Source organism: Erwinia artemisiae (assembly GCF_051400835.1).
GTDB lineage: Bacteria > Pseudomonadota > Gammaproteobacteria > Enterobacterales > Enterobacteriaceae > Erwinia > Erwinia aeris.
The window spans coordinates 1-57,472 of sequence record NZ_JBLFFM010000006.1 but is presented as its reverse complement, the minus strand read 5'-3'; the positions used below and the strand labels follow the sequence as shown (position 1 = coordinate 57,472).

General features: G+C 56.4%; 53 protein-coding genes and 1 tRNA gene (1 of these 54 cut by a window edge). 32 read left to right on the top strand and 22 right to left on the bottom strand.

All coding sequences use genetic code 11. From position 1 onward, the window contains the following. The 4 genes from dapD to map all read right to left on the bottom strand — a co-directional run. A protein-coding gene (gene dapD, locus ACMGEE_RS14410; protein WP_125289086.1) for a 2,3,4,5-tetrahydropyridine-2,6-dicarboxylate N-succinyltransferase crosses the window boundary here: on the bottom strand, positions 1-115 show its 5' end (the start). It extends 710 nt beyond the left edge of the window; the window shows 115 of its 825 coding nt (coding positions 1-115); its start codon is at positions 113-115; its stop codon lies off the left edge, out of view. Positions 116-206: 91 nt separating this feature from the next. Further along, on the bottom strand, positions 207-2,852 hold the full coding sequence (glnD, locus tag ACMGEE_RS14405) for a bifunctional uridylyltransferase/uridylyl-removing protein GlnD (protein ID WP_436830248.1): 2,646 nt from the start codon (positions 2,850-2,852) through the stop codon (positions 207-209). A gap of 199 nt (positions 2,853-3,051) precedes the next feature. Further along, positions 3,052-3,630 carry a CCDC90 family protein gene (locus ACMGEE_RS14400; RefSeq protein WP_301730678.1) on the bottom strand — a complete coding sequence of 193 codons (579 nt, stop codon included), beginning with the start codon at positions 3,628-3,630 and terminating at the stop codon, positions 3,052-3,054. A gap of 395 nt (positions 3,631-4,025) precedes the next feature. Beyond that, on the bottom strand, positions 4,026-4,820 hold the full coding sequence (map, locus tag ACMGEE_RS14395) for a type I methionyl aminopeptidase (protein ID WP_253455194.1): 795 nt from the start codon (positions 4,818-4,820) through the stop codon (positions 4,026-4,028). Between the two features lie 330 nt (positions 4,821-5,150). Here map and rpsB point away from each other — a divergent pair, with 330 nt between their 5' ends. The 17 genes from rpsB to accA all read left to right on the top strand — a co-directional run bounded on the left by rpsB (position 5,151) and on the right by accA (position 24,752). After that, positions 5,151-5,876: a 30S ribosomal protein S2 gene (rpsB, locus tag ACMGEE_RS14390; protein WP_301251365.1), complete on the top strand. Its 726-nt coding sequence runs from the start codon at positions 5,151-5,153 to the stop codon at positions 5,874-5,876. A gap of 206 nt (positions 5,877-6,082) precedes the next feature. Then, positions 6,083-6,934, top strand: coding sequence for a translation elongation factor Ts (gene tsf / locus ACMGEE_RS14385; protein ID WP_253455192.1), 852 nt, complete (start codon positions 6,083-6,085; stop codon positions 6,932-6,934). Positions 6,935-7,079: 145 nt separating this feature from the next. Then, positions 7,080-7,805 carry a UMP kinase gene (gene pyrH / locus ACMGEE_RS14380; RefSeq protein WP_253455191.1) on the top strand — a complete coding sequence of 242 codons (726 nt, stop codon included), beginning with the start codon at positions 7,080-7,082 and terminating at the stop codon, positions 7,803-7,805. Between the two features lie 118 nt (positions 7,806-7,923). Next, complete coding sequence (frr, locus tag ACMGEE_RS14375; protein WP_125289093.1) at positions 7,924-8,481, top strand: ribosome recycling factor; 558 nt, start codon at positions 7,924-7,926, stop codon at positions 8,479-8,481. A gap of 124 nt (positions 8,482-8,605) precedes the next feature. Continuing rightward, entirely contained in the window at positions 8,606-9,808 is a 1,203-nt protein-coding gene (gene ispC, locus ACMGEE_RS14370; protein WP_301730677.1) for a 1-deoxy-D-xylulose-5-phosphate reductoisomerase, read from the top strand. 170 nt (positions 9,809-9,978) lie between these two features. Then, positions 9,979-10,731, top strand: coding sequence for a (2E,6E)-farnesyl-diphosphate-specific ditrans,polycis-undecaprenyl-diphosphate synthase (gene ispU, locus ACMGEE_RS14365; RefSeq protein ID WP_253455189.1), 753 nt, complete (start codon positions 9,979-9,981; stop codon positions 10,729-10,731). Positions 10,732-10,749: 18 nt separating this feature from the next. Further along, the gene (cdsA, locus tag ACMGEE_RS14360) at positions 10,750-11,604 is read left to right on the top strand and encodes a phosphatidate cytidylyltransferase (RefSeq protein WP_253455188.1); all 855 of its coding nucleotides are present in this window, start codon (positions 10,750-10,752) and stop codon (positions 11,602-11,604) included. An 8-nt stretch (positions 11,605-11,612) separates the two neighbouring features. Beyond that, positions 11,613-12,962: a sigma E protease regulator RseP gene (gene rseP / locus ACMGEE_RS14355; RefSeq protein ID WP_301251361.1), complete on the top strand. Its 1,350-nt coding sequence runs from the start codon at positions 11,613-11,615 to the stop codon at positions 12,960-12,962. A 53-nt stretch (positions 12,963-13,015) separates the two neighbouring features. Further along, the gene (bamA, locus tag ACMGEE_RS14350; protein WP_253455186.1) at positions 13,016-15,418 is read left to right on the top strand and encodes an outer membrane protein assembly factor BamA; all 2,403 of its coding nucleotides are present in this window, start codon (positions 13,016-13,018) and stop codon (positions 15,416-15,418) included. Between the two features lie 160 nt (positions 15,419-15,578). Beyond that, on the top strand, positions 15,579-16,076 hold the full coding sequence (gene skp / locus ACMGEE_RS14345) for a molecular chaperone Skp (protein ID WP_125289099.1): 498 nt from the start codon (positions 15,579-15,581) through the stop codon (positions 16,074-16,076). A 3-nt stretch (positions 16,077-16,079) separates the two neighbouring features. Next, positions 16,080-17,102, top strand: a complete 1,023-nt coding sequence (gene lpxD, locus ACMGEE_RS14340; RefSeq protein ID WP_301251359.1) for a UDP-3-O-(3-hydroxymyristoyl)glucosamine N-acyltransferase — start codon at positions 16,080-16,082, stop codon at positions 17,100-17,102. Positions 17,103-17,273: 171 nt separating this feature from the next. Continuing rightward, a complete protein-coding gene (gene fabZ, locus ACMGEE_RS14335; RefSeq protein WP_024965665.1) occupies positions 17,274-17,729 on the top strand; it encodes a 3-hydroxyacyl-ACP dehydratase FabZ in 456 nt (151 codons plus the stop codon). Positions 17,730-17,732: 3 nt separating this feature from the next. Next, positions 17,733-18,521, top strand: coding sequence for an acyl-ACP--UDP-N-acetylglucosamine O-acyltransferase (gene lpxA / locus ACMGEE_RS14330; protein ID WP_253455184.1), 789 nt, complete (start codon positions 17,733-17,735; stop codon positions 18,519-18,521). A gap of 3 nt (positions 18,522-18,524) precedes the next feature. Further along, on the top strand, positions 18,525-19,664 hold the full coding sequence (gene lpxB / locus ACMGEE_RS14325) for a lipid-A-disaccharide synthase (RefSeq protein ID WP_253455183.1): 1,140 nt from the start codon (positions 18,525-18,527) through the stop codon (positions 19,662-19,664). After that, positions 19,664-20,275, top strand: a complete 612-nt coding sequence (gene rnhB / locus ACMGEE_RS14320) for a ribonuclease HII (RefSeq protein ID WP_253455182.1) — start codon at positions 19,664-19,666, stop codon at positions 20,273-20,275. The genes lpxB and rnhB overlap by 1 nt, the downstream gene beginning before the upstream one ends. 22 nt (positions 20,276-20,297) lie before the next feature. Beyond that, positions 20,298-23,780, top strand: coding sequence for a DNA polymerase III subunit alpha (gene dnaE, locus ACMGEE_RS14315; protein WP_436830247.1), 3,483 nt, complete (start codon positions 20,298-20,300; stop codon positions 23,778-23,780). A 12-nt stretch (positions 23,781-23,792) separates the two neighbouring features. Next, on the top strand, positions 23,793-24,752 hold the full coding sequence (gene accA / locus ACMGEE_RS14310) for an acetyl-CoA carboxylase carboxyl transferase subunit alpha (protein WP_125289105.1): 960 nt from the start codon (positions 23,793-23,795) through the stop codon (positions 24,750-24,752). Between the two features lie 112 nt (positions 24,753-24,864). Here the strand turns inward: accA and ACMGEE_RS14305 are convergent, their stop codons facing one another. From ACMGEE_RS14305 to mtnA, 3 genes are all read right to left on the bottom strand, one after another. Further along, a complete protein-coding gene (locus ACMGEE_RS14305) occupies positions 24,865-25,341 on the bottom strand; it encodes a hypothetical protein (RefSeq protein ID WP_436830246.1) in 477 nt (158 codons plus the stop codon). Further along, a complete protein-coding gene (locus ACMGEE_RS14300; protein ID WP_370734548.1) occupies positions 25,313-25,507 on the bottom strand; it encodes a hypothetical protein in 195 nt (64 codons plus the stop codon). The genes ACMGEE_RS14305 and ACMGEE_RS14300 overlap by 29 nt, the downstream gene beginning before the upstream one ends. Before the next feature lie 200 nt (positions 25,508-25,707). Further along, entirely contained in the window at positions 25,708-26,733 is a 1,026-nt protein-coding gene (mtnA, locus tag ACMGEE_RS14295) for an S-methyl-5-thioribose-1-phosphate isomerase (RefSeq protein WP_436830245.1), read from the bottom strand. A gap of 124 nt (positions 26,734-26,857) precedes the next feature. On the opposite strand from mtnA, the gene mtnK reads away from it, so the two are divergent. After that, on the top strand, positions 26,858-28,057 hold the full coding sequence (mtnK, locus tag ACMGEE_RS14290) for an S-methyl-5-thioribose kinase (protein ID WP_436830244.1): 1,200 nt from the start codon (positions 26,858-26,860) through the stop codon (positions 28,055-28,057). A gap of 133 nt (positions 28,058-28,190) precedes the next feature. On the opposite strand, the gene ACMGEE_RS14285 is transcribed toward mtnK, so the two are convergent. Beyond that, the gene (locus ACMGEE_RS14285) at positions 28,191-28,673 is read right to left on the bottom strand and encodes a cold-shock protein (protein ID WP_125289108.1); all 483 of its coding nucleotides are present in this window, start codon (positions 28,671-28,673) and stop codon (positions 28,191-28,193) included. A gap of 249 nt (positions 28,674-28,922) precedes the next feature. Between ACMGEE_RS14285 and ACMGEE_RS14280 the strand changes: the two genes are divergently transcribed. Next, positions 28,923-29,621 (top strand): RluA family pseudouridine synthase, encoded by a 699-nt coding sequence (locus ACMGEE_RS14280; RefSeq protein ID WP_436830243.1) that lies wholly within the window; start codon positions 28,923-28,925, stop codon positions 29,619-29,621. Between the two features lie 71 nt (positions 29,622-29,692). On the opposite strand, the gene ACMGEE_RS14275 is transcribed toward ACMGEE_RS14280, so the two are convergent. The 3 genes from ACMGEE_RS14275 to fadE form a co-directional block, all read right to left on the bottom strand. Continuing rightward, positions 29,693-30,232, bottom strand: coding sequence for a DUF2058 domain-containing protein (locus ACMGEE_RS14275; protein WP_301251351.1), 540 nt, complete (start codon positions 30,230-30,232; stop codon positions 29,693-29,695). A gap of 148 nt (positions 30,233-30,380) precedes the next feature. Beyond that, the gene (locus tag ACMGEE_RS14270) at positions 30,381-31,502 is read right to left on the bottom strand and encodes a serine hydrolase domain-containing protein (protein WP_436830242.1); all 1,122 of its coding nucleotides are present in this window, start codon (positions 31,500-31,502) and stop codon (positions 30,381-30,383) included. Between the two features lie 191 nt (positions 31,503-31,693). Beyond that, positions 31,694-34,186: an acyl-CoA dehydrogenase FadE gene (gene fadE, locus ACMGEE_RS14265; protein WP_436830241.1), complete on the bottom strand. Its 2,493-nt coding sequence runs from the start codon at positions 34,184-34,186 to the stop codon at positions 31,694-31,696. Between the two features lie 214 nt (positions 34,187-34,400). On the opposite strand from fadE, the gene lpcA reads away from it, so the two are divergent. After that, the gene (gene lpcA, locus ACMGEE_RS14260; protein ID WP_253455168.1) at positions 34,401-34,979 is read left to right on the top strand and encodes a D-sedoheptulose 7-phosphate isomerase; all 579 of its coding nucleotides are present in this window, start codon (positions 34,401-34,403) and stop codon (positions 34,977-34,979) included. An 18-nt stretch (positions 34,980-34,997) separates the two neighbouring features. Then, positions 34,998-35,765, top strand: a complete 768-nt coding sequence (locus ACMGEE_RS14255) for a class II glutamine amidotransferase (RefSeq protein WP_253455167.1) — start codon at positions 34,998-35,000, stop codon at positions 35,763-35,765. Here the strand turns inward: ACMGEE_RS14255 and dpaA are convergent. Then, entirely contained in the window at positions 35,736-36,470 is a 735-nt protein-coding gene (dpaA, locus tag ACMGEE_RS14250; protein ID WP_253455166.1) for a peptidoglycan meso-diaminopimelic acid protein amidase, read from the bottom strand. The genes ACMGEE_RS14255 and dpaA overlap by 30 nt on opposite strands. Positions 36,471-36,709: 239 nt before the next feature. Here dpaA and dinB point away from each other — a divergent pair, with 239 nt between their 5' ends. After that, positions 36,710-37,765, top strand: a complete 1,056-nt coding sequence (gene dinB / locus ACMGEE_RS14245) for a DNA polymerase IV (protein WP_301251345.1) — start codon at positions 36,710-36,712, stop codon at positions 37,763-37,765. Positions 37,766-37,842: 77 nt separating this feature from the next. Here the strand turns inward: dinB and pepD are convergent, their stop codons facing one another. Further along, entirely contained in the window at positions 37,843-39,300 is a 1,458-nt protein-coding gene (gene pepD, locus ACMGEE_RS14240) for a beta-Ala-His dipeptidase (protein WP_253455163.1), read from the bottom strand. 250 nt (positions 39,301-39,550) lie between these two features. On the opposite strand from pepD, the gene gpt reads away from it, so the two are divergent. From gpt to crl, 3 genes are all read left to right on the top strand, one after another. Further along, positions 39,551-40,009 (top strand): xanthine phosphoribosyltransferase, encoded by a 459-nt coding sequence (gene gpt / locus ACMGEE_RS14235; RefSeq protein WP_125289117.1) that lies wholly within the window; start codon positions 39,551-39,553, stop codon positions 40,007-40,009. A gap of 113 nt (positions 40,010-40,122) precedes the next feature. Next, complete coding sequence (gene frsA, locus ACMGEE_RS14230) at positions 40,123-41,373, top strand: esterase FrsA (protein ID WP_253455162.1); 1,251 nt, start codon at positions 40,123-40,125, stop codon at positions 41,371-41,373. Between the two features lie 57 nt (positions 41,374-41,430). Next, entirely contained in the window at positions 41,431-41,832 is a 402-nt protein-coding gene (gene crl, locus ACMGEE_RS14225) for a sigma factor-binding protein Crl (protein ID WP_125289119.1), read from the top strand. A gap of 138 nt (positions 41,833-41,970) precedes the next feature. On the opposite strand, the gene ACMGEE_RS14220 is transcribed toward crl, so the two are convergent. Further along, entirely contained in the window at positions 41,971-43,071 is a 1,101-nt protein-coding gene (locus ACMGEE_RS14220) for a porin (RefSeq protein ID WP_253455160.1), read from the bottom strand. 243 nt (positions 43,072-43,314) lie between these two features. On the opposite strand from ACMGEE_RS14220, the gene proB reads away from it, so the two are divergent. The 5 genes from proB to ACMGEE_RS14195 all read left to right on the top strand — a co-directional run bounded on the left by proB (position 43,315) and on the right by ACMGEE_RS14195 (position 47,039). Next, complete coding sequence (gene proB / locus ACMGEE_RS14215) at positions 43,315-44,418, top strand: glutamate 5-kinase (protein ID WP_253455158.1); 1,104 nt, start codon at positions 43,315-43,317, stop codon at positions 44,416-44,418. Positions 44,419-44,428: 10 nt separating this feature from the next. After that, entirely contained in the window at positions 44,429-45,682 is a 1,254-nt protein-coding gene (proA, locus tag ACMGEE_RS14210; protein WP_436830240.1) for a glutamate-5-semialdehyde dehydrogenase, read from the top strand. A 71-nt stretch (positions 45,683-45,753) separates the two neighbouring features. Continuing rightward, positions 45,754-46,383, top strand: a complete 630-nt coding sequence (locus ACMGEE_RS14205; RefSeq protein WP_436830239.1) for a LysE family translocator — start codon at positions 45,754-45,756, stop codon at positions 46,381-46,383. Positions 46,384-46,562: 179 nt separating this feature from the next. Then, positions 46,563-46,638, top strand: a tRNA-Thr gene (locus ACMGEE_RS14200). Positions 46,639-46,736: 98 nt separating this feature from the next. Next, positions 46,737-47,039: a contact-dependent growth inhibition system immunity protein gene (locus ACMGEE_RS14195; RefSeq protein WP_369895446.1), complete on the top strand. Its 303-nt coding sequence runs from the start codon at positions 46,737-46,739 to the stop codon at positions 47,037-47,039. Between the two features lie 324 nt (positions 47,040-47,363). On the opposite strand, the gene ACMGEE_RS14190 is transcribed toward ACMGEE_RS14195, so the two are convergent. The 4 genes from ACMGEE_RS14190 to ACMGEE_RS14175 form a co-directional block, all read right to left on the bottom strand. Beyond that, entirely contained in the window at positions 47,364-47,567 is a 204-nt protein-coding gene (locus tag ACMGEE_RS14190) for a hypothetical protein (RefSeq protein WP_301251319.1), read from the bottom strand. Between the two features lie 426 nt (positions 47,568-47,993). Beyond that, positions 47,994-48,542: a GNAT family N-acetyltransferase gene (locus ACMGEE_RS14185; protein WP_436830238.1), complete on the bottom strand. Its 549-nt coding sequence runs from the start codon at positions 48,540-48,542 to the stop codon at positions 47,994-47,996. A 348-nt stretch (positions 48,543-48,890) separates the two neighbouring features. Beyond that, entirely contained in the window at positions 48,891-50,069 is a 1,179-nt protein-coding gene (locus ACMGEE_RS14180; protein WP_436830237.1) for an alpha/beta hydrolase-fold protein, read from the bottom strand. A 240-nt stretch (positions 50,070-50,309) separates the two neighbouring features. Continuing rightward, positions 50,310-51,035: an SDR family oxidoreductase gene (locus ACMGEE_RS14175; protein ID WP_369895440.1), complete on the bottom strand. Its 726-nt coding sequence runs from the start codon at positions 51,033-51,035 to the stop codon at positions 50,310-50,312. A gap of 138 nt (positions 51,036-51,173) precedes the next feature. Here ACMGEE_RS14175 and ACMGEE_RS14170 point away from each other — a divergent pair, with 138 nt between their 5' ends. Then, entirely contained in the window at positions 51,174-52,073 is a 900-nt protein-coding gene (locus ACMGEE_RS14170) for a LysR family transcriptional regulator (RefSeq protein ID WP_394148858.1), read from the top strand. 108 nt (positions 52,074-52,181) lie between these two features. Here the strand turns inward: ACMGEE_RS14170 and ACMGEE_RS14165 are convergent, their stop codons facing one another. Genes ACMGEE_RS14165 through paoA form a run of 4 tightly spaced genes read right to left on the bottom strand, consistent with a single transcriptional unit; the run spans position 52,182 to position 57,001 of the window. Beyond that, positions 52,182-53,129, bottom strand: coding sequence for an XdhC family protein (locus tag ACMGEE_RS14165; RefSeq protein WP_370734536.1), 948 nt, complete (start codon positions 53,127-53,129; stop codon positions 52,182-52,184). 9 nt (positions 53,130-53,138) lie between these two features. Further along, positions 53,139-55,337 carry an aldehyde oxidoreductase molybdenum-binding subunit PaoC gene (paoC, locus tag ACMGEE_RS14160; protein WP_301730650.1) on the bottom strand — a complete coding sequence of 733 codons (2,199 nt, stop codon included), beginning with the start codon at positions 55,335-55,337 and terminating at the stop codon, positions 53,139-53,141. Between the two features lie 3 nt (positions 55,338-55,340). Then, complete coding sequence (locus tag ACMGEE_RS14155) at positions 55,341-56,291, bottom strand: FAD binding domain-containing protein (RefSeq protein ID WP_436830236.1); 951 nt, start codon at positions 56,289-56,291, stop codon at positions 55,341-55,343. Then, positions 56,288-57,001, bottom strand: coding sequence for an aldehyde dehydrogenase iron-sulfur subunit PaoA (paoA, locus tag ACMGEE_RS14150; RefSeq protein ID WP_301251312.1), 714 nt, complete (start codon positions 56,999-57,001; stop codon positions 56,288-56,290). The genes ACMGEE_RS14155 and paoA overlap by 4 nt, the downstream gene beginning before the upstream one ends. Before the next feature lie 358 nt (positions 57,002-57,359). Here paoA and ACMGEE_RS14145 point away from each other — a divergent pair. Continuing rightward, positions 57,360-57,472: flagellin N-terminal helical domain-containing protein (locus tag ACMGEE_RS14145; RefSeq protein ID WP_495849202.1), on the top strand; the 113-nt coding region annotated here is incomplete at its 3' end.

The window sequence follows — 57,472 nt, the reverse complement described above, 5'->3', positions numbered from 1 at the left end:
CCAGCAGCGCGATAACCTGGTTAACCGCTTCTCGCGTAACGGTATCGGCATTGGCTGGGGTAATCTCGGCGCGGCGCTCAAAGGCGCTCTCAATAACACTCTGTAACTGTTGCATTAATTAAGCTTTCCTGTGTCAAATCATGTTTCGAGACGCGCCTGCAGCTAATCGGCCGCGCGCCCGAAAGCGGGGTAAAAGTAAATCCTGGTCACACTTTATCGTTTGGATTAAGGGCCTCTGTCAACCGTTGTCGCAACTCGTGGCGTAATTCGCGGCTGAGCGCGCGGCGATCGCTGTTGGCCAGGATAAACAGATCCTCGACGCGCTCGCCGATGGTGCTGATGCGCGCGCCGTGCAGCGACACGTTCAGATCGGCGAAGATCTCCCCAACGCGCGCCAGCAGACCCGGCTGATCCAGGGCGATCAGTTCCATATAGGTGCGTCTGTCGGTATGGCTCGGTAAGAATTTCACTTCGGTATCCACGCTAAAATGTTTTAGCCTGGCCGACTGGCGGCGGACTCTCGCTGGCTGGAAGCTGGTTTGCCCGATAGCCTGATCCAGCGCCTGGCGGATGGCCTCGTGTCGATCCGGTGCCAGCGGGCTGCCGTCCGGCTCCAGCACGATAAAGGTATCCATCGCCATGCCGTCGCGGCTGGTAAAGATCTGCGCGTCGTGCACGCTAAGGTTGCGTCTGTCCAGCTCGCCCGCCACGGTGGCGAACAGATAAGGACGGTCCGGGCTCCAGATAAAAATTTCCGTGCCGCCGCGTGTCGCCTGAGGGCTGAGCAGCACCAGCGGCTTCGACAGATCGTGTTCCATCAAATGACGAGCGTGCCAGGCCAGCTGGTTCGGCGTATGGCGCAGGAAATAGTCCGCTCTGCAACGCGCCCAGATATCGCGCAGCGCCTGCTCATCCAGATTGTCCATACGCAGCAGCGCCAACGCCTGCAAACGGTGATGGCGGACGCGTTCTCGCAGATCAGGGCTGTGTTCCATTCCGCGCCGCAGCTGTTTCTCGGTAGCGAAAAACAGCTCGCGCAGCAGGCTCTGCTTCCAGCTATTCCACAGTGTTTCGTTGGTGGCGCAGATATCCGCTACGGTCAGACAAACCAGATAGCGCAGCCGGTTTTCGTTCTGCATCACCTCCGCGAAATGCTGGATCTCGGTGGGATCCTGAATATCGCGCCGCTGCGCCGTCACCGACATCAGCAGATGGTGACGTACCAGCCAGGCGACCAGCTGCGTTTCCCGCGAGTTCAGCCCATGCAGCTCGGCAAATTCCAGCGCGTCCTGCGCGCCCAGCACGGAGTGATCGCCGCCGCGGCCTTTGGCGATATCGTGAAACAGTCCGGCCATCAGCAGCAGCTCCGGCTGCGGCAGACGCGGCCAAATCTCTACGCAGAGCGGATGGCGTGGACGAGTCGCTTCATTGGCGAAGCTTTCCAGCTTTTGCAGGACGCGAATAGTATGCTCATCCACGGTATAGGCGTGAAACAGGTCAAACTGCATCTGGCCGACAATATTGCCCCACTGCGGCATATAGGCCCACAGCACGCTGTGACGATGCATAGGTACCAGCGCCCGGCTTACCGCGCCCGGATGCCGCAGGATGGACAGAAACAGCTCCCGCGCTTTGGGAAGCGTGCACAGCGGCTGCTGAAGCTGACGACGGGCAAAGCGCAGCTGGCGCAGCGTGGTGGAATAGATGCCGGTAATATTCGGCGTGCGCACCATCGTGTAAAACATGCGCATGATAGCAACCGGGTCGCGAGCGAACAGCGTTTCGTCAATCAAATCGATTAAGGTGCCGCGCAGCTGAAATTCATCGTCAATGGCGCGCGGTTTTTCATCCTCGCCCAGCGCCAGGATAGCCTCGTCGAACAGCTGTAGCAGCATCTGGTTCAGCTCGCCGATACGGCCGGTAACGCGATAAAAATCTTTCATCATGCGCTCGACCGGCTCGTTGCCTTCGCCCTGATAGTTCAGACGCTGCGCCACGTTCAGCTGGCGATCGAACAGCAGCCGGTTATCGTAGCGGCTGAGCGTCAGATGCAGGGCGAAACGTATACGCCACAGCAGGGACTGACACTCGTTCAGCTCGTTGCGCTCGGCCTGCGTCAGAAAGCCAAAACCGACCATTTCATCCAGGGACGTGGCGCCAAAGTGGCGGCGCGCCACCCACAGCAGCGTATGGATATCGCGCAGGCCGCCGGGACTGCTTTTGATATCCGGCTCCAGGTTATAACTGGTACCGTGATAGCGCTGGTGGCGCTCCTGCTGCTCGGCGATTTTGGCAGCGAAAAAGCGATCGGAAGGCCAGAACCCTTCGCTGAAAACGTTTTTTTGCAGTTCGAGAAACAGCGCGACGTCGCCGGTCAGCAGGCGTGATTCAATCAGGTTGGTGGCGACGGTAAGATCTGATAAGCCTTCCAGCAGGCACTCTTCCAGCGTTCTCACGCTGTGGCCCACTTCCAGCTTCAAATCCCACATCAGCGTCAGCAGCTCGCTGGTGCGCTGCGCATCCTCTTCGGAAAGCGATCGACGGCTCAGGATCAACACATCAATATCGGAAAGAGGATGCAGCTCGGCCCGCCCGTAGCCGCCCACGGCAACCAGCGCGATATCCTCCTGCTCCGGGAAACCGTAAAAGCGCCACAGGCGACGCAGCAGGCGATCGATAAACAGCGTGCGGGCGGCGATAAGCTGCTCAACGGCTTCTCCGGCGTCAAAGGCCTGGCCCAGCCGCTGCTGGAAATCATCAAGGTGCTGCTTCAGCGTATCGCGCGTCAGCTCCGCATCTGTCCATTCAGCAGGAGAATATGCCTGCCCGTAATCTCTAATTATCGTGTTCACGCCAGCGCTCCCGCATTCTCTGCCGCACAAAGACAAGCAGTGACAATAGCGTTTACCGGCACCCGAGATCAAAAGAAACTGGCAGATAGCAGATGGAATTTTTACCGCCGTGCTGGCTGGCAGAGCGGTAAAAAAAGAGGGAGGGCCAAATGGGTGAGTGGCCTGCCTCACTGTCGGCGGTCAGAGAACGAACGGAGCGCTATTTAAACCAGGCCGCGACGGCAGCAATAGCGGCAAGCGTGGCGGGAATAATCGTCAGCAACAGAACGGTTTGCTTGTTGATAGCTTTCTGTAACGTCTCATGAATTTCGCCTCGCAAGGAGACAATGTCGCCTTTCAGCTCGCCTTTTAAAGCGGCCATATCCTCTTTCAGCTCGCCTCTTAACAAGGCCATATCCTCTTTCAGCTCGCCCCTTAACGAGGCCATTTCCTCCTTGAGCTCGCCGCGCATAAGCGCCATCTCGCCTCGTAACGAAATGAATTCGCCTTTAAATTCGCCGCCCATAAATGTCATTCGCTCTGTAAGCTCGCCGCGCATTGTCGCCGTTTCAGTGCGAACATTCGCGACATCGGCGTGGGTGGCGAAACTCTCGGAGCGCACGGTAAGCACAGCCAGATTGTGGCTGATTACGGCGACATCGTTTTCAAGCTTCCTTACTCGCGGTTCGATATTCTCTGTCATGCCTCCTCCTCCATCGCCGCCTGAAGAGCGCAGCGCAGGCAGTCCGGGTTTATGATCGGCGTCATTCAAAGGTGCATCCCTGAGCGCGTAACCCATAGCTGCCTCCTTGATTCGTTTCCTCCTCTGGCCAGCGTGCGGCCACAGAGCAGAGGCACAGGCCTCCACAATCGGCACGGCGTCCCAACTCGTTATTAATTGTTTGCGCTAAAAGGAATGGCTTTTCCATTTGCTTGATCTCCCTGTGTAAATTAGCTGCTTCCTGCAGAAAGGTTACGGGGTAATGCCCCTACACTTTTCATGCCTTGAGCAATTTACAACCACAAGGTTAATCAGGTCCAATGAAAAAAAGTGTTCGTAAACCCTGGGCTGAATAGAAAGCCCGTCAGGCTGGATGGAAGGCAGGTAGCGAGAGCGGTAAAGAAAGATCCGGGGTGAAAGAGCAATGCTTTTGACCCGGCAGCAAAGCTGCCTGCCGGGTTATTTGACAAAGATTACGCGTCGGCGGTCAGGATTGCCGGGATGGTATCGTCTTTACGCAGCGTCATAATCTCGCAGCCTGTTTCCGTCACCACGATGGTGTGTTCATACTGGGCGGAGAGACTGCGGTCTTTGGTTTTCACCGTCCAGCCGTCTTTCATGCTGCGAATGCGATAATCGCCTGCGTTAACCATAGGCTCAATGGTAAAGGCCATACCGGCCTGCAGCACCACGCCGCCGTCGTCCGCGTCATAGTGCAGCACCTGCGGCTCTTCATGAAAGCCTTTGCCGATGCCGTGACCGCAATATTCGCGTACTACGGAAAAATCCTGTGCTTCAACAAATTTCTGGATTTCGCGACCGATAGTGCGCAGGCGAATTCCTGGCTTCACCATACGCAGCGCCAGATAGAGGCTCTCCTGAGTTACGCGGCAAAGGCGTTCGCCCTGAATAGTCGGTTTGCCGACGATATACATTTTAGAGGTATCGCCGTGATATTCGTCTTTAATGACGGTTACGTCGATATTGACGATATCGCCATCCTTCAGGATTTTGTCATCGCTTGGAATACCGTGGCACACCACTTCGTTGACCGAGATGCAAACGGATTTAGGGAAGCCGTGATAGCCCAGGCTGGCCGAAACGGCTTGCTGGGTGTTAACGATATAGTCATGGCACAGGCGATCGAGTTCGCCGGTGCTGACGCCGGGCTTGACGTGCTCTTCGATCATTTCCAGCACTTCTGCCGCCAGGCGACCGGCTACGCGCATTTTCGCGATTTCTTCAGGGGTTTTGATTGTAATTGCCATTAATTTAGTCCGCAGCTGTCGCTATTTTCGACAATAATAAAGGAAGTGCAGCAATGTTAGCAGCCCACCTGGCCGCTGCCAATTCCCGTTTACGGCGCGGCAGGTAAAGCGAACAATCATTGGCTTCACCTGCGTCTTTATGGTATAAAGCGCGCCGACGATTCTCTGTGGGCAAGATTGCAGAGAAACGCATAACTCTCACTATGTGTAAATAACACACATGTATCGACACGTACGCCGGGGTGCCTTAAAGCGCTGCGCAAGCGGCCCGAGAGGTCGGTCGTATGGGATACATGGAGGCTTAACCCCAATCAATTTACAGAGGTAATCATGGCAACTGTTTCCATGCGCGACATGCTCAAGGCTGGTGTACACTTCGGTCACCAGACCCGTTACTGGAACCCAAAAATGAAGCCATTCATTTTCGGCGCTCGTAACAAAGTTCACATCATCAACCTTGAAAAAACTGTACCAATGTTCAACGAAGCGCTGGCTGAACTGAACAAGATCGCTGCCCGTAAAGGCAAGATTCTGATGGTTGGTACCAAGCGCGCTGCAAGCGAAGCGGTAAAAGAGTCTGCGCTGAGCTGCGACCAGTTCTTCGTAAACCATCGCTGGTTAGGCGGTATGCTGACCAACTGGAAAACCGTTCGTCAGTCCATCAAGCGTCTGAAAGATCTGGAAACTCAGTCTCAGGATGGCACCTTTGACAAACTGACCAAAAAAGAAGCGCTGATGCGTGCTCGTGAACTGGCCAAGCTGGAAAACAGCCTGGGCGGGATCAAAGACATGGGCGGCCTGCCAGACGCGCTGTTCGTTGTCGATGCTGACCACGAACACATCGCTATCAAAGAAGCAAACAACCTGGGCATCCCGGTTTTCGCTATCGTTGATACCAACTCTGATCCAGACGGCGTTGACTACATCATCCCAGGCAACGACGATGCAATCCGTGCTGTAAGCCTGTACCTGACCGCTGTGGCTACCACCGTACGTGAAGGTCGCTCTCAGGACCTGGCTCAGCAGGCAGAAGAAAGCTTCGCTGAAGCTGAGTAATAAGGTTTGCTCCACAGAGAGCCCTTATACCCGTCAGGGTAAAATCAGATGTTAATCTGTAAGGGGCCTTAATTGGCCCCTTTATTTTGAATTCGCTTTGCCGCTGGTGACCCATCGGCGGGGCAATATTTCTCCCGAGAAACAGGCATCTGTTGTGGCGCCATCAGGCGAACCGGGCAGGTGCTGAGCTAACCGAGGATTCGAGAATGGCTGAAATTACTGCTGCTCTGGTAAAAGAACTGCGCGAGCGCACTGGCGCTGGCATGATGGATTGTAAAAAAGCGCTGACCGAAGCTAGCGGCGACATCGAGCTGGCGATCGAGAACATGCGTAAATCTGGCGCGATCAAAGCGGCGAAAAAAGCAGGCAACGTGGCTGCTGACGGCGTGATCAAAACCAAAATCGACGGCAACTACGGCGTGATCCTGGAAGTTAACTGCCAGACCGACTTCGTTGCTAAAGACGGCGGTTTCCAGGCGTTCGCTGACAAGGTGCTGGATGCGGCTGTTGCCGGCAAAATCACCGATGTTGAAGTGCTGAAAGCGCAGTTCGAAGAAGAGCGCGTTGCGCTGGTTGCTAAAATCGGCGAAAACATCAACATTCGTCGCGTCGCGACCCTGGAAGGCGACGTGCTGGGCAGCTACCTGCACGGCGCACGTATCGGCGTACTGATCTCTGCAACCAACGCTGACGAAGAGCTGGTTAAGCAGCTGGCCATGCACGTTGCGGCAAGCAAGCCAGAATTCGTTAAGCCAGAAGACGTGTCTGCAGACGTGGTAGAGAAAGAATACCAGGTTCAGCTGGATATCGCGATGCAGTCCGGTAAGCCGAAAGAAATCGCAGAGAAAATGGTTGAAGGCCGCATGAAGAAATTCACCGGCGAAGTTTCTCTGACCGGTCAGCCTTTCGTGATCGACCCGTCTAAAACCGTTGGCCAGCTGCTGAAAGAGCAGAACGCTGACGTGGTTAACTTCATCCGCTTTGAAGTGGGCGAAGGCATTGAGAAAGCCGAGACCGATTTCGCAGCAGAAGTTGCGGCGATGTCTAAGCAGTCTTAATCGTTTGACCAGAACCGCCATCCGGCGGTTCTTTTTTATCTGCCGTATCCGGCAATTTTCAGTCTCATCCCAATAGCATTTTCTCACTACTCGCGGGATGATAGCGCAGATTTAACTCCTCAATACTGCTTCCAGGAAAAAAACCATGGCGACCAATGCAAAACCTGTTTATCAACGTATCCTGCTGAAACTGAGCGGCGAAGCTCTGCAAGGCGCGGAAGGCTTCGGTATCGACGCCAGCGTGCTGGATCGTATGGCTCAGGAAGTGAAGGAACTGGTTGAGCTGGGTATTCAGGTAGGTGTGGTTATCGGTGGCGGCAACCTGTTCCGCGGTGCGGGCCTGGCACAGGCCGGCATGAATCGCGTTGTGGGCGACCACATGGGTATGCTGGCAACCGTAATGAACGGTCTGGCGATGCGTGACGCGCTGCACCGCGCCTACGTTAATGCTCGTCTGATGTCGGCTATTCCGCTGAACGGCGTATGTGACAACTACAGCTGGGCAGAAGCGATCAGCCTGCTGCGCAACAACCGCGTGGTGATCTTCTCCGCCGGCACCGGCAACCCGTTCTTTACTACGGATTCGGCGGCCTGCCTGCGCGGTATCGAAATCGAAGCGGACGTCGTGCTGAAAGCGACCAAGGTTGACGGCGTTTACTCTGACGATCCGGTAAAAAATCCGGACGCCACGATGTACGATCAGCTGAGCTACACCGAAGTGTTGGAACGTGAATTGAAAGTGATGGATCTGGCCGCCTTTACGCTGGCCCGCGACCATAAACTACCGATCCGCGTCTTCAATATGAACAAGCCGGGCGCGCTGCGCCGCGTAGTGATGGGTGAAAAAGAAGGCACCCTGATTACGCAATAATGTCCGTTAGCACATAAAATAAGGTATATTCTGCCTTTGTAGTGCGTTACGCACGCTAACAGATAGCTAACAGGCTCTGCTGAGCCTGTCAGGTTAACCAGAATTCAAGGGTTACAACGTGATTAACGAAATCAGAAAAGATGCTGAAACGCGCATGGACAAGTGCCTGGAAGCATTTAAAAACCACATCAGCAAAATCCGCACCGGCCGCGCGTCGCCAAGCATTCTTGACGGCATCATGGTCGATTATTACGGCTCCGCCACGCCGCTGCGTCAGCTGGCCAGCGTAACCGTAGAGGATTCCCGTACGCTGAAAATCAACGTATTTGACCGCTCGATCAGCGCGGCCGTTGAAAAAGCGATCATGGCTTCTGACCTGGGCCTGAACCCAAGCTCAGCGGGCAGCGACATTCGCGTGCCGCTTCCGGCGCTGACGGAAGAACGTCGTAAAGACCTGATTAAAATCGTGCGCGGCGAAGCCGAGCAGGGTCGCGTTTCCGTACGTAACGTGCGTCGCGATGCCAACGATAAGGTTAAAGCGCTGCTGAAAGATAAAGAAATCAGCGAAGATGAAGAGCGTCGTTCTCAGGATGATATCCAGAAAATGACCGACGTGTTCATCAAGAAAGTCGATGCCGCGCTGGCAGAAAAAGAAGCGGAGCTGATGGACTTCTGAGTCGATCCGCGCCGTGACTTAACGCCGTACAGGGTGCCTTTTTCGGAGGGTAGTCTTACGGCGTTTTGCATTTAATCCCCTGGCTGGCGGCTTATCGTCGCAGGTCACTACACAGAGCACCTTCATGAAGCAACTGACCATTCTCGGTTCCACCGGTTCAATCGGTACCAGCACGCTGGCCGTCATTAAAGCGAATCCCGAGCTGTTCGCCGTTAAGGCGCTGGTGGCCGGGCATAACGTCGGGCTGATGGCGGAACAGTGTCTCGCTTTCCGGCCGGCTTATGCGGCCATGGCTGACGAGAAGTCCGCCAGCGCGTTACGGCTGCGGTTGAAAGAGCTGAACGTGGCGACCGAGGTGCTGAGCGGCGAACAGGCTGCCTGCGATCTGGCCGCGCTGGACGACGTGGATCAGGTTATGGCGGCGATCGTTGGCGCGGCAGGCCTGCTGCCGACGCTGGCGGCCATACGCGCCGGTAAGGCCGTGCTGTTGGCCAATAAAGAGTCGCTGGTCACCTGCGGCCAGCTGTTTCTGGAGGCGGTAAGCGAATTTAAAGCGCAGCTGCTGCCGGTCGATAGCGAGCATAATGCCATTTTTCAGAGTTTGCCCGCTTCCCTCCAGCGCCAGTTAGGATACGCTTCTCTACAAGATAATGGCATTGACAGCATTATTCTTACGGGGTCGGGTGGCCCTTTCCGTGAAACGCCGCTGGCGGACCTGGCGCAGATGACGCCGGATCAGGCCTGCGCGCATCCGAACTGGACAATGGGGCGAAAAATCTCCGTTGATTCGGCCACCATGATGAATAAAGGTTTGGAATATATTGAAGCCCGCTGGCTTTTTAACGCGACCGACGCGCAGATGGAAGTGGTGCTGCATCCGCAATCGGTGATCCATTCCATGGTGCGCTACCGTGACGGCAGCGTGCTGGCGCAAATGGGGTCGCCGGATATGCGTACGCCTATCGCTCACGTAATGGCCTGGCCGCAGCGAGTGCAGTCCGGCGCAAAACCGTTGGATTTTGCCCGTATGAGCGCCCTGACGTTCGCCGAGCCGGACTACGCGCGTTATCCCTGCCTCAAGCTGGCTATCGACGCCTGTAAAACCGGGCAGGCCGCGACTACCGCGCTGAACGCCGCAAATGAGATCGCCGTTGCCGCTTTTCTGGATGCGCAAATCCGTTTTACCGATATTGCGCGAGTGAATATGAGCGTTCTGGAAACGCTTTCCTGCCGCGAGCCGGAGAGCGTGGAGGCGGTGCTGGATATCGACAGGCGCGCGCGCGCTACGGCGAAAACCTGTTTGTCGCGTTTTCCAACCGCACGCTAACCAGCGTGCGTTTGTGGGGCAGGGGTGGAGGTGTTACAATCTGCGCCCGTCCTTAAAGCGACGTAGCGATACAGCGACAGCTGCCGTGGCCGACACGGCTTTTTTACGTCAAGCGGGCAAACTATTTCAGAAACCGTCGTATTTCTGATTAAAGGAAATAATTACGCGTTATGTCGTCCGAAAATCAAATAAAAACCGATGACCAGTCGGGAGAAAATCCCCGCCACGTGGCCATCATTATGGATGGCAATGGCCGCTGGGCCAAAAACCAGGGGAAAATGCGCATTACCGGCCATAAGGCGGGCGTAAAGTCCGTGCGCCGCGCGGTAAGCTTTGCCGTCAGCAATAAGCTGGATGCGCTGACCCTGTATGCCTTCAGCAGCGAAAACTGGAACCGTCCTCCGCAGGAAGTGATGGCGCTGATGGAGCTGTTTGTCTGGGCTCTGGACAGCGAGGTGAAAAGCCTCCATAAACACAACGTACGCCTGCGAATTATTGGCGATACGGGCCGATTTAACGCTCGTTTGCAGGAGCGTATCCGGCGCGCCGAGGAACTGACTCAGCAAAATAATGGACTTACCCTGAACATTGCCGCGAATTATGGCGGACGTTGGGATATTATTCATAGCGTCAGGAAAATTGCAGAACAGGTGCAGGAAGGTCTGGTTCGTCCGGATCAGATCGAGGAAGAAACCCTCGCACAGCATCTTTGTCTCAACGATCTGGCACCTGTGGATCTGGTAATAAGGACAGGGGGAGAGCATCGAATCAGTAACTTTTTGCTGTGGCAGGTTGCCTATGCGGAGTTCTTTTTTACCGATGTTCTTTGGCCTGATTTTGATGAACAAGTTTTTGAAGGTGCACTGAATGCGTTTGCACAACGAGAGCGTCGCTTTGGCGGCGCAGCACCCGGCGGCGCCTGAGCGCACTGGGGGTAATCCTTGCTGAAGTCACGCCTGATTACCGCATTGATACTTATCCCGATTGTGATTGCGGCGCTGTTTCTGCTGCCGCCTGCCGGTTTTGCTATCGTCACGCTGGCTATCTGTATGCTGGCGGCCTGGGAGTGGGGTCAGTTCGCTGGCCTGGCCTCCAGTTCCCAGCGCGTCTGGCTCGCGGTTCTGTGCGGGCTGCTGCTGGCGTTCATGACGTTTACGCTGCCTGCTTACCATCCTGTGCATCTTCCCCTTATTGCGGGCTCGCTTTGGGCGGCGCTGGGCTGGTGGATAGTTGCGCTGCTGCTGGTGTTGACCTATCCCGTATCCGCCGCGCTGTGGCGCTCGTCTCGTGCTTTACGCCTGTTGTTTGGTATTCTGACCATTGTGCCCTTCTTCTGGGGCATGGTGGCGCTGCGCCAGTATCATTATGACAGCGACCATTTTGCCGGCGCCTGGTGGCTGCTCTACGTGCTGTTTCTGGTATGGGGCGCGGATTCCGGGGCCTACATGTTTGGTCGTCTGTTCGGCAAACACAAGCTGGCGCCAAAAGTTTCGCCGGGGAAAACCTGGGAAGGGTTTTTTGGCGGCCTGGTCACTACGGGCATTATCGCCTGGCTGTTCGGGCTGTGGGCGCCGCTGAGCGTATCGCCTGTGACGCTGCTGACCTGCTCCATTGTCGCTACGCTGGCTTCCGTATTGGGCGATTTGACCGAGAGCATGTTCAAGCGCGAAGCGGGCATTAAAGACAGCGGACAGCTTATTCCAGGTCATGGTGGTATTCTGGATCGTATCGATAGCCTGACGGCGGCGGTGCCGGTATTCGCCTGCCTGCTGTTGCTGGCTTTCGGCACGCTATAAGGGACGTTATGTTGAGTATACTCTGGAGCCTTGGGGCCTTTATCGTTGCGCTGGGCATTCTGATCACCGTGCATGAATTTGGCCATTTCTGGGTGGCGCGCCGCTGCGGTGTCAAAGTCGAACGCTTTTCTGTCGGCTTTGGCAAGGCGCTGTGGCGACGTCGCGACAGCCAGGGCACCGAGTATGTTATCGCGCTGATCCCGCTGGGCGGCTATGTTAAAATGCTCGACGAACGCGTCGAAAGCGTGCCGCCGGAGCTTCGCCATCTCTCCTTTAATAATAAAACCGTCGCGCAGCGCGCCGCTATTATCAGCGCCGGCCCGCTGGCTAATTTCCTGTTTGCCATCTTTGCTTACTGGCTGGTTTTTATCATCGGCGTGCCTGGCGTACGGCCTGTGATTGGTGAAATAGTGAGCGGTTCGCAGGCTGCCGAGGCGCAAATTGCGCCTGGAATGGAACTTAAGGCCGTTGACGGTATCGAAACGCCTGACTGGGAAGCTGTGCGGATGGCGCTGGTAGCGAAAATTGGCGACCAGCAGACTACGCTCAGCGTGGCGCCTTTCGGCACCAGCCAGGTTCAGGATGTCCGGCTTGATTTGCGTAACTGGCATTTCGCGCCTGACAGGGAGGATCCGGTCGCGTCGCTGGGCATTCATCCTCGCGGTCCGCAGGTTGAAACCGTGCTGGCAGAAATCCAGTCCGGCTCCGCTGCGGCCAGAGCAGGTTTGCAAGCAGGCGACAGGATCGTTAAAGTCGGGGGTCAGCCGTTGGCGCAGTGGCAGCAGTTTGTCGCCGAGGTTCGCGATAATCCCGGCAGGCCGCTGGCGGTTGAAGTTGAGCGACAGGGTGCATCAGTGGCCCTGACGCTGACGCCGGATGTTAAGCCGGGCAACAAAGCGGAAGGGTTTGCGGGCGTGATCCCACGCATCGTTCCGCTGCCGGACGAATACAAAACGGTTCGCCAGTATGGGCCGTTTGCGGCCGTTGGCGAGGCCAGCGTCAAAACCTGGCAGCTGATGAAGCTGACGGTGACGATGCTGGGCAAGCTGATAGTTGGCGAAGTGAAGTTGAACAATCTCAGCGGGCCGATTTCTATCGCCCAGGGTGCTGGGATGTCGGCGGAATATGGCTTGATTTATTACCTGATGTTTCTTGCGCTAATCAGCGTGAATCTCGGGATTATCAATCTGTTCCCCTTGCCGGTATTAGATGGTGGACATTTGCTGTTTCTGGCGATCGAAAAGATCAAAGGTGGGCCGGTGTCTGAGCGAGTTCAGGACTTCAGTTATCGCATTGGCTCGGTTTTGCTGGTGCTGTTAATGGGGCTTGCACTATTCAATGATTTCTCGCGTCTCTGACAGGGTCAAACCTGCCTGATGCGAGAACCAGTTAGGAAGAATGCATAACAACGATGGCGATGAAAAAGTTGCTCATAGCGTCGCTGCTGTTTAGCAGCGCCACCGTATACGCGGCAGACGGCTTCGTGGTGAAGGATATCCATTTCGAAGGCCTGCAGCGAGTCGCCGTCGGGGCGGCATTGCTCAGTATGCCTGTCCGCGTAGGAGATACCGTCTCCGATGATGATCTCAGTAATACCATCCGCGCCCTTTTTGCGACCGGGAACTTCGAAGATGTTCAGGTTCTGCGCGACGGCAATACGCTGATCGTTCAGGTGAAAGAGCGTCCGACCATTGCCAGCATCACCTTCTCCGGCAACAAAGCGGTGAAGGATGACATGCTCAAGCAGAACCTGGAAGCGTCCGGCGTGCGGGTGGGCGAAGCCCTTGACCGCACCACTATCTCGACTATCGAGAAAGGGCTGGAGGATTTCTACTACAGCGTCGGTAAATACAGCGCCAGCGTTAAGGCCGTTGTTACGCCGCTGCCGCGTAACCGTGTCGATCTGAAGCTGGTCTTTACCGAAGGCGTGTCTGCGAAAATTCAGCAGATCAACGTGGTCGGCAATAAAGCCTTCAGCTCGGACGAGCTGATCTCGCGCTTCCAGCTGCGTGATGAAGTGCCATGGTGGAACCTGGTCGGCGACCGTAAATATCAGAAGCAGAAACTGGCGGGCGACCTGGAAACCCTGCGCAGCTTCTATCTGGATCGCGGCTATGCGCGCTTTAATATCGACTCTACCCAGGTCAGCCTGACGCCGGATAAAAAAGGCATTTATATCACCATCAATATTAACGAAGGCGATCAGTACAAGCTTTCCGGCGTAGTGGTGAACGGCAGCATGGCGGGACACTCGGCGGAAGTTGAATCCCTGTCCAAAATTCAGCCGGGCGAACTCTATAACGGTGCCAAAGTCACCAAAATGGAAGACGACATCAAGAAGATGTTCGGTCGCTACGGCTATGCCTATCCGCGCGTGATGACGCAGCCGGAAATCAACGACGCGGATAAAACCGTGAAGCTGCACGTCAACGTGGATGCGGGCAACCGTTACTACGTGCGTAAAGTGCGTTTTGAAGGCAACGATACCTCGAAAGATTCCGTACTGCGTCGCGAAATGCGTCAGATGGAAGGCGCGTGGCTGGGTAGCGATCTGGTCGAGCAGGGCAAAGAGCGTCTGAATCGTACCGGCTACTTTGAAACGGTGGAAACCGATACGCAGCGCGTGCCTGGCGCACCCGATCAGGTAGACGTGGTCTACAAGGTCAAAGAGCGCAACACCGGTACCTTTAACTTCGGCGTGGGTTACGGTACGGAAAGCGGCGTCAGCTTCCAGGTCGGCGTTACGCAGGAAAACTGGCTGGGCACGGGTAATACCGTCGGCATCAGCGGTACCAAAAACGATTATCAGACCTATGCTGAATTCTCGCTGACCGATCCGTACTTTACGGTCGATGGCGTCAGCCTGGGCGGTCGTGTCTTCTATAACGACTTTAAAGCGGATGACGCGGATCTGTCTGACTATACCAACAGAAGCTATGGTCTGGACGGCACGCTGGGCTTCCCGGTTAACGAGAACAACACGCTGCGCGTGGGTCTGGGCTATGTCCATAACGACCTGTCCAACATGCAGCCGCAGATCGCCATGTTCCGTTATCTGCGCTCCGTGGATCAGAACCCGGATCTGAACAAAGACGCTGACTATTCCGCAGACGACTTCACGTTCAACTACGGCTGGACGTACAACACGCTGGACCGTGGCTTCTTCCCAACCTCGGGTAACCGTACCAACCTGAATGGTAAAATCACCATTCCAGGCTCGGACAACGCCTTCTATAAAGCGACGCTGGATACGCAGCAGTATCTGCCGCTGAATCAGGATCGTACCTGGGTGCTGTTGGGTCGTGGTCGTGTAGGCTATGGTGATGGACTGAGCGGCAAAGAACTGCCGTTCTACGAGAACTTCTATGCGGGTGGCTCAAGCACCGTACGTGGTTTCCGCTCCAACACCATTGGTCCGAAGGCGGCTTACTACAATAACAACTCCAGCACCTGCTCAACGGGAACGCTGTGTGATTCCAACGATGCGGTCGGCGGTAACGCGATGGCAACAGCCAGCGCCGAGCTGATCACGCCAACGCCGTTCCTTAGCGAGAAATATGCGAATTCCGTGCGTACCTCGCTGTTCGTCGATGCCGGTACCGTGTGGGACACCGCATGGGAAAATACTGCAGAAACGCGCGCGGCAGGCATTCCGGACTACAGCGAGCCGAGCAATATTCGTATGTCGGCCGGTCTGGCGCTGCAGTGGATGTCACCACTGGGGCCGCTGGTGTTCTCATACGCTCAGCCGTTCAAGAAATATGATGGTGATAAAGCCGAACAGTTCCAGTTTAATATCGGTAAAACCTGGTAAGCTGCTACGCTTTGCAAACTTTGAGAAAAGCGCTGTCTGACTTTTCTCAACGCTCGCGGTGTCATACCGCGAGTATCGCGCCGTTCACTGGCAGCCTCGCGCTGCCTTAACGCGCAACACATGTGTCCTGGACACAAACGTTGATGGTAAGGAGTTTATAGTGAAAAAGTTGTTGTGTGCCGCAGGCCTCTCTCTCGCTCTGGCGGTTTCCGCTGGCGCTCAGGCCGCTGACAAGATTGCAGTGGTAAACGTTTCCAGCATTTTCCAACAGTTACCGGCGCGTGCGACAGTTGCGAAACAGCTTGAAAATGAGTTTAAAGGCCGTGCGACTGAACTGCAGGGAATGGAACGCGATCTGCAAACCAAAATGCAGCGTCTGCAGCGTGACGGTTCTACCATGAAAGCAAGCGAGCGCAGCCGTCTGGAAAAAGACGTGATGGCGCAGCGTGAAACCTTCTCCAGCAAAGCGCAGGCTTTCGAGCAGGATAACCGTCGCCGTCAGGCAGAAGAGCGTAACAAGATCCTGAGCCGTATTCAGGATGCAGTGAAAAAAGTCGCGGCTGACGAAGGTTACGACGTCGTGGTCGATGCCAACGCCGTGGCTTACGCCAGCTCATCCAAAGACATCACTGCTGATGTTCTGAAACAGGTTAAATAATCAATGTCTTCAATTCGACTGGCTGATTTAGCCCAGCAGTTGGATGCAGATTTGCACGGAGATGGCGATATCGTCATCTCCGGCATTGCTTCTATGCAATCCGCCCAATCCGGTCAAATCACCTTTCTTTCCAACAGCCGCTATCGCGAACAGCTGGCAGCCTGTAAGGCTTCCGCCGTGGTGCTGCAGGCGGCGGACGTAGAATTTTGCCAGAGCGCCGCTCTGGTGGTGAAAGACCCCTACCTGACCTATGCGCGTATGGCGCAGATTCTGGACACCACGCCGCAGCCAGCGACGAATATTGCGCCAGGCGCAGTTATCGACGCTACGGCGAAGCTGGGTAAAAATGTTTCCGTCGGCGCGAACGCCGTTATCGAATCCGGCGTAGAGCTGGGCGATAACGTGGTGATTGGCGCCGGCTGCTTTATCGGTAAAAACACCCGTATTGGCGCGGGTACGCGCCTGTGGGCCAACGTTTCCGTCTATCACGAAGTACAGATCGGCGAAAATTGCCTGATCCAGTCCGGCACCGTTATTGGCGCGGACGGCTTTGGTTACGCGAACGATCGCGGCAACTGGGTGAAAATACCGCAGCTGGGTACGGTCATTATCGGCGATCGCGTTGAAATTGGCGCCTGTACCACTATCGATCGCGGCGCGTTGGATAACACTCAGATTGGGAATGGTGTTATCATTGACAACCAGTGCCAGATTGCACACAACGTGGTGATTGGCGACAATACCGCGGTAGCAGGCGGCGTAATCATGGCGGGCAGCCTGAAAATCGGCCGCTACTGCATGATTGGCGGCGCCAGCGTGATCAACGGCCACATGGAAATTTGTGACAAAGTGACGGTCACGGGGATGGGAATGGTTATGCGACCAATCACCCAACCTGGGGTATACTCGTCCGGGATCCCGCTGCAACCGAATAAAAACTGGCGTAAAACCGCCGCGCTGGTCATGAACATCGATGAGATGAGCAAGCGCTTAAAAGCTGTTGAGCGTAAAGTCAGCGCGGAATGAGCGTCTGGTTGTTGAACCGCCTTCACTATTCCGCTGCACCTTGTGGAATATAAAAAGAATGCTAAGCATGGAAGGCTGGTGCACGGAAACTGATTTGCGGCCTGCGGACGATGCTCTCGTTGCAGGCCGTGTTATTGATGCCATCAGAATTTTTAGGACAGGAAGAGTATTTTGACTACTGAAACTCATACTCTGAAAATTGAAGAGATTATTGAACTGCTGCCGCACCGCTATCCGTTTCTGCTGGTCGATCGCGTATTGGAATTTGAGGAACATAAGTTTCTGCGTGCGGTAAAAAACGTATCGGTCAACGAACCGTTTTTCCAGGGCCATTTCCCTGGTAAACCGATTTTTCCAGGCGTGCTGATTTTAGAAGCCATGGCGCAGGCGACCGGTATTCTGGCGTTTAAAAGCGTGGGCAAACTTGAGCCGGGCGAGCTGTACTATTTTGCCGGCATCGATGAAGCTCGCTTCAAGCGTCCGGTCGTACCAGGCGATCAGATGATTATGGAAGTCACCTTCGAGAAAACCCGCCGTGGTCTGACCCGCTTTAAAGGCGTGGCGACCGTTGACGGTAAAATTGTCTGCGAAGCAACCATGATGTGTGCGCGCAGCCGGGAGGCGTAATTCGTGATTGATGAAACTGCTGTTATCCACCCCAGTTCAGTGATTGAAGAGGGCGCCGTCATTGGCGCTCGCGTGCATATTGGCCCGTTTTGCTTTATCGGCGCTAACGTTGAGATTGGCGAAGGCACCGTGCTGAAATCGCACGTGGTGGTCAATGGGCATACGAAGATTGGTAAAGACAACACGATTTACCAGTTTGCGTCCATCGGCGAGGTCAACCAGGATCTGAAGTATGCTGGCGAACCGACCCGCGTGGAAGTTGGCGATCGCAACAGCATCCGCGAAAGCGTCACCATCCATCGCGGCACCTCGCAGGCGGACGGCCTGACCAAAGTCGGCAGCGATAACCTGCTGATGGTTAACGTGCACGTTGCGCACGACTGCGTAATTGGCGATCGCTGCATTCTCGCTAATAACGCTACGCTTGGCGGTCACGTCACCGTGGATGACTTTGCCATTATTGGCGGGATGACAGCCGTTCATCAATTCTGCATCATCGGCGCGCACGTGATGGTCGGCGGCTGTTCCGGCGTTGCCCAGGACGTTCCGCCTTTCGTGATCGCGCAGGGCAACCACGCCACGCCGTTCGGCATCAACCTGGTAGGCCTGCAGCGTCGCGGCTTCAGTAAAGAAGCACTGCACGCGATCCGCAACGCCTATAAGGTACTTTACCGCAGCGGTAAAACGCTGGACGAAGCGAAGCCGGAAATCGCCGACATCGCTCGCGAGCATCCTGAAGTGCAGCCGTTCTTCGATTTCTTCGCCCGTTCTACCCGGGGTTTGATCCGTTAAGCCATGCCTCAGCCATTAACGATAGCCCTCGTCGCCGGAGAAACCTCCGGCGATATTCTTGGTGCCGGCTTGATCCGTGCCCTGAAGAGCAAGCACCCAGATACGCGCTTTGTCGGCGTAGCCGGGCCGCTGATGCAGGCTGAAGGCTGCGAAGCCTGGTACGAGATGGAAGAGCTGGCGGTGATGGGCGTCGTGGAAGTGCTGGAACGCCTGCCGCGCCTGCTGAAGATCCGCCGCGATCTGACGCAGCGCTTCAGCGAGCTTAAACCGGATGTTTTTGTCGGCATTGATGCGCCGGACTTTAACATTACGCTGGAAGGGCGCCTGAAGCAGCGCGGGATCCGCACCATCCACTACGTTAGTCCGTCCGTATGGGCGTGGCGACAGAAGCGCGTCTTCAAAATTGGTCGCTCGACCGATCTGGTGCTGGCGTTTTTACCGTTTGAAAAAGCCTTTTACGATCGCTATAACGTTCCCTGTCGCTTTATTGGTCATACAATGGCCGATGCGATGCCGATCGAGCCGGACAAGCGCGCCGCGCGGCTGGAGCTGGGTATTGCGGAAGGGGTGCCCTGCCTGGCGCTGCTGCCGGGCAGCCGCAATGCGGAAGTAGAAATGCTCAGCGCCGATTTTTTGCGCACTGCAGAGCTGCTGCGCGCCAAATGGCCCAATCTTGAAATCGTGGTGCCGCTGGTGAATCCACGGCGTCGCGAGCAGTTCGAAAAGATAAAAGCGGAAGTCGCGCCCGATTTGCCAATGCATCTGCTGGATGGCAAAGGCCGTCAGGCGATGATCGCCAGCGATGCGGCGCTGCTCGCTTCCGGCACGGCCGCGCTGGAGTGTATGCTGGCGAAATGCCCGATGGTGGTAGGCTACCGCATGAAGCCTTTTACCTTCTGGCTGGCGAAGCGCCTGGTGAAAACCGACTACGTCTCGCTGCCAAATCTGTTAGCCGGCCGCGAGCTGGTGAAAGAGCTGTTGCAGGATGAGTGCCAGCCGGCACAGCTGGCGGCCGCGCTGGAACCGCTGCTGGCGCAGGGCGAAACCCGCGATCGCCTGCTGGCGACCTTTACCGAACTGCATCACCAAATTCGCTGGAATGCCGACGAGCAGGCCGCCGCCGCCGTACTGGAGCTGTGTTAATGAGTTTTATCTATCCCCAGGCCAGCCTGATTGCTGGCGTGGATGAAGTAGGCCGCGGCCCGTTAGTCGGCGCGGTCGTGACCGCTGCGGTTATCCTTGACCCGGCAAAACCGATCGTTGGCCTGGCCGACTCGAAGAAGCTGTCGGAAAAACGCCGTCTGGCGCTGTTCGATGAGATCAAAGAGAAGGCGTTAAGCTGGAGCCTGGGCCGCGCGGAACCGGAAGAAATCGACCAGCTGAATATTCTGCACGCCACCATGCTGGCGATGCAGCGCGCCGTGGCGGGCCTGGCGATCGTGCCGGATTTCGTGCTGATCGACGGCAACCGCTGTCCGGCGCTGCCGATGCCCGCGCAGGCGGTGGTCAAAGGCGACAGCCTGGTGGCGGAAATCAGCGCCGCGTCGATTATCGCCAAAGTGACGCGCGATAAAGAAATGGCAGAGCTGGATCTCCTGTTCCCGCAGTATGGCTTCGCCCAGCATAAGGGCTACCCAACGGCGCTGCATATGGAGCGGCTGGCGCTGCACGGCGCTACGCCACATCATCGCCGCAGCTTCGCGCCGGTGCGCAATGCGCTGCTGGATGCCGAAGTGCTCGCTGCGGCCCGATAACAAGTTTTCAGCAGGATTAAAGATGGCCGAACCTCGTTTTGTTCATTTACGCGTACACAGCGACTACTCCATGGTGGATGGATTAGCCAAGACTGCCCCGCTGGTGAAAAAAGCGGCGGCGATGGGTATGCCCGCCATAGCCATTACGGACTTCACCAACCTTTGCGGGCTGGTGAAGTTTTATGGCACGGCACACGGTCAGGGCATGAAGCCGATTATCGGCGCGGACTTTAACGTTGCCAGCGAGGCGATGGGCGAAGAGCTGTCGCAGCTGACCGTGCTGGCCGCGACCAATACCGGCTACCAGAATCTTACCCTGCTGATTTCACGCGCCTATCAGCGCGGCTATGGCGCGGCCGGCCCGACCATCGATCGCGACTGGCTGATTGAGCTGAACGAAGGCCTGATCCTGCTTTCCGGCGGTCGTCGGGGCGACGTTGGCAAAATGCAGCTGCGCGGCAACCAGACGCAGGTGGCCGAATGCCTGGCGTTCTACAAGCAATATTTCCCCAATCGTTACTATCTGGAGCTGATCCGCACCGGTCGACCTGACGAAGAATCCTGGCTGCACGCCGCCGTTGAGCTGGCCACGACCGAAGGTATTCCGGTTGTGGCGACCAATGAAGTCTGCTTCCTGGAAGAGGACGATTTTGACGCGCATGAAATCCGCGTAGCCATCCACGACGGCTTCACGCTGGACGATCCCAAACGGCCACGCCTCTACAGTCCTCAGCAATATCTGCGCAGCGTTGATGAGATGTGCGAGCTGTTCTCGGACATCCCGGAAGCGCTGGCGAACAGCGTGGAAATTGCTAAGCGTTGTAACGTGACTATTCGCCTGGGCGAATACTTCCTGCCGCAGTTCCCGACCGGCGATATGACCACCGAAGATTTCCTGGTGATGAAATCGAAAGAGGGGCTGGAAGAGCGACTGGAATTTTTGTTCCCCGATCCCGAAGAGCGCGCGCAAAAAAGGCCGGCATATGACGAGCGCCTCGAAATCGAGCTGAACGTTATCAACCAGATGGGCTTCCCCGGCTACTTCCTGATCGTAATGGAGTTTATCCAGTGGTCGAAAGATAACAACGTGCCGGTCGGGCCGGGCCGTGGTTCCGGCGCCGGTTCGCTGGTGGCCTATGCGCTGAAAATCACCGATCTCGATCCGCTGGAATTCGACCTGCTGTTCGAGCGCTTCCTTAACCCGGAACGTGTTTCCATGCCCGACTTTGACGTCGACTTCTGCATGGAAAAACGCGATCTGGTCATTGAGCACGTGGCCGAAATGTACGGCCGCAAGGCGGTTTCGCAGATTATCACCTTTGGTACGATGGCGGCGAAAGCGGTGATCCGCGACGTGGGCCGCGTGCTGGGGCATCCTTACGGCTTCGTCGATCGTATCTCTAAACTGGTGCCGCCCGATCCGGGCATGACGCTGGAAAAAGCTTTTGCGGCCGAGCCGCAGCTGCCGGAAATTTACGAGGCGGACGAGGAAGTCAAAGCGCTGATCGATATGGCGCGCAAGCTGGAAGGCGTCACGCGTAACGCCGGTAAACATGCGGGTGGCGTGGTGATTGCGCCTACGCAAATCACCGACTTTGCGCCGCTCTACTGCGACGAAAACGGCAACCATCCGGTTACCCAGTTCGACAAGAACGACGTGGAATACGCCGGTCTGGTGAAGTTTGACTTCCTGGGGCTGCGTACGCTGACCATTATCGACTGGGCGCTGGCGATGATTAACGCCCGTCGCAAGAAGCACGGCGAGCCGCCTGTCGATATCGCGGCGATTCCGCTTGATGACAAGAAAAGTTTCGATATGCTACAGCGCTCGGAAACCACGGCGGTGTTCCAGCTTGAATCGCGCGGCATGAAGGATCTGATCAAGCGTCTGAAGCCGGACTGCTTTGAAGATATGATCGCACTGGTGGCGCTGTTCCGCCCTGGCCCCCTTCAGTCGGGCATGGTAGATAACTTTATCGACCGTAAGCACGGGCGCGAAGCGATTTCCTATCCTGACATTCAGTGGCAGCATGAGTCGCTGAAGCCGGTGCTGGAACCGACCTATGGCATTATCCTGTATCAGGAACAGGTGATGCAGATTGCGCAGGTGCTGGCGGGCTACAGCCTCGGCGGCGCGGATATGCTGCGTCGTGCGATGGGTAAAAAGAACCCGGTCGAAATGGCCAAACAGCGCGGCGGCTTTGAAGACGGCGCGAAAGCGCGTGGCATCGACGGCGAGCTGGCGATAAAAATCTTCGACCTGGTGGAGAAGTTCGCCGGTTACGGCTTTAACAAGTCGCACTCCGCCGCTTACGCGCTGGTTTCCTACCAGACGCTGTGGCTGAAGGCGCACTATCCGGCCGAGTTTATGGCGGCGGTAATGACGGCCGATATGGATAACACCGAGAAGGTGGTTGGCCTGGTGGACGAATGCTGGCGGATGGGGCTGAAAGTCCTGCCGCCGGATATCAACGCCGGGCTGTATCCGTTCCACGTGAATGACGATGGCGAAATCGTTTATGGTATCGGCGCAATCAAAGGCGTGGGCGAAGGCCCGATCGAAGCGATTCTGGAAGCGCGTAATAAAGACGGCTACTTCCGGGAACTGTTCGATCTTTGCGCGCGCACCGATACCAAAAAGCTTAACCGGCGCGTGCTGGAAAAGCTGATTATGTCCGGCGCGTTCGACCGGCTTGGGCCACACCGTGCGGCCCTGATGAGCGCGCTGAACGATGCGCTGAAAGCGGCGGATCAACACGCCAAAGCCGAGGCCATTGGCCAGGCGGATATGTTCGGCGTGCTGGCCGATGAGCCGGAACAGATTGAAAAATCCTACGCCGACGTGACGCCGTGGCCAGAACAGGTCAGGCTGGATGGCGAAAGAGAAACCTTAGGGCTTTACTTAACCGGGCACCCGATTAATCAGTATCTGAAAGAGATCGAGCGCTACGTGGGAGGAATGCGCCTGAAAGACATGCACCCGACCGAACGTGGCAAAATGACCATGGCCGTCGGTCTGGTGGTGGCGGCTCGCGTAATGGTAACAAAACGCGGAAACCGTATCGGTATTTGTACGCTGGACGACCGATCCGGTCGTCTGGAAGTGATGTTATTCACCGATGCACTTGATAAGTTCCAGCATTTGCTGGAAAAAGACCGTATCCTGATCGTCAGCGGACAGGTCAGCTTCGATGACTTCAGCGGCGGGCTTAAAATGACCGCTCGCGATGTGATGGACATTGATGAAGCCCGTGAAAAATATGCTCGCGGGCTTGCTATCTCGCTGACGGACAGGCAAATTGATGACCAGCTTTTAAACCGTCTCCGCCAATCCCTGGAACCTTATCGTTCGGGGACTATTCCGGTTCATCTCTACTATCAGAGAGAGGATGCGCGGGCGAGGCTGCGCTTCGGTGCAGCGTGGCGCGTATCGCCCAGCGATCGTTTATTAAACGACCTGCGATCGCTGATCGGGTCGGAGCAGGTGGAACTGGAGTTTGACTAAAACAGGAATATTATGAGTCTTAATTACCTGGATTTCGAACAGCCAATCGCAGAACTTGAAGCGAAAATTGACTCGCTGAAGTCGGTTGGCCGTCAGGATGAAAAACTGGATATTAACCTGGATGAAGAGATCCAGCGTCTGCGCGAAAAAAGCGTCGAGCTGACCCGGAAAATCTTCTCCGATTTAGGTGCATGGCAGATCGCGCAGCTGGCGCGTCATCCTTTGCGTCCTTATACGCTGGACTATGTCCGTAATGTCTTTACCGATTTCGACGAGCTGGCTGGCGATCGCGCTTACGCGGACGACAAAGCTATCGTCGGCGGCATTGCTCGCCTGGAAGGCCGTCCGGTGATGATCATCGGTCATCAGAAAGGCCGCGAGACTAAAGAGAAGATCCGTCGTAACTTTGGCATGCCGGCGCCGGAAGGTTACCGTAAGGCGCTGCGCCTGATGGAAATGGCCGAGCGTTTTAATATGCCGATCGTGACCTTTATCGATACGCCGGGCGCTTATCCGGGCGTGGGCGCGGAAGAGCGCGGGCAGTCTGAGGCTATCGCACGTAACCTGCGTGAGATGTCTGGCCTGACCGTTCCGGTTATCTGTACCGTTATCGGTGAGGGCGGCTCCGGCGGCGCGCTGGCGATTGGCGTCGGCGACAAAGTGAATATGCTGCAGTACAGCACCTACTCGGTGATTTCGCCGGAAGGCTGTGCGTCAATTCTGTGGAAAAGCGCGGATAAAGCGCCGCTGGCCGCAGAAGCGATGGGCATTATCGCTCCGCGTTTGAAAGAGCTGAAGCTGATCGATTCGGTGATCCCGGAGCCGCTGGGCGGCGCGCACCGCGATCCGCTGGCGATTGGCGCTTCGATGAAGGCACAGCTGCTGGCCGATTTGGCCGAGCTGGACGAGCTAAGCAAAGAAGAGCTGCTGGATCGTCGCTATCAGCGTCTGATGAGCTACGGCTACGCCTGATAGCTGTCCGATCGCGGAAAGAGCGGGTTCTGAACAATGCGTTGTCTGAGTTAAGGCAGCGGAGCGTTCAGGGCCCGCTTTTTTATTGGGATGAGTGGTAAGGACTGTTTATCTAATGGTAATCGGCAGGTTTTTTTTTGCCTTCAATTAAATTAATCAGCCGTTGACGTATCCACTGCATGTAGGCTGTATCGCGCTTGCGCTTTTTTACCCCAAACATTTCATCGTGGACAATCATGGTATGCAGGACAACGGCCGTTTTCGGCTTTTCAGCCTCTTCGTAATGGCGGAAGGTGACAACAATTAGCGGATCATTGTCCGGCGGCGGCATGACGCGGCCATGGAATAATCCAACATAGTAAGGGGAAGATCCGAGAGTTGAGTTAGAGTCTTTAACGCGACCGGGAAAACCTTCGGGAGCCAGCGTATATATTTCTACCTGCTTTGTTGATTGCCAGATGTACTGAATCAGGGAAAGCTCAGGTTCGTAATCATCCACGACTTCACTGTCAAAACCAAAGAAGTCGCAGATGTCATCAAAAAGAGGGTTAATCTCTACCTTATCGATGGGCTTTACGTAAACCGGCATGAGATCCCTCTGAGCCTGAGTTCGCTTTACGGGCACGGCGGAAGCTTGCTCTTACCTCTTCCAGAGAAGAACCGGAAACTTCAACGCCCTGAACACTGTTGAACAACTGAAAAAGAACGTCCAGTTGCTCTGCATTAGCAGCAGTGGCTTGTTTTTTGCGGTCCATATGAACCTCCTGTTTCGTTCTGCTCACATAGTATACACGTATGCCAGGCTTAATTGAAACGGGTAAAAAATCCTCGTCCCTTTGTGAAGCGTAAAAAAAACCGACTGTTTTTACTGCTGTTTGCAGCAAAACTGCTATGCAATTTGCTGTCGGAGCGGCAAGAACAGACCGGGAAAGGGGCACCAAAGCGGTTTTTGAGCTTAGCTCGCCGCCTGAAAAACCCCCGCCTCGACCTGGGCTGGCGTGACCACGCCCGTATCCAGCACCCAGCCGCTTATCAGCGCCGCTGGCGTGACGTCAAAGGCCGGATTATAGACCTGCGCATCTTCCGGCGCCCACCGCACCTGGCCGAAACTGCCCGCCACGCCCGTGACTTCGCTGGCGGCTCGCTGTTCGATCGGGATGGCGTCCCCATTCGGGCAGTGCGCATCAAGCGTGGTGTGCGGTGCAGCCACGTAGAACGGAACATTATGGTAGTGCGCCAGCACCGCCAGGCTGTAGGTGCCAATCTTGTTCGCCACGTCGCCGTTGGCGGCAATACGATCTGCGCCAACCCAGATGGCATCGACCTGTTTTTTCGCCATCAGGCTGGCCGCCATGCTGTCGCAGATCAGCCGATAGGGCACGCCCAGTTCGCCCAGCTCCCAGGCCGTCAGGCGGCCGCCCTGTAATAGCGGACGCGTCTCATCTACCCAGACCTTTTCCACCCGGCCTTCCTGCCAGCCGCGCGCAATCACGCCCAGCGCGGTGCCGACGCCGGCCGTCGCCAGACCGCCGGTATTACAGTGGGTCAGCAGGCGGCTGCCGGGCTTGATTAGCTTCACGCCTGCCGCCGCAATGCTGTCGCACAGCGCTTTATCTTCTGCTACCAGCCGCAGCGCCTCAAAAGACAGCGCGGTGACAAAGTGCTCCTGAGCCAGCGCCAGCTTCATCCTGTCCAGATTGTTCATCAGGTTAACGGCGGTAGGGCGGGAGGCGCGCAGCACTTCCAGCGCATCACTCAGCGCCGGTTTAGGCATACCGTTTTCCGCCAGCAGGGCCAGCAGCAGGCTGGCGGAAAGGCCAATCAGCGGCGCGCCGCGTACACGCAGCGTTTTAATATGTTCGACCAGCGCCGCCACATCGGGCGTGGGACACCAAATCTTCTTTTGCGGCAGCGCCTGCTGGTCAAGGATCCACAGCTGGTTGTCACGAACTTGTAAGCTGGTTGTGCTTAGTGTCTGCATGAAGGTTAAATCCTGGTTGCGTAGTCAGGTCATATTGTGCCAACATGCCTGACGGATGTATAGACGTCTGAACGGCTTGAGGTAAAGAAGGCAGCAGACAAGTTAAAACGTGGAGGGGGAGTTAATGTCGCAATACCGTACGTTCACCGCAGCTGATGCGGTGGAATATGCCCGTGAATTTGGCGGCGTTGCCGACCCACAAAGCCTGGTCAGTTCGCAGGAAATTGGCGACGGTAATCTTAACCTTGTTTTTAAAATCTTCGATCGTGACGACGTCAGCCGCATCGTCGTTAAGCAGGCGCTCCCCTATGTCCGTTGCGTGGGGGAATCCTGGCCGTTGACGCTCGATCGCGCGCGCATTGAGGCAGAAGTGCTGCAAATCCACGGCCAGTTTTGTCCGGCGCATACGGTAAAAATTCTGCATTACGATCCGGCGCTGGCGGTAATGGTGATGGAAGATCTTTCCAGCCACGCTATCTGGCGCGGTGAGCAGGTGAAAGGCATTGATTATCCGCAGGCCGCCGCGCAGCTGGGCGAATATCTGGCGCAGACGCTGTTTCATACCTCCGATTTTTATCAGCATCCGTATCAGAAAAAAGCGGACGTTATCCGTTTTACCAACCCGGAGCTGTGCGATATCACCGAAGAGCTCTTCTTCAACGAGCCTTATGAAGTGCATGAGCGCAACGGCTATCCTCGCGCGCTGGAGTCGCTGGTTGCTCAGCTTCGTACCGATAATGAACTGCGCCATAAGGTCGCCGCGCTCAAGCACCGTTTTCTGTCGAATGCGGAAGCGCTGCTGCACGGTGATGTGCACAGTGGGTCGATTTTTGTGGCGGAAAACAGCCTGAAAGTGATCGATGCGGAATTTGGCTTTTACGGCCCGATGGGTTTTGACGTTGGCAGCGCATTAGGTAATTTACTAATCAACTACTGCGCGCTGCCCGGCCTGCTGGCGCCGCGTGAAGCGGCCGACGCGCGGGAAAAGCGCCTGGACGACGTGCGTACAACCTGGCAGAGCTTTGCCGAAGGTTTCCTGGCGCTGGCTGCCGAAAAAACGCGGGATCGCGCGCTGGCTTATCCGGGGTATGCCGCCGAATTTTTGGCAAAAGTCTGGCGCGATACGCTGGGCTACTGCGGCACAGAGCTGATCCGTCGTACCGTGGGCATGTCGCAGGTTGCCGATATCAAAACGATTCAGGATGAAGTGATGAAAGCGGAATGCGTCCGTCAGGCGATAACGCTGGGCAGAACGCTCATTCTGGCCGCCGACCATGTCGAAAACATTGATGCGCTGATAGCGCGAGTGCGCCAGAACGGCTGAGGCGTTACGCAAGGCGGTTTCGGCCCGATAAAATGGTGCCAACCCGCCAACCCGCCAACCGCGCCCTGTACTGAACATTCGGGCCGGCCAGCGGGGCGGGGATCCCGCTAACGCTGCGGGATTTTGGCTTAATTTACATCTTGAGCAGTTTCACCGTCGCATCAATATCAATTTCATCTTCCGAGAAGATCAGCGTGGTGCCCTGGAAGGTGGTGATCGCCAGTTTTTTCAGCGTACGCATTTCTCCTGGCTTAACCGATGATTTCGGCCGGATGCTGCTCATCAATACGCCCACGGAAAGCACCGGATTTTCTTTATCAATACGGGCATCGACCGGCACTTCTTCGCTGAACACCACGTAATTTTTAATGGCGGTGAGCTTCAGGCGCTCGCCTGCAATATAGATGTATTTGCTTTCCGGGACGACTTTCACCGCATAGGCTGACAGCCCTTTGCTGTTGGTGGTAGGCTCGAAAGTTACCGCCGCATCTTTTTTAATCAGGTCTGGGTTGGCGACCTTAATCACATGAAAATAACGGTTATCGCCGTTTTCATCTTTGATAAATCCGAAGCCTTTATCTTTAAACCAGGTTGTGATCGTTCCGTTCATCGCCATTACCGCCTACTTAATCGATTATCTACTCAGTTTTTGCAGCGCGCAGTGTAAAGCACAATGCCCGCGCAGACTACGCCTTTACTTTAAGTCTGGACGATAATTTTCGGCTATGCGAGGCCGACAAAAGCGCGGCGAGGGTGAGGGAAGTATTGGCGTGACGGAGAGAAAGCTAAGCACGGGGCGCAGACAGATTCGTCAGCGGGCTGAAAATTCGTTATCATCCGCAGCCACTCTCCGTGCGGTAACCCGATGCCTGTGATCCCCGACACCTTTATTGCTCCGCCGTGCCATGACGAAATAGCTATCCTTTATCAGGACGAGTATCTGCTGCTGATCGCTAAACCCGCCGGGTTGCTGAGCCTCTCGGGGAAAAACCCGCAGAATCTGGATTCGGTGCATCATCGGCTGGTAAAGCTATTTCCCGGCTGCACCCTGGTTCACCGTCTGGATTTCGGCACTTCCGGGCTGATGGTGGTTGCGCGCACTAAGGCGATCAATGCCGCTCTCTGCCAGCAGTTCAGCCAGCGCGCCGTAACCAAGGTGTACAGCGCGCTGCTTTGTGGACATGCCGATGATGACGAAGGGGTGATAGACGCCGCGATTGCCAAAGATCCGGCGCTGTTCCCGCTGATGTCAATTTGCGCCACCCACGGCAAGCCCGCTCGCTCCGGCTATCGGGTCGTTGAGCGTTTTTATCATGAGCTGGAAAACGGAACGTCGCTGCCGCTGACGCGAGTACAGCTGACGCCGGAAACCGGGCGCACCCATCAACTCCGCATTCACTGCCAGCTGCTGGGCCACCCTATCTGGGGATGCGATCTTTATGGCGGACGCCTGCTGCCAGGCACCGAACGGACGCCGCGCATGATGCTGCACGCCAGCGAACTGCACTTCGTTCATCCCGTTAGCCAGCAGCGGATAGAAATCCGTCATGCCAGCCCGTTCTGAAAGCGACCCCGTCCGGAACTAACGCAAGAGCGGCTGGATGAGGTCAGATAACCCCAGGCCGCAGGCGTTTATTACCACATCAGATCGTCAGGCACTTTAAAGTCGGCATACGGATCTTCTTCATCCTGCTCTTCCTGACTCAGGGTGCTGTTTAATACGATGCTGCTCGCATCCCGCTGCGCAATTTTATCGGCTACGCTCGCGGGGATAATAGCGTACTGGTGCTCGCCGCCGTTATCACTCGTGAGACGAGCGATGGCGAGGCGACCGCTTGTCAGCTGCGCCTGAGTAAGCTTATCCACGGTAATTTTCTTAATAAGATTGTTATCCGTGAAGTTAAAATCAATATTGCCTCTTGCAACAACGATCCTGTTCATTTCAATCAGCTGCTTCACCTGAGCCTTATACTCTTTGGATAAAGCCGCCTGTTTCTGCTGCTCGTTTAGCTGCTTATCGCGCTCAAGCTGGGCTTTTTTATTTTCTTCCACGGCCGCTCTTGCCTCGCGAGCCTGAACCCGTGATTTTTTAGCCGTTCTCTGGACCTTATCCATTTTTTTGCTGGTCACTAATCCAGCTTTCAGCATCTGCTCTTGTAAGGTAAGTTTTGTCATTTTCGTTTCTGAGGCTGTTGAATAATTCAGGGATTATACCTGTAATTTTTAAGGCTGTACCGCGTTTCACCGTGCGGTATGGCATTGCCGGAGGGCGCTGGCATCGGCCTGGCGGGCCGGACGCCGCACCGCGCCAGACTTTAAGGGGTTAATAATGCGCGGCGATTTGTCGGGCCAGGCTACCTGCCGCAGAGTTTTTAAAAAGTGCGCTTGCGCAGTCAGCCTCAGGGGCCGCATGCATTGAACCTACATTGGTGAGAAGGGCGACCGCACAGTTGGCTTTTTCATACCACCATACGCAGGCGCTGGCGCCGAGCACGTTGCCGCCATGTCCTGTAGCCGTCCCGCCATCGGTATTTATTCTGAATAAGCTTAACCCCATTTCTCCGCTATCGGCCGGCAACCAGCGCTGCATTGCCGCCATGCTTTCAGGATTGAGCAATTTTCCATTTTTCAGCGCCAGTATAAAAGTCATCACATCCTGTGCGGTAGAAACGATGCCGCCGGCAGCCCACTCAACGGACAGATTAACGGCGGAAACGTCCAGAAGATCGCCAGGCTCTGCCTTGAAATAAGCTGAGATCCCGGCATTTTTAATAAAATGCGCATCCAGCCTGTGAAATCTTTTCGCCAGGTTTTTCCTGCCTGAAGAAAACGACGTTTCAAGAAAGGTATTTTTTAGCCGCAACGGGCCGATGATTCTTTGGCGCAAGGCTTCTTCGAACGCGTGGGAGGTGACTTTTTCAATCAATAAACCCAGTAACGTAAAGTTGCTGTTGGAATAGTGAAAGGCTTCTCCGGGCTGGCAGAGCGGGCTTTTCCCCCGGATAAAGTCCAGGTTTTCCTCCGGCAGCCATATCTTATCCGGTTTGACCTCCCGACCGCGCGCTGCATAAATCCATGCCTGCTGGTTTTCCCAGCTGGGTATCCCGGAATAATGTGCAAGCAGCTGCCTGACGGTAACGGTTTCTGCATTGGCGACGCCTGCCAGGCTCTCTTCCGCCAGCCAGTCTGCGAGGAAAGCGTCAAGCGTCAGGGAGCCTTCTTCAACCAGCTGCAGGATGATGACCGCTACAAAAACCTTGGTGATGCTGCCAATGCCAAACAGCGTTTCCGGCGTGGCCCTGAGGTGGTTTTTAGCATCAGCGTAGCCCGCTGCCGCCTGCCATATTAGTTTATCGCCTTTGCCAATAGCCATAGCAAGGGCGGGAAAGGTCTTCTCTGCCCTTTGATCAAGCAAAGCCTTTAATGCCGCTTCGGCTGGATACATGCTTTCTGTCCCTTTATCTGCTTCGTTTCGCCTTAATTTTAAACCGGGTTCAGGAAAGCAGGCGTGTAGCCGATCTGCACAAAGAGGGCCTGCTTGAGAAAGCGGAGGCGGTTAAGCCAAAAAGGGAACCGTTTCCGGTTCCCTTATTCCATTGCCGAGGCCGCTACCTTTCACGACGACTGCCGGACAACTCAGGCGGCTTCCGTTTTGCGTTCGGTTTCTGCCTGCGGCTGGCTTTTCTCCGTCCGATCCTTATGCAGAGGATCATCCTGCTGCTTTACCGGCTGCGTTGCCAGTGCATCCGCCTCAAACTCGTCCACGTTAATGGAGCGCAGGCGACTGGCTTCGGCACGCGTCAGCACGGCGGCCTCTTCTTCCGTCAGCCATTTTTCCACCAGGCCTTTTTGCGCCAGCTTGTCCAGACGGGTAAAGGAGAGCGGCTTTTGCGCTTTCTTATTCAGCCTGTCATGGATAGCTTCCGCCGCTATCACGTCCGTTAATGCTTCTTCCAGCTGGCCTGCCGGGTTATTTTCGCCCGGCGTCAGATACTGGCCGCGCCCTAAGCGAGTACGTGTGGCTGAAGGCACTTGCAGAATACGCGCCAGCTGATGGTCAAGCCGGTCGGAAGGTGCGCGGCAGCGGCGGCCCAGCGGGAAGAAGACAACCTGCAACAGACCCGCGACCAGCCGGTTCGGGAAGTTGCGCAGCAGATCCTCAATAGCGGTTTCGGCCTGGTTCAGCGCATCCTGCACGCCCCAGTGCACCAGCGGCAGATCGGCCTCGTTGCGGCCTTCGTCTTCATAACGCTTCAGCGTGGCGGAGGCGAGATAAAGCTGGCTGAGCACGTCGCCGAGGCGTGCAGAGATGCGTTCGCGGCGTTTCAGGCTGCCGCCCAGTACCGACATCGAAATATCAGAAAGCAGGGCCAGGTTGGCGCTTAAGCGGTTCAGATGCTGATAGTAACGGCGGGTTGCATCGCGGGTCGGCGTTTTACTGGTGCGGCCAGCGGTCAGGCCCAGCCACAGGCTACGCAGATTATTGCTGGCGACGTGGCCGACATGGTGAAACAACGCTTTATCAAACGCGTGCAGATTATGATCCTGGGCCGCCGCCATTTCCGCAAGGATATAGGGATGACAACGAATAGCACCCTGACCGAAGATGATCATGCTGCGGGTCAGAATGTTCGCGCCCTCAACGGTAATGGCGATCGGTGCGCCCTGATAGGCTCGGGCCAGGAAATTGCTTTTACCCAGCATAATGCCTTTACCGCCGGCGATATCCATCGCATCCATAATGGCGCGCTGGCCGCGATGGGTGCAGTGATATTTTACGATAGCGGAGAGCACCGCCGGTTTCTCGCCCAGCATAATGCCGCTGGTGATCAGCGAGGCGGCCGCGTCCATCACATAAGCGTTTCCGGCGATGCGCGCCAGCGGCTCTTCGATCCCTTCCATCTTGCCGATAGGCAGACGGAACTGGCGACGGATATGGGCATAGGCACCAATAGCCAGCGCGATGCTTTTCAGGCTGCCGGTGGAGTTGGACGGCAGCGTGATGCCGCGTCCGACCGAGAGGCATTCCACCAGCATCCGCCAGCCCTGACCGGCCATCGCCGGCCCGCCGATAATATAGTCAATCGGCACGAAAATAGCGTCGCCGCGCGTCGGGCCGTTCTGGAAAGGTACGTTGAGCGGGAAGTGGCGCTTGCCGATTTCCACGCCCGGCGTCTGGGTAGGGATCAGCGCGCAGGTAATGCCCAGCTCTTCTTTTTCGCCCAGCAGATGGTCGGGATCGGAAAGCTTAAACGCCAGGCCCAGCACCGTGGCGACCGGTGCCAGCGTGATATAGCGCTTGTTCCAGGTCAGCCGCATTCCCAGCACCTGCTGGCCCTGCCACTCGCCCCGGCACACCACGCCCACGTCCGGGATAGCGCCCGCGTCGGAACCCGCTTCCGGGCTGGTCAGCGCAAAACAAGGGATTTCCAGGCCGCTAGCCAGCCGGGGCAGATAGTAATCTTTCTGCTCGTCGGTGCCGTAATGCTGCAACAGCTCGCCTGGGCCAAGCGAGTTAGGCACGCCAACGGTAATCGCCAGGATACCGGAAACGCCCGCCAGCTTTTGCAGCACGCGCGCCTGGGCATAGGCGGAGAACTCAAGGCCGCCGTACTCTTTTTTGATGATCATCGCGAAGAAACGCTGCTCTTTCAGATAAGCCCACAGCTCCGGCGGCAGGTCGGCCATCTCATGGGTTATCTGAAAATCATTAGCCAGTCGGCACGCTTCTTCTACCGGGCCATCCAGAAAAGCCTGCTCTTCCGGCGTCAGCCTTGGCTGCGGATAGTCATGCAGTTTGTTCCAGTCCGGCCGTCCGCGAAACAGATCGCCTTCCCACCAGGTAGTGCCGGCGTCGATCGCTTCTTTTTCCGTGCGCGACATCGGCGGCATCACTTTCTGGAAGGTCTTCAACATCGGTCTGGAAAAAAGCGCCTGCCGCAGCGGCAGCACGTTGAAGGGCAGCAGAATAATCGCTAACGGTACCAGCAGCCACGGCGTCCAGACGCCAGCCATCGCCCAGGCTGCCGTCCAGAGCAGCACGAGCAGGCTCGCCAGCCGCAGGTTAACACGGTGATAAAACAGCGCGCCAATGAGCAAAATTGTCGCCACGCAACTGAAAACCATCATAACCATCGCTCCGTAAGTTGTAAGAGGTCTGACCTGTTAGCTACAGATGTAATAGAGATGATTTTCTTTATCAATCTATTTACATGATAATTACAACCTGGCTCACAAAGCGCGACCGGCACAGGGCAAAGCGCCGCGTGAACGGGCAGGGCGCTTTTCGCCCGCGTGGCAACTTGCTAAACTGCCGCAGACCTCACCTAAAAGGACTCTCCCTATGTATCAGGACATCATTCGCGCCGAGCTGAGTGAAGCACAGGACACGCTCAATAATTTCCTCAGCGATGACGCCAATATCCATGCTATTCAGCGTGCTGCGGTACTGCTGGCGGATTCATTCAAAGCCGGCGGCAAGGTGCTTTCCTGCGGCAACGGCGGTTCACACTGCGACGCCATGCACTTCGCCGAGGAGCTGACCGGCCGCTATCGCGACAACCGTCCCGGCTATCCGGCAATCGCTATCTCCGACGTCAGCCATATCTCCTGCGTGGGCAACGATTTTGGTTACGATCATATCTTCTCACGCTATGTTGAGGCCGTGGGCCGCGCGGGCGACGTGCTGCTGGGCATTTCGACTTCCGGCAACTCTGCTAATGTGATTAAAGCGGTAGAGGCGGCGCGCGCGCAGGGAATGAAAGTGATTACCCTGACCGGCAAGGACGGCGGCAAAATGGCCGGAACGGCCGATGTGGAAATCCGCGTGCCGCACTTTGGCTACGCCGATCGCATTCAGGAAATTCATATCAAAGTTATTCATATCCTGATCCTGCTGATTGAAAAAGAGATGGCGAAGTAACTGACGCGAGGAACGGCTATGTGCGAACTGCTCGGGATGAGCGCGAATGTCCCTACGGACATCTGTTTCAGCTTTACCGGGCTTGTGCAGCGCGGCGGAAAAACCGGCCCGCATAAGGATGGTTGGGGCATCACCTTTTACGAAGGGAAAGGCTGCCGGACGTTTAAAGATCCGCAGCCCAGCTTTAATTCGCCGATAGCGCGCCTGGTGCAGGATTATCCGATAAAATCCTGCTCGGTGGTGGCGCATATTCGTCAGGCGAACCGTGGCGAGGTGTCGCTGGAAAACACCCATCCTTTTACCCGCGAGCTGTGGGGACGCAACTGGACCTACGCGCATAACGGCCAGCTGAAAGGCTATCGCGGGCTGGAAACCGGCCCTTTTCGCCCGATAGGCGAGACGGACAGCGAGCAGGCGTTCTGCTGGCTGCTGCATAAGCTGACCACGCGCTACCCGCGCACGCCGGGCAACTGGCCGGCGGTGTTTCGCTATATTGCGGAGCTGGCGACGGAACTGCGGGAAAAGGGCGTATTTAATATGCTGCTGTCGGATGGCCGCTATCTGATGGCGTTCTGCTCGACCAATCTGTTCTGGATCACGCGTCGCGCGCCGTTCGGTAAAGCGACGCTGCTGGATCAGGACGTGGAGATAGATTTTCAGAAGCAGACCACGCCGGATGACGTGGTCACGGTGATCGCCACTCAGCCCTTAACGGGCAACGAAACCTGGCACAAAATTGCGCCAGGCGACTGGGCGTTATTTTGCCTCGGAGAGCGCCAGCGCTGACTGGCTGGTGGCATCGTTCAGCAACGGGCTGTTCAGCACGTACTTGCCGCCGCTGACGCCCATTGCCGGCGGCTGGCGGTTTTTCACAAACTCGGCGTAGCCGGGCTGGAGCTGCTGCCAGAAGCTGAAATAAACCGAATAGCGATGGCGCTGCAGGTTGCTGTCGGTCATGCGGAATGGATAAATGCTGACGGCCACGCGCGGCTGGCCGTTGCGCAGCGCCGCTTCCACATAGCGATAGATATCGTCGATATTGGCATCCGTCATGGCATAGCAGCCCACGGAAACGCAGTTCCCGTGGATCATCAGGTATTTCCCTTCATAACCCTGCTGGCGGTCATATTCGTTTGGAAAACCCGTATTAATAGCGCGATAAAAGCGGCTGTCCGGCTTCAGCTGGGAAAGCCCCACGCTATAAAACCCTTCCGGACTTTTAAAATCGCCCTGGCGACGTTTAGGGCCTAACCCGCCGGAGAAATTACAGATACGGTAGCTGTCGAGCAGCCGATATTCGGTGCCGATTTTGCCATACAGCTCAAGCGTGCGTTCTTCTTTAAAGATCTGAATATAAACAGGTGTGCCGAGTAACTGCTTCTTTAACTCTTTGCTTACCGGCGCCAGAGGAGCGATCGGTGCGACCGGCGCGCTGGCGAAAACAACGGCTGGCAGAAAAAACATCGCAAACAGCAGTGCGATTTTGCCCATTCTGGTTCCCTTGATAGTAGGGTTGATACGCCGTCCGAAGACGTGGTTGACTCGCAGTTTCGGAAATATCCGTAAAAGCTGCGTCACATTAGCATTGTCTATTTTTTTATCAAGAGAGCCGCGTAGAAAAAACCGAGAAAAGTTGCGCCAGGCCGCTGCCGCTGCGCTTCGGCCGCCCGTTAACCTGTTGAAAACGCGCTCGCTGCCTGTATACTTATCCAGTGCTGGCGGAGGGGCGAATGCGCAAGATTATACATGTAGATATGGACTGCTTTTATGCGGCGGTGGAGATGCGCGACGATCCCAGCCTGCGCAATATCCCTATCGCTATTGGCGGCAGCCAGCACAAGCGCGGCGTGATCAGCACCGCTAACTATCCCGCCAGGAAGTTTGGCGTGCACAGCGCGATGGCGACCGCGACGGCCCTTAAGCTTTGCCCGCATCTGAAAGTGATCCCCGGCCGTTTTGACGCTTATAAAGAAGCCAGCGCGCATATTCGGGATATTTTCTCGCGCTATACCTCGCTTATCGAACCGCTGTCGCTGGACGAGGCCTACCTGGACGTTACCGACAGCCCGCACTGCCACGGATCCGCCACGCTGATGGCGCGGGAGATCCGGCAGACCATCGCCCGCGAACTGGATCTCACCGCGTCGGCCGGGGTGGCGCCGATTAAATTCGTCGCAAAAATCGCTTCGGATATGAATAAGCCGGACGGCCAGTTTGTGATCACGCCGCAGGAACTCCCGCAGTTTCTGCTGACGCTGCCGCTGGCAAAAATACCCGGCGTCGGCAAGGTCACCGCGAAAAAGCTGGAGGAGCTGGGGCTGCACACCTGCGCCGACGTGCAGAAAACGGATCTGGCCGCGCTGCTAAAGCGCTTCGGCAAGTTTGGCCGCGTGCTGTGGGAGCGCTGTAACGGCATCGACGAGCGCGAGGTGGTAACGGATCGCCTGCGTAAATCGCTGGGCGTGGAGCGCACGCTGTCGGCGGATATTCATGAATGGGAAGCGTGCCTGGAAATCATCGATTTTCTCTATGCGGAGCTGGAACGGCGGCTAAAGGTGATTAAGCCCGATCTGCTGATCGCCAGGCAGGGCGTAAAGCTGAAGTTTGACGATTTCCAGCAGACGACCCAGGAGCACGTCTGGCCAGTGCTGAATAAAGAAGACCTGATCGACGTGGCGAAAAAAACCTGGGAAGAGCGGCGGGCAGGGCGCGGCGTGCGTCTGGTCGGGCTGCACGTAACTTTGCTGAATCCGCAATTGGAAAGACAATTACTGCTGGGGATTTAATGCCGCGTACGTTGCCCTGAGCGAGATTGCGAGCGGGAGAGAAAACGGGCGAAGCGTGGTGCTTCGCCCGTCCTGTTTTACTTAGCCGGGATCGCCTTCAACAGCGCGGTCAGCAGCTGCCAGTAAAGGCCGACGCTGCCAATATGCACCTGCTCATCCGGCGAGTGTGGGCCGGTGATGGTGGGGCCAATAGAAACCATATCCATATCCGGATAAGGTTTTTTAAACAGGCCGCATTCCAGACCCGCATGGATCACCTGAATATTCGGCGCTTTGTTAAACAGCTTTTTGTAGGTTTCTTCCACCAGCGCCATCACCGGCGAAGAGGCATCGGGCTGCCACCCTGGATAGCTGCCTTTCGCCACGGTTTTCGCACCCGCCAGATCGCCCAGCGCCGTCAGCGTTTCCACCAGGTAATCTTTGCCGCTGTCGATCAGCGAGCGCACCAGGCAGTTGATACGTGCTTCGTCATCCTTAATCGACACCACGCCAACGTTCAGCGAGGTTTCCACCACGCCTTTCATCACGTCGGAGTTGCGGATCACGCCGTTTGGCGTGCTGTTCAGCAGCGCAATAAAGGCGTCGCGGCTGATGGTGGAGAGCGCCTGGTCGTTAGCGGCGATATTTTCCACCACGATATTGATGTTTTTCTCTTTCAGACCCAGCTCGTTGCGCAGGGTTTCCAGATAGTGCAGCGCCATGCCTTTTAGCTGGTCGAGCTTGTCGGCCGGAACAGCCAGCGTCGCCATCGCCTCACGCGGGATAGCGTTACGCAGCGTGCCGCCGGTGAAATCCACCAGGCGCAGATCCAGCGCTTTGGCGTGTGCGAACAGGAAACGGGCCAGCAGTTTGTTGGCGTTGCCCAGGCCCAGATGAATATCCGCACCGGAGTGGCCGCCCTTCAGGCCTTTCAGGATCAGCTGGATATGCTCGTAACCGGCCGGCACCGCTTCGCGGCTCAGCGGCAGCGTGGTGGTAAAATCAATGCCGCCCGCGCAGCCCATATAGATCTCGCCTTCCTCTTCCGAGTCGGTATTGATCAGGATATCCGCCTGCAGCCAGCCCGGTTGCAGACCGAAAGCGCCGACCATGCCGGTCTCTTCGGTCATGGTCAGCAGCACTTCCAGCGGGCCGTGCTCGACGGTTTTATCCGCCAGCACCGCCAGCGCGGACGCCATGCCGATGCCGTTATCGGCGCCCAGCGTGGTACCGCGCGCCTTGACCCATTCGCCATCAACCCATGGCTGAATTGGATCTTTGGTGAAATCGTGGGTGGTGTCGTTGTTTTTCTGCGGCACCATATCCAGATGCGCCTGCAGCGCGACCGGCTTGAGGTGCTCCAGCCCTTTCGTGGCCGGCTTGCGGATCAGAATATTGCCCACTTCGTCGCGAAAGGTGACAAAACCCTGCTCGCCAGCCCAGCTCAGCACATAGTTAGCCAGCTCTTCCTCATGATAAGAAGGATGCGGGATTGAACAGATTTTGGCGAAGATATCCCACAGCGGCTGTGGTGACAGTTGAGAAAGTTCGGACACGTTAAATCTCCTGTGTCGACATCCCCGGCCAGCGGCGCGGGAGTGAGCATTTGTGATAGGGTTGGTCAGTATCTGACGCAGCAAACCCAAAGAATATCATTGTTTCCAGAGGCATGCTTAGTTCGCTTCGGCAAAAAAGCACCTTCCGGGCTATCCTGTGCTGGTTTTTAGCGGCTCAGATCTCTATAATTCCGCGCAACCCATCCCATTGTACATTTTTAAGCCGTTATTATCGGCCGGGACTCCTTTTATGAGTGAAAAATACGTCGTCACCTGGGACATGCTGCAAATCCATGCCCGTAAACTGGCCCAGCGCCTGCTTCCTGTCGAACAGTGGAAAGGCATTATTGCGGTCAGCCGCGGTGGCCTGGTGCCCGCTTCGCTGCTGGCTCGCGAACTCTGCATCCGCTATGTCGATACCGTGTGCATCTCCAGCTACGATCACGACAACCAGCGTGAAATGCACGTGCTGAAGCGCGCGGAAGGCGACGGCGAAGGCTTTATCGTAATTGACGATCTGGTCGATACCGGCGGCACCGCTCAGGCGATCCGCGATATGTATCCAAAAGCGCGTTTCGTGACTATTTTCGCCAAACCGGCCGGTCGTCCGCTGGTGGACGACTATGTCGTGGATATTCCACAGAATACCTGGATTGAACAGCCGTGGGATATGGGCGTGGTGTATATCCCGCCAATCGTAAAAGGTTGATTTAGCTCAATCAAAACGCCCGGTTCCGCCGGGCGTTGCGCGTTTTACGGTTCGCGTCAGCCGCCAGGCTGCTATAGACTAAGACGATTCTCCGTATGTCGAAGGATCGTACTATGTCGCCTAAAAATCTCAGCGAAGAACTCTTTAAACCCCGCTTTAAGCATCCTGAAACCTCCTCCCTGATCCGGCGCCTGCATCATCACAAGCCGCTGCCGCTGCATTCCGCGCTGGAAGGCGACAGCCATGCAGGCTGGTATCGGATGGTTAATCGTCTGCTCTGGACGTGGCGGGGACTGTCGCCGCTGGAGATTGGCGAAGTGCTGGCCAGGATAGCCAGCAGCCGCGCCGACCACACTGATGAACAGCTGCTGGATACGGTGATTGGCTATCGCGGCGGCAACTGGATCTACGAATGGTCGCAGCAGGCCGCGCGCTGGCAGGATAAAGCCGCCTCGGCGGCTACCGATGCCGAAGCGGGCCAGTGCTGGCTGCACGCTGCTAACCTGTACGGCGTAGCGGGCTATCCGCATCTGAAAGGCGATGAGCTGGCCGATCAGGCGCAGCAGCTGGCGAATCGTGCCTATGAAGAGGCCACCTCAAGACTGCCGGGCGAGCTGAAAGAGCTGGAGTTCACCATTCCCGGCGGCAGTTCCATTTTTGGCTTTTTGCATATGCCGGAAAAAGCCCGCGCGCCTTATCCTACGGTGCTGCTGTGCAGCAGCCTGGATTCACTGCAAACCGATCACTATCGCCTTTTCCACGACTACCTTGCGCCGCGTGGCATCGCAATGCTGACCATCGACATGCCTTCGGTCGGCTTCTCTGCAAAATGGAAGCTGACGCAGGATTCCAGTTTTCTGCACCAGCAGGTGTTAAAACAGCTGGAAAACGTTGCCTGGGTCGATCATACCCGCGTGGCCGCTTTCGGCTATCGCTTTGGCGGCAACATTGCCGTGCGGCTGGCCTGGCTGGAAGCGCCTCGACTGCGCGCCGTGGCCTGTCTGGGGCCGGTGGTACACAGCCTGCTGTGCGATAGCGCGTTGCAGGACAGCATTCCCGAAATGTATATGGACGTGTTGGCCAGCCGGCTGGGCATGGCATCGGCCGCCGATTCCGCGCTGCGGGTCGAGCTGAGCCGCTACTCGCTGAAAACCCAGGGGCTGCTGGGCCGCCGCTGCCCAACGCCGATGCTGTCCGCTTACTGGCCGAACGATCCTTTCAGCCCGGCGGAGGAATCAAAGCTGATCGTGAATTCCTCGCTCGACGGTAAGCTGATGCCAATCGCACTTTCGCCTGTATTGAGCAACTTTGATAAAGCATTACGTGATATTGTTGACTGGTTAGCTAAACGATTAACACGCTGAGTGGCTAAATATTAACGCTTAGCGAAAACTAACGGGCTCAACAAAGGAGTTTTAACAATGGCGTTACCGAGTGGGCATCCCAAAAGCCGCTTAATGAAGCGTTTCGGCACATTAGGACCTTATATCCGCGAGGCCAAATGTGTGGATGAGCGCTTCTTCTTCGACTGTCTGGCCGTTTGCGTCAATGTGAAACCTGCGCCGGAACTGCGTGAGTTCTGGGGCTGGTGGATGGAGCTGGAAGCACAGGAAGATCACTTCACCTATGAGTATCACTTCGGCCTGTTCGATAAAGAGGGCAACTGGAAGCCTTCGGCAATTAAAGGAAAGGAAAACAACGAACGCCTGGAAGAGACGCTGCGTAATTTCCACGTGCGCCTGAAAGCGCTGCTGGAAGAGCTGGAGCTGGGTCTGAAACCCGCTGCGGATTTCGCTGACGAGCCGGTAAAGCTGACCGCATAAAAAAACGCAGGGCGGCGCTTAATTGCTCCCTGCGCTTTTGTCTGCGCACCCATAAAAAAAGGCTGGCGATTGCCAGCCTTTGCTTACAGACACATAACGAGGGGCACAACAACCGCATCCGTGCGGCTCACATTTAAATCAGAACTGGTAAGTTACGCCTACCGCAACGATATCGTCGGTATTCTGCGCCAGCTTATTATCGTCATCCAGCAGGTTGATTTTGTAATCCACAAACGCGGACATATTTTTATTGAAGTAGTAAGTCGCGCCCACGTCCGCAAATTTATAAATATCCGCATCGCCCACGCCGTTCTCAATATCTTTCGCTTTGGTTTGCACATAGGCCAGAGAAGGGCGGAAGCCGTTATCAAACTGATACTGCGCCACCAGCTCGATATTTTGCAGATAGTTAGCGTAACCGTTAACGGCAACGTTGGCGTCATTAATGCGTGCCGTGCCGCTGATGGGCGACATATTGCGCGTTTCGGCGTAGGTGGCGGCCAGGTAAACGCTGTTGTTGTCATACTTCAGGCCGGTCGCCCAGGCATCCGCCTTGTCGCCGCGACCGTAAACGCTGGCCTGCTGACCGTTGGTGCGGTCGGAAGAAGAGATAGCGCCATTAATCGTCAGGCCCTGCATCAGCGTATAGGCTACCGACGCCGCCATGCCGTCGCCGTTGGACGTGGCGTTAGAGCGGCTGCTGCTCTCATTTTTGCCCTGATACTGCAAGGCGAACTTCAGGCCGTCGACCAGACCAAAAAAGTTGGTGTTGCGGTAAGTCGCCACGCCGTTGGTACGGGTCAGCATATAGTTATCAGCTTTGGTATACGCGGTGGCGCCAAATTCCGGCATCATATCGGTATAGGCTTCCACGTCGTAAATCAGGCCGTAGTTACGGCCATAGTCGATGGATCCGTAGTCGCCGAATTTCAGACCGGCGAAGCCTAAACGCGTTTTGGTGCCGGTGGTGCCGTCGCTTTCCGCGTTGTTCAACGGCACGTGATATTCCCACTGGCCGTAGCCTGACATCAGGTCGTTAATCTGCGTCTGGCCTTTAAACCCAATACGTACGTAAGATTTGTCGCCGTCATTGCTGTCCGCGTCGCTTAAATAATGCATGGCTTTCAGCTTGCCGTAGAAATCGAGTTTATTACCGTCTTTATTATAAATTTCTGCGGCCTGGGCTGCCGTGGTCATAGCCAGAGCGGCGGTCAGGATTGCCAGTGCGCTTTTCTTCATTTTGTTGTTATTCCCAAATGAGTAAAATTTTAAATGGCCCGATGACGTTGTTCGGGGCACGAACGTTTTACCCTGAGGAGATGAAACTTTTATTACATTTATTCTCACTTCTTGTTAATTCCCCGTTTCTGGACTAGCGACTTGCACCGTGTTTTTACGCCTTTTCGGGCGGCGGCTGTTGGCTTCCGGCACCACACCTGATAAAACGTCTTCTTCACCTTTTTAAAGCTATGGCAGGAAACAATGAGCAGCAGCCAGACCCTGGTCGTTAAACTGGGGACCAGCGTATTAACCGGCGGATCGCGTCGGCTGAACCGGGCACATATTGTCGAACTGGTGCGTCAGTGCGCGCAGCAGCACGCGGCAGGCCACCGGATTGTGATCGTTACCTCAGGCGCAATGGCCGCCGGACGTGAGCACCTGGGCTACCCGGAACTGCCGCCGACCATCGCCTCAAAGCAGCTGCTGGCTGCGGTGGGGCAGAGCCGGTTGATCCAGCTGTGGGAGCAGCTCTTTTCCATCTACGGCATTCATATCGGCCAGATGCTGCTGACGCGTGCCGACCTGGAAGATCGCGAGCGCTTTCTGAACGCGCGCGATACGCTGCGGGCCTTACTGGATAACCATATCGTGCCGGTTATCAATGAAAACGACGCGGTGGCGACGGCAGAAATTAAAGTCGGCGACAACGATAACCTGTCCGCGCTTGCTGCAATGCTGGCCGGGGCCGACAAGCTGCTGCTGCTGACCGATCAGGCCGGCCTGTTTACCGCCGATCCGCGCAATAATCCGCAGGCGGAGCTGATCCGCGACGTGCACGGTATTGACGATGCGCTGCGCGAGCTGGCGGGCGGCAGCGTCTCCGGCCTGGGAACCGGCGGTATGGCGACCAAGCTTCAGGCTGCCGACGTGGCCTGCCGCGCCGGTATCGATACCATTATCGCCGCCGGCAGCCGCGCGGGCGTGATTGGCGATACGATCGACGGCAAGCCGGTCGGCACCCGCTTCCACGCGCTGCAAACGCCGCTGGAGAACCGCAAGCGCTGGATCTTCGGCGCGCCGCCGGCGGGCGAGATCACCATCGACGACGGCGCGCTGGCCGCCATGCTGGAACGCGGCAGCTCGCTGCTGCCAAAAGGTATCCGTGAAATCAGCGGCAACTTCTCGCGCGGCGAGGTGATCCGCATTCGCAGCCTGCAAGGGCGCGATGTGGCGCACGGCGTCTGCCGCTATAACAGCGATGCGATGCGGATGATAGCCGGGCACCATTCCCAGCAAATCAGCGAAATTTTAGGCTACGAATATGGCCCGGTCGCGGTTCACCGTGACGATATGATCGTCAGTTAAGGAGCAGCAGATGCTTGAAGAAATGGGTAAAGCCGCGAAAGCCGCTTCTTACCAGCTGGCGGTGCTCTCCGCCGCACAAAAAAATCAGGTCCTGATGACCATTGCGGATCGTCTGGAAGCGCAGAGCGCGGATATCCTGGCCGCTAACGAACTTGACCTGGCGGACGCCCGCAAAAACGGCCTGAACGAGGCGCTGTTGGATCGCCTGATGCTTAATCCTGCCAGGCTGCAAGGGATTGCGAACGACGTGCGTCAGGTGTGCCATCTGGCCGATCCGGTCGGCGTAGTGATGGACGGTGGCGTGCTGGACAGCGGGCTGCGTATTGAACGTCGGCGCGTGCCGCTGGGCGTGGTGGGCGTGATTTATGAAGCGCGTCCGAACGTGACGGTGGATGTCGCCTCGCTGTGCCTGAAAACGGGCAATGCGGCGATCCTGCGCGGCGGTAAAGAGACTTATCGCACCAATGGCGCGACCGTGCGCGTGATCCAGGACGCGCTGAAGGAGCACGGCTTACCGGCGGGCGCGGTACAGGCGATTGAAAGCCCGGATCGCGAGCTGGTCAACCAGCTGCTGAAGCTGGATCGCTATGTCGATATGCTGATCCCGCGCGGCGGCGCTGGCCTGCACAAGCTGTGCCGCGAGCAGTCGACCATTCCGGTGATCACCGGCGGGATCGGCGTTTGCCATATTTTTGTCGATAGTAACGCGGACGCTGCGGCGGCGTTAAACGTGATCGTTAACGCCAAAAAACAGCGTCCCAGCGCCTGTAATTCCGTAGAGACGCTGCTGGTGCATACGGCGATAGCCGAGGCGTTCCTGCCTGCGCTAAGCGCGCGTATGCAGGATGAAGGTATTAATCTGCACGCCGATCCGCGCTCGCTGCCGCTGCTGCAACAAGGCCCGGCGGTGGTCAGCGCGGTGACGGAAGAACAGTATCGCGATGAATGGCTGGCATTGGATCTCAACGTGAAGCTGGTGGACGGACTGGACGAGGCTGTCGCGCATATTCGTGAATATGGCACGCAGCACTCCGACGCGATCCTCACGCGCAGCATTGTGAACGCAGAGCGTTTTGTTAACGAGGTTGATTCTTCAGCGGTATACGTTAACGCCAGCACGCGCTTTACCGACGGCGGACAGTTTGGCCTGGGCGCGGAAGTGGCGGTCAGCACCCAGAAGCTGCACGCGCGCGGCCCGATGGGGCTGGAGGCGCTGACCACCTACAAATGGGTGGTTTTCGGCAACGACACTGTACGCAGCTGAGTGCGTAGGCCACAGGGAGGTGGCTTAAGTCCCCCAGGGAGATAAGTACCTGAACTAAAAGGAAGGTTCTGATGGTTACGTTTTCCCAACTGCTTCCCTTCGCGGCTATCGCTTTCGGGCTGGTGCTGACGCCAGGCCCGAATATGATCTATCTGCTTTCCCGCTCCCTGTGCCAGGGCCGCCGCGCGGGCTTTGTCTCGCTGAGCGGCGTGGCGCTCGGTTTTATTTTCTATATGGTCTGCGCCGCGCTGGGCATCACCGCGCTGGTTATGGCGGTGCCGCTGGCTTATGAGGCGCTGCGCATTGCGGGCGCCTGCTATCTGCTTTATATGGCCTGGCAGGCTGTTTTCGGCGGTAAATCACCTTTTGCGCTGCGCGACCTGCCGCCCGACAGCACCCGTAAGCTGTTTACTATGGGCTTGCTGACCAACCTGTTAAATCCTAAAGCGGCAGTTATTTACCTCACGCTGTTGCCGCAGTTTATCCGGCCGGAGCAGGGCGACGTATTGTCCCAGTCTTTGCAGCTTGGCTTTACCCAAATCGCAATCAGTATGCTGGTTAATGGCTCACTTATCTTTGCCGCTGGCAGTATTGCTGGCTTTCTGGCACGGCGCCCAACGTGGCAAAAGCTTCAGCGCTGGCTGATGGGCACGGTGTTAACCGGCCTGGCGATGCGCATGCTGTTGGAAGGGCGGAAGTAACGCGGAAGGACGAGCAGACCGCGAACCGCCAGACAGGCCAGAAGAGAGTAAGAAAAGCAGAGCAGGCAAAAAACGGGGCGAGCGTTACCTGTTGATTATAAAGTCATCATTTAGTCCGCAGGCGCTTGACTCCGCGTCAGGTTTTTTTTAACGTAGTGACCGCAGTATCCCTCCTGAAAGCCGATATAGCTCAGTTGGTAGAGCAGCGCATTCGTAATGCGAAGGTCGTAGGTTCGACTCCTATTATCGGCACCACTTTCTTAATAAAATCAGCGTTTCTTCAGCGTCTTGCTAAATGGCAGCGTGCTTTTTCGCATGTTTATTACTTCATATCCTTCTTTTTGAGGCTGGCAATGGCTAAAAATTATAAAAATGTCGGGACGCTTGTACGGGTTTTTTTTGGTCAGGATTACGATCTGTTTGGCGAAACGATAGAAGAAATACTGGACAGCTACTTAGAAACCGAAAACCCCAAAACAGCTATGAAAGTTTACCAGGAAACTGATGATTTACTGTCGTTAAACGATGGTGCGCTTACAGAGGCATTTGGCGCTATCAGTCAGGGAGAGTTCTGCCCCGGACCTTGGGGGGAAACGATACGATCTTTCTTAGAGAAAGTTAAAAGCCATTTTGATAGCAAACTACAACTTTCTTGACTGGCGTCTTACGCGTAGTTAATGATTGAACTTTACGGCTATACCATATCGCTCACATTACTTCCTCGCTCGTACAAATATTACTTTCTTTAAATCGTCAGCAGGAAGTTTATTACTTACTTACCCATACTTAAGTTGAACAAATAGCTGGCACTTCAGTGACCATACTATTATCTACTCCTTGACGGCTTTAGCAGGATAAATGCTGTCTGATACCGGCATTGCGTGGAGGGTTAAGGTGAGCAGTACGAAGCCAGTCAGGATGGTTAGCTCCCGGCCATGCAAAAAACCGCCTTGGTGGGCGGTCGGTTAAATCATTGCTTATTAAGCCGGCCGGACCCTGGCCTTTGTAGGATATCCGTCACGCCCATTATCATGAGTATGGTCAGGATCAGGCTCAATTATAACGATATAATCTGCATCCTTACCATCGCGTACTAAAGTTACTAACTCTCCGGCGCGAGGTTTAGTGTCAAAATCATGCTCCTCTTCAATGCCTGTATCCTCAAAAATCACAGTAATTTTCATTTCCCGTCCTCTTTCTGATAAACCGCGTGGTAACTCTGGGGTATTTTGCTGACTCTTCCTTATAGAATTTTAGCCTATCCTGAAAAGCTCCCCTGAACTCAGCGGATTGCAGGTAAAGACCGCGCCCTGTGGATCTTCGTTGAGATGAGGCTTTTCCGGGCTGCAGCAAGATGCCCCGGGCCGTAGAAGCGCTATGGGAAATTTTCGCAGAGGGTCAAATTTGGCCAGCAAAGCTGTCTCGTCACTCAGGGAAGAACCATCGGCAGAAAACAAAAAGGACAGATCCCTGCAACACGCGGTTGAGGGACATGCTGCCCGATTGTATCTCGCTGTACAGCCGATATCCGCTTCTGGCGTTTAGCAGCCCGGCAAGGATAAAAAGGCGCTCTTCGTCTTAGAGCGGAAAGCGGGTATTTATAAAAAATATCAGTTAACCTGACGGGCATTCCACTCGTTGCGGGTAATTTCCCAGAGTTCGGAATCAAGCAGGTCGCTGACATATTCTTGCTTCCCCGTCCTGATAAGCCGCATACCGCTACTGGCTGAAATAAGCTGTGATCGGCTATTGAGTGCAGCCTTCGGAGCTCGCAGTAGCGGCTTATTTAATGTATTAAACCAATAATCTGTAACCACAGTACTGGCCTCACGCATATAGCCCTGCCTCTGATACTCCGGCGCCAGCCAAAATCCACGATTATTATCCTCAATGTCATAAAGACAAATTAAACCCATAAGGTCATCAGGTGCCTCACGACGTCTGATAGTCCAGAACCAGGCGATTCCTTTTGCCATATCGGGCAATGCAACGTTATTAACGTAATTCTCAGCGCCGTTATCAGGATAAGGCCAAGGTACTGAGGCGACCATATAGCGGACAATCTCCCAATGCGGGTAGAGCTTTTGAATCTGAGGCGCATCTTCTGTAACCAGCGGTTTAAGCCACAGACGTTCCGTTATGAGCGTAGGTATCTGCATCAGTCAATTTCCTTTTGTGTATTTCGACGTTTTCGAACAGTGACGTCAGCGGCTGCGGGTTCTTATCATTAAGAATGGCTCCCGGTCACACCAGAAGTCCGGTTTACAAACTGAAGGTTCGTCACATGCCGGGTCTTCTACTGTCGCTAACGCTACGACGCTACCCACGTCAGTACAGCTGGGTGAACTTATTCTTAATGTCTTCCATCTGCGGTCATTCCTGTCCGAAAACGAAAATAAATTCTCAGCGCAGTGCTGCATCCCGACATGATGAAGGTGCCGTTAGCCGACAGACCAGGCGCAAAATCATTCCAACGCCCCCTCCAGTCCTGAAGGAGGCGCAAAACATTATTTAAACAGTTTCTGCACGAACTCGGCATAGGCCGGACGCCAGACATCCATCTCATGGTTTAAGCCAGGATACATTTTATAGTCGAACCTGATGTGCTTTTTCTCCAGCTCGTTTTTCAGCCCGGCAATATCCTGGCCGGTAACGGAATCTTTTTCGCCCACCACCACGGTGAAGTTATGCAGCTGCCTGTTAATCTCCTCGGGCCTGTCGAGCTGACGAGCAATGCCTGTATCCGGCACCGTTACGCTGGTTACGCCGCTCAGCGTCGCCAGCCAGCCAAAGCTGTCCAGATGGTTCATGCCGGAAAAGAGAGCCTGAAAACCGCCTTGCGATAAGCCGGCCAGCGCGCGGCCGTTCGCATCCCGGCGCACGTTAAATCGGGCGTCGACCAGCGGAATAATATCGTGCATGAGTTCGCGGTCTGCGGCTTTGGCATTAAGAAGGTAAAAGGTTTTGCGGCGATCTTTCGGCGGGAAATTTTCCGGGATCGCCTGAGCGATATCCGTTTCTGTATCCGGGACAACGACCAGCATCGGTTTGATTTTGCCTTCGGCCAGTAGGTTATCCATGATTTGCGGCAGGCGTCCCTGGTCAATAGCGGAAAGTCCGGTATCGCCAAAGCCATGATAGAAATAGAGCACCGGCAGCGGTTCGCTTTTGCCGCTATAGCCCGGCGGCGTCCAGACAAACATCCTGCGCTCTGAATGCAGCTCTTTTGAGTGGTAAGTCATCGTCAACAGATCGCCATGCGGCACGGCGCGATCGTCCAGAATACTGCCCGGCACCAGGATCAGGCTGGTATTGACCTGGCGCTGCGGCTTCTGAAAACGGCTGCCGGTATCGACAGAACGAAAGCCGTCTACATCAAAGTAGTATTCGTACAAATCCGGGGCCAGCGAGCCGCTTTTCCACGACCACACGCCGCTTTTATCCTTGCTCATATCGTGAGAGACAAAGCTATCCGGGGAGGAGCCGGTAATGACTGATACCCGCTTTGCATCCGGCGCGAAAAGACGGAAGGTCACGCTTTTATCTGCGTTTACCTGCGTCACGTAACGGCTAACCGGCACCGATAAATCAGGCGTGGCCGGAAAAGGCGCGGCGGCGGCAGGCATAGCCGCACAGCCCAGCAGGGCGGTGGCGGCCAGGGTCAGGCAGGCGATGTTGTTTTTCATTTTAAGTCCCTTATTTTTTTATACACAACCTTTGAACGGGTACGACTGGCAGGTCAATCAGAGCGCCTGCTGTAAACGAGGCGGTTGGCCTGGTCGTTATCCAGCGTATCAACAGAACGCTTTTTGTCCAGGCGGGTTTGCATCTGTTATCGGGGAAAGGGGTGCTGATACTGTCAGGCGGGGCACGATCGCAGAGGCGAGGGCATCACCTCTGCTCAGATAATTACACGCTTTAAAGCATTACCACGGCGCGCGATTTTGATCGAAATAGAAGCCAGCGGTGGTCTCTCCAGGCGCCTGATCCGCCAGCCAGACAATACCGGCGGCAGCCTCGGTAACCGTTCTGGGGCCGGAATGGCCGTTGAAATCCGTGGCGGTATAGCCCGGATCGACCGCGTTCACGCTGATACCGTAAGCGGTAAGCTCTTTAGCGAAGGCGACCGTTATCGCATTAACGGCCGTTTTTGAACTGGTGTAGCCCATTGCCTGTACTTGGGAATAAGGATGACTGGGATCGGCGACCCATGTCAGCGAGCCCAGCCCGCTACCGATCATAATAACCCTGGCCTCCTGCGCGGCTTTAAGTAGCGGAATAAAAGCCTGCGTGACCCTGATAACGCCAAAAACATTGGTGTCGTATACCGCCATAATATCGCTGATGCTTTGCGCGCTCGGGGCTACCGGCTGCGCGCCCGAAATGCCGGCATTGTTGATAAGAATATCCAGCTTCCCGTCTTCCTTTAGCACCTGCTGAACAGCTTCCTCAATACTTTCTGTTTTGGTGACGTCAATAATAACCAAATGGGCGTTGATGCCCCATCCGGTAAGTTTGTCTACGGCAGCTTGCCCACGCTCTTTGTCGCGGCTGCCCAGCCAAATTTTGTAACCCAGCAGGCCCAGCTGTCTGGCCGTTTCGAATCCGATGCTTTTGTTCGCGCCGGTAATAAGAACACTTTTGTTTTTCATATGCGGGCTCCAGTCAGTTTGATTTTCCGTTACGGAAAGCAGTGCGTTGTCTGATTTATAACCTGTGCGGCGCTGTTTGATAATCGGGTGCAATACGAATAAGGTGATCGCAACAGCGAACAATCACGGGAAAGGGCAATGGATGAGTTAGCGGTTTTTCTCGCTGTTTTTAAAGATAAGGGCTTTCGGGTAGCGGCAAAAAAGCTGGGCCTGTCGCCTTCCACGGTCAGTGAAAGGATCACGGCGCTGGAGGTGAGGCTTGGCGTGCCGCTTTTTATTCGTACCACGCGTAGCGTTATGCCAACCGAAGCAGGCCGGACGCTGGCTGAACGAATGACGCCGCTGCTTGATGAAATGCGATTGGTGCTTAACGACGTTGCCAGCTCTCAGCAAGAGGTGCGCGGCACGCTTAAATTGAACGTTACCGGCGCGGTCATGGTTGATATCTTACCGCCCTTGCTGGACCGTTTTCTTAGTCGTCATCCGGGCTTACACGTAGAAATCATGGTGGATGACCGTCTTATTGAAGCAACGGCTGAAGGCTGCGATGCCGGTATCCGTTATGGCGAGCATCTGGCAAAAGATATTATCGCTGTCCCCATAGGGCCGCGAACGCAGCGGCTGGCGCTGGCTGCCGCACCTTCTTACCTTGATTCACAAAGCGCTCCTTCGCATCCTGGAGAGCTGGTTGACCATGACTGCATTCGCCTGAAATATTCAAGCGGCGCCCTGATCCCGTGGGAATTTGAACGCGATGGCGAAACCGTCAGCGTCAATCCCGCCGGGCGTTTGACTATCGGCGTTAACGGCGCTGCCGCGGCTATCGATCTGGCACGCAGCGGCAAAGGCGTAATCGCTACTTTTGAAAACTGGCTGCAACCCCATTTCGCTACGGGCGAGCTGCTGCCGGTGCTCCCGGCATGGTGGACCGCGTTTGAAGGCCCCTGGCTTTACTTCCCCAGCCGCTTTATGTCCGCGCCGCTACGCGCGTTTGTGGACTTTCTCGCCGGGGAACGCGAGGGGCTTCAGGATCGGTGAAACAACTGTATCGGCACTTTAAGGCAGCCGGGCAGGATTACCCTGGCAACAACTTTAAGGCAGCCGAACAGGGCTGCCCTGTCGGTACCTTAAAGCCGCCCAATCCGGCTAGCCATCCTCCGCCAGGCTAAGGCGGGCCGCCGCGACATCAGCCAGAACGGAAAGCGCCAGCGAGCTGGCATCGCGAGCTTTGGGGAACAGCCCAATGGGCGCTTTGATGCGGGCGATATCCGTATCGCGCCAGCCCAGCTCGCTGAGTTTTTGCACGCGTCTGGCATGGGTGCGCTGGCTGCCCAGCGCGCCAATGTAAAACGGTCTGGCCGTCAGGGCGGCCTGCAATACCGGCAGCTCGCGGTTCAGATCGTGCCAGAGCAGCAGCACGGCGGTATGCGCATCTATCTGTCCGGCAGCCTGGGGATCGAGCGCTTCGCAGAGGTGCACATCATAGCCCGCCGCCTGAGCGAGGCTGGCCGTGACCTGCGCCTCTATCGAACGGCCAAACACAATGGTGCGCGTACAGGGGCGATAGCCGGTGGCGAAAAAATCGTTGTGCCAGCCCGTCCGGATAAGCGAGGCGTCGCTCTGTAACCGCTGGCTTTGCGGAAAGTAGCGCAGCCCCGCAGGCTGACGCTGCTCCAGCAGGTTCAGCACGTCCAGCAGGGGCCGCGCGCCGCGCAGTTTATGGATGCTGAGCGTAATGCCGCCGCCGCAGGGAAGCACAATATCGAACCAGGGCGAGCCTTCGCCATACATCACCTGACGGTCGCGGCCGCAGGCGATAACCGCCATCGCTTCGTGAGCGACAGCGGCCTCCACGCAGCCGCCGGAGACAAAACCGCAGTACAAACCGTCTTCGCGCACCACCATCTGCGCGCCCAGCGCACGCGCCGCGCCGCCGCGGATCGCCACCAGCGTGACCAGCGCCGCCGAGACGCCCGCTTTTAACGCTTCTACCGCGAAGCGCAGGATAGCGGCGCTGTCGTCGGTCAGCAGCGCCTGCTGCGGCACCGGGTTCGCTGGCGCAGCCTGGTCGCTAAGGAAAGCCTGTTGCAGCATAGCGCCTCCTTAAACGACATCTGGCAGCGAAGCGAGCAGCTTATCGAGCGTAACGGGATAATCCCGCACCCGCACGCCGGTCGCGTTATACACCGCGTTGACGATAGCCGCGCTGACGCCGCACAGGCCCAGCTCGCCCACGCCTTTCGCCTTCATCGGTGAGGAAACGGGGTCGGTGTCATCCAGGAAAATGACTTCCTGTTCCGGCACGTCGGCGTGAACCGGCACTTCGTAGCCCGCCAGATCGTGATTGACGAAGTAGCCCAGCCGCTTATCGACTGCCAGCTCTTCCATCAGCGCGCCGCCCAGGCCCATCGTCATCGCGCCAATTACCTGGCTACGGGCGGTTTTAGGGTTAAGGATACGGCCCGCAGCACACACGGCCAGCATTCGACGCACCCGGACTTCACCGGTCGCCCTGTCCACGCCCACTTCGACAAAGTGGCCGGCGAAGGTGGATTGCTGATACTGCTTTTCCAGATCGCCAAACTCGATGCTGTCTTCCGCCGTTAGCGTACCGTCCGCTGCCGCATCGGCAAGACGAGCGCTGCGCTCTCCGTCGCGTACCTGTTCATCGGCAAAGGTCGCTGTGTTCGGATCGAAGCCAAGCTTGTTGGCTATCGCCTCGCGCAGCTTGACGCAGGCGGCATAAACACCCGCGGTAGAACTGTTTGCGCCCCACTGGCCGCCGGAACCGGCGGAAACCGGGAAGCTGGAGTCGCCCAGCCGCACCACCACTTTTTCCAGCGGCACGCCCGCCATCTCGGCCGCCGTCTGGGCAATAATGGTATAGCTGCCGGTGCCGATATCGGTCATATCCGTTTCCACGGTAACAATGCCGTTGGCATCCAGATGCACTCGCGCGCCGGACGTCATCACCATGTTATTACGAAAGCCTGCCGCCATGCCCATTCCAACCAGCCAGCGACCTTCTTTTACCTGTGCGGGCGTAGCGTTGCGGCGGTCCCAGCCGAAGCGCTCCGCGCCGGTGCGCAAGCATTCAACCAGCTGACGACGCGAGAAAGGGCGGTCAGGATTGGCAGGATCGACCTGGGTATCGTTAAGGATGCGGAAGGCCACCGGATCGATACCCGCTTTCTCCGCCATCTCATCAATGGCGATCTCCAGCGCCATCAGACCCGGCGCTTCGCCCGGCGCGCGCATGGCGTTGCCTTCGGGCAGATCGAGCTTCGCCAGCCGCAGGCCGGTGAAACGGTTCGCGCCGGCATAAAGCAGTTCGGTCTGCTGCACCGCTGTCTCCGGCGTGCCGCCGGGCAGGTTGCCCGACCAGCTTTCATGGGCGATAGCGGTGATATGACCAGACTGGTCGGTGCCAATACGAATATGCTGGATGGTGGCCGGGCGGTGCGTGGTGTTATTAGGGATAACCGGCCTCGGCAGCATCACCTTTACCGGCCTTTTTGCGGCGCGAGCGCCCAGCGCGGCCAGCACCGCATCGCTGCGTAAGAACAGTTTGCCGCCGAAGCCGCCGCCGATATAGGGCGAGATCACGCGCACGTTCTCTTCCGGCAGCTTCAGCGTTTTCGCTAAGTCTGTTCGGCACCAGTTAATCATCTGGTTAGAGGTCCAGACGGTCAGCTTTTCGCCCTCCCAGACCGCCATAGAAGCGTGCGGCTCCATCGCCATATGGCTTTGATCCGGCGTGGTGTAGGAAGCGTCAAGCTTCAGCGCCGCCGAGGAAAAGGCCTGGTTGAAATCACCGACGTGGGTATCCGGCTGATCTTCCGGCGCTTCGGTGACGCCAGGTTTTTCCGCAGCGAGATCCCAGCTACCTCGTTCACGGCGATACTGCACGTCAACCAGCTGGGCGGCCGCGCGCGCCTGCTCAAAGGTTTCCGCCACCACCAGCGCCACGGCCTGGTGATAGTGCTCAACCTCCGGCCCGCCCAGCAGCGTGGCGGTATTTTTTTCGCCCTTGCCGAGGCTGCCGGCGTTTTTCGCCGTGACCACGGCCAGCACGCCCGGCGCGCTCTGCGCGGCCTGAAGGTCCATCGAGGTGATACGCCCCTTAGCGATGGCGGCACCGACAACATAGCCATAGGCCACGTTGGACGCTTTATCGTGCCATTCATAGGCGTAAGTCGCGGTTCCCGTGGTTTTCATCGGGCCGTCGATACGATCGTGAGGACGCCCTACAACTTTCAGCTGATCGATAGGGTTATCGCCTGCGGGCTTATCGAATTTCATATTTTATGCCCTCGCTTCCGTCAGTACCGAGGCGAGCGTGCGCTTCGCCAGGAGCAGCTTGTATTCATTTTCATGGGTGGGGTGCGCGTCGGCGAACAGCCGACCGTAAACCGCCTGCACGCCATGCGGCAGCTGTGCATCCGCCTCTTCCTGCCGCCAGGGCTTATGCGCCACACCGCCAGCCGCAACGCGCCCCGTGCCATCAGGCTGCACGACAGCAGCAATCGACACCAGCGCAAAAGCGTAAGAAGCGCGATCGCGCACCTTGCGATAGATATGCGTGCCGCCGAGCGGGCGGGGCAGGGTAACGGCGACAATCAGCTCGCCCGGCTTCAGCGCGGTTTCACGGTGAGGCGTGTCGCCCGGCGCCAGATAGAAATCGCTGAGGGGAATACGGCGTTCGCTACCGTCCGGGCTGACCGTTTCCACCACCGCATCCAGCAGCCGCATGGCAACGGCCATATCGCTGGGATGGGTGGCGATACAGGCTTTGCTGGCGCCAATCACCGCGTGTTGACGGCTGAAGCCTTCCAGTGCGGCGCAGCCGCTGCCAGGCAGACGCTTATTGCAGGGCTGGTTGGTGTCGTAAAAATAGGGGCAGCGCGTGCGCTGAAGAAGATTGCCGGCCGTGGTGGCCTGATTACGCAGCTGGCCCGACGCGCCGGCAAGTAGCGCCCTGGAAAGCACGGCGTAATCGCGACGGACGCGCTCGTCGGCGGCCAAATCGGTATTGCGCACCAGCGCGCCGATACGCAAACCGCCGTCGGTCGTGGGTTCAATTTTATCCAGCGCCAGATGATTGACATCTATCAGATGGGAAGGCGTTTCAATTTCCAGTTTCATCAGGTCGAGCAGGTTGGTGCCGCCCGCAATAAATTTAGCGCCGGGGGTGCGCTGCGCGCTGGCTGCCGCCTCGGCGGGCGTTTTCACACGCTCATAGGTAAAGGCCTTCATGCTTTCTGGCTCCCGGCGACATCTTCGATCGCGGCAAGAATATTGGAGTAAGCGCCGCAGCGGCAGATATTGCCGCTCATTCGCTCCCGCAGCTCATCCGCCGTCGCTTCCGGGGATGACACCAGATCGAGCGTGACGTGGCTGGGAATGCCCGCTTCGATCTCTTTCAGCACCGCCACGGACGAGCAAATCTGGCCTGGCGTGCAGTAGCCGCACTGGTAGCCGTCATGTTTCACAAAGGCGGCCTGCATCGGATGCAGGTTGTCGGGCGTGCCCAGACCTTCGATCGTGGTGACCTCGGCGTCCTGATGCATCACGGCCAGCGTCAGGCAGGCGTTCAGCCTGCGGCCATCCACAAGCACGGTACAGGCGCCGCACTGACCGTGATCGCAGCCTTTTTTCGTGCCGGTAAGGTGCAGGTGCTCGCGCAGCGCATCCAGCAGCGTGGTACGAGTGTCAACGTTAAGCTGTTTGCTCTCACCATTCACTTTTAGCGTCAGGGGCAGCATTTCCGGCGCGCGGGCGGTTGGACGTTCGCTGTCGCCCAGCGCCGCGCCGGGCGCAACTGCCGCCGTAGCCGCTGTTGCCGCGCTTACTTTCAGCAGCGTGCGGCGCGTCAGGTGAAAAGGGATATTTTCATATTGGTTACTGGCTTCGCCCGTGGTGCGGCGAAACGGCTGGTTCTTACTGTTATTGCCTTGGTTGCTCATGCCAGGCCTCCGGTATGCAAAGAGAAAGGAACGACAAAGTAGGTAGGGACTATTTCTGTTTTTAGAGCATTAAGCATAGACGCTACTGGCCGGGGGATAGCCTTTGATTCCGCAATGCTGTTGTGAGGGAAATTAATTAATGAAAAAGGATAAAGTTTTAGCGGCGGCGGTCGACTATTTCAGGGCTGGTTCTTTTGTTGGTTCGCACAAGTTAAGACTTATCCTAAACGGCAGTTTTTGCAGATTTTTATGCAAGTCGCTTTAAAGTTTTGCCAGGGCGTGACGATAAAGAATACAGACGGTGACGGGCATCCTGGCGCCGTATCCGAACTCTGGTAAAAATTTTAAGGAAACGACTATGTCCGTTATCAATACTAACATTATGTCCCTGACCACTCAGAACAACCTGAACAAATCACAGGCTTCTCTGAGCACCGCTATCGAGCGTCTTTCTTCTGGTCTGCGTATCAA

Bases quoted from the DNA above. Each gene is read 5' to 3' on its own strand.
- ispU (WP_253455189.1), top strand. From the start codon at position 9,979: ATGTCGTCCGAAAATCAAATAAAAACCGATGACCAGTCGGGAGAAAAT.
- ACMGEE_RS14275 (WP_301251351.1), bottom strand. From the start codon at position 30,232: ATGACAAAACTTACCTTACAAGAGCAGATGCTGAAAGCTGGATTAGTG.
- ACMGEE_RS14180 (WP_436830237.1), bottom strand. From the start codon at position 50,069: ATGAAAAACAACATCGCCTGCCTGACCCTGGCCGCCACCGCCCTGCTG.
- ACMGEE_RS14400 (WP_301730678.1), bottom strand. From the start codon at position 3,630: ATGGGTTACGCGCTCAGGGATGCACCTTTGAATGACGCCGATCATAAA.
- fadE (WP_436830241.1), bottom strand. From the start codon at position 34,186: ATGATGGTTTTCAGTTGCGTGGCGACAATTTTGCTCATTGGCGCGCTG.
- frsA (WP_253455162.1), top strand. From the start codon at position 40,123: ATGTCGCCTAAAAATCTCAGCGAAGAACTCTTTAAACCCCGCTTTAAG.
- accA (WP_125289105.1), top strand. From the start codon at position 23,793: ATGAGTCTTAATTACCTGGATTTCGAACAGCCAATCGCAGAACTTGAA.
- mtnK (WP_436830244.1), top strand. From the start codon at position 26,858: ATGTCGCAATACCGTACGTTCACCGCAGCTGATGCGGTGGAATATGCC.
- lpcA (WP_253455168.1), top strand. From the start codon at position 34,401: ATGTATCAGGACATCATTCGCGCCGAGCTGAGTGAAGCACAGGACACG.
- ACMGEE_RS14195 (WP_369895446.1), top strand. From the start codon at position 46,737: ATGGCTAAAAATTATAAAAATGTCGGGACGCTTGTACGGGTTTTTTTT.
- rseP (WP_301251361.1), top strand. From the start codon at position 11,613: ATGTTGAGTATACTCTGGAGCCTTGGGGCCTTTATCGTTGCGCTGGGC.
- ACMGEE_RS14305 (WP_436830246.1), bottom strand. From the start codon at position 25,341: ATGCCGGTTTACGTAAAGCCCATCGATAAGGTAGAGATTAACCCTCTT.
- ACMGEE_RS14165 (WP_370734536.1), bottom strand. From the start codon at position 53,129: ATGCTGCAACAGGCTTTCCTTAGCGACCAGGCTGCGCCAGCGAACCCG.
- dpaA (WP_253455166.1), bottom strand. From the start codon at position 36,470: ATGGGCAAAATCGCACTGCTGTTTGCGATGTTTTTTCTGCCAGCCGTT.
- ACMGEE_RS14285 (WP_125289108.1), bottom strand. From the start codon at position 28,673: ATGGCGATGAACGGAACGATCACAACCTGGTTTAAAGATAAAGGCTTC.
- ACMGEE_RS14205 (WP_436830239.1), top strand. From the start codon at position 45,754: ATGGTTACGTTTTCCCAACTGCTTCCCTTCGCGGCTATCGCTTTCGGG.
- bamA (WP_253455186.1), top strand. From the start codon at position 13,016: ATGGCGATGAAAAAGTTGCTCATAGCGTCGCTGCTGTTTAGCAGCGCC.
- crl (WP_125289119.1), top strand. From the start codon at position 41,431: ATGGCGTTACCGAGTGGGCATCCCAAAAGCCGCTTAATGAAGCGTTTC.
- dinB (WP_301251345.1), top strand. From the start codon at position 36,710: ATGCGCAAGATTATACATGTAGATATGGACTGCTTTTATGCGGCGGTG.
- map (WP_253455194.1), bottom strand. From the start codon at position 4,820: ATGGCAATTACAATCAAAACCCCTGAAGAAATCGCGAAAATGCGCGTA.
- ACMGEE_RS14280 (WP_436830243.1), top strand. From the start codon at position 28,923: ATGCCTGTGATCCCCGACACCTTTATTGCTCCGCCGTGCCATGACGAA.
- ACMGEE_RS14175 (WP_369895440.1), bottom strand. From the start codon at position 51,035: ATGAAAAACAAAAGTGTTCTTATTACCGGCGCGAACAAAAGCATCGGA.
- paoA (WP_301251312.1), bottom strand. From the start codon at position 57,001: ATGAGCAACCAAGGCAATAACAGTAAGAACCAGCCGTTTCGCCGCACC.
- paoC (WP_301730650.1), bottom strand. From the start codon at position 55,337: ATGAAATTCGATAAGCCCGCAGGCGATAACCCTATCGATCAGCTGAAA.
- ACMGEE_RS14255 (WP_253455167.1), top strand. From the start codon at position 34,998: ATGTGCGAACTGCTCGGGATGAGCGCGAATGTCCCTACGGACATCTGT.
- lpxD (WP_301251359.1), top strand. From the start codon at position 16,080: ATGTCTTCAATTCGACTGGCTGATTTAGCCCAGCAGTTGGATGCAGAT.
- tsf (WP_253455192.1), top strand. From the start codon at position 6,083: ATGGCTGAAATTACTGCTGCTCTGGTAAAAGAACTGCGCGAGCGCACT.
- ACMGEE_RS14270 (WP_436830242.1), bottom strand. From the start codon at position 31,502: ATGTATCCAGCCGAAGCGGCATTAAAGGCTTTGCTTGATCAAAGGGCA.
- ispC (WP_301730677.1), top strand. From the start codon at position 8,606: ATGAAGCAACTGACCATTCTCGGTTCCACCGGTTCAATCGGTACCAGC.
- dnaE (WP_436830247.1), top strand. From the start codon at position 20,298: ATGGCCGAACCTCGTTTTGTTCATTTACGCGTACACAGCGACTACTCC.
- rnhB (WP_253455182.1), top strand. From the start codon at position 19,664: ATGAGTTTTATCTATCCCCAGGCCAGCCTGATTGCTGGCGTGGATGAA.
- proB (WP_253455158.1), top strand. From the start codon at position 43,315: ATGAGCAGCAGCCAGACCCTGGTCGTTAAACTGGGGACCAGCGTATTA.
- proA (WP_436830240.1), top strand. From the start codon at position 44,429: ATGCTTGAAGAAATGGGTAAAGCCGCGAAAGCCGCTTCTTACCAGCTG.
- pyrH (WP_253455191.1), top strand. From the start codon at position 7,080: ATGGCGACCAATGCAAAACCTGTTTATCAACGTATCCTGCTGAAACTG.
- ACMGEE_RS14155 (WP_436830236.1), bottom strand. From the start codon at position 56,291: ATGAAGGCCTTTACCTATGAGCGTGTGAAAACGCCCGCCGAGGCGGCA.
- ACMGEE_RS14185 (WP_436830238.1), bottom strand. From the start codon at position 48,542: ATGCAGATACCTACGCTCATAACGGAACGTCTGTGGCTTAAACCGCTG.
- lpxB (WP_253455183.1), top strand. From the start codon at position 18,525: ATGCCTCAGCCATTAACGATAGCCCTCGTCGCCGGAGAAACCTCCGGC.
- ACMGEE_RS14190 (WP_301251319.1), bottom strand. From the start codon at position 47,567: ATGAAAATTACTGTGATTTTTGAGGATACAGGCATTGAAGAGGAGCAT.
- ACMGEE_RS14170 (WP_394148858.1), top strand. From the start codon at position 51,174: ATGGATGAGTTAGCGGTTTTTCTCGCTGTTTTTAAAGATAAGGGCTTT.
- mtnA (WP_436830245.1), bottom strand. From the start codon at position 26,733: ATGCAGACACTAAGCACAACCAGCTTACAAGTTCGTGACAACCAGCTG.
- gpt (WP_125289117.1), top strand. From the start codon at position 39,551: ATGAGTGAAAAATACGTCGTCACCTGGGACATGCTGCAAATCCATGCC.
- ACMGEE_RS14300 (WP_370734548.1), bottom strand. From the start codon at position 25,507: ATGGACCGCAAAAAACAAGCCACTGCTGCTAATGCAGAGCAACTGGAC.
- ACMGEE_RS14220 (WP_253455160.1), bottom strand. From the start codon at position 43,071: ATGAAGAAAAGCGCACTGGCAATCCTGACCGCCGCTCTGGCTATGACC.
- rpsB (WP_301251365.1), top strand. From the start codon at position 5,151: ATGGCAACTGTTTCCATGCGCGACATGCTCAAGGCTGGTGTACACTTC.